Genomic DNA, 54,409 nt, shown 5'->3' with positions numbered 1-54,409 from the left:
GAGCGGGGTCGACCACTCGTCTCCCGGTTCCTCGTTCCAGGTGGGCGGGCAGATCGTCGGGATCTTCGGGGGCAAGCAGCCGATCGGGCCCATGTACGCCTTCGTGGGTATCTCCGGGATGGCGAAGATGTCGTCGTCCCGGGGCGGCGTGCCGACTCCCGGCGACGCCCTGAAGATCATGGAGCCGCAGCTCCTGCGGTGGCTGTACGCCCGGCGTCGGCCCAACCAGTCCTTCAAGATCGCCTTCGACCAGGAGATCCAGCGGCTCTACGACGAGTGGGACAAGCTCGACGCCAAGGTCGCGGACGGCGCCGCCCTTCCGGCCGACGTCGCCGCGCACTCGCGCGCCGTGCGGACCGCCGGCGGCGAACTGCCGAAGACGGCCCGGCCGCTGCCGTACCGGACTCTCGCCTCCGTCGCCGACATCACCGCCGGGCACGCGGACCAGGCCCTGCGGATCCTGTCCGAGCTCGACCCGTCGAACCCGCTCGGCTCCCTCGACGAGGCCCGGCCGCGGTACGACAAGGCCGAGGCATGGATCAACACGCACGTGCCCGCCGACCAGCGGACCATCGTGCGCGACGAACCCGCCGCCGAACTGCTGAAGTCCCTCGACGAGGCCTCCCAGCAGTCCCTGCGGCTCCTCCTCGACGGGCTGGCCGACCACTGGTCCCTGGACGGCCTCACCCACCTCGTCTACGGCGTCCCCAAGGTCCAGGCGGGCTTCCCCGCCGACGCCACGCCCAAGGAACTCCCGCCGGAGATCAAGACCGCCCAGCGGACGTTCTTCGCGCTGCTCTACCACCTGCTGGTCGGGCGCGACACCGGTCCGCGTCTGCCCACGCTGCTGCTGGCGGTCGGGCAGGAGCGGGTGCGGGCCCTGCTCGGGGAGTAGCACCACGACAAGAGGCCCTCGTCAGAGGGCCTCTTGTTCGTTCCGCCTGCGTGATGTCGGCCTGTGTGATGTCCGCCTGTGTGATGTCCGACTACGCGATGTGGTCCTCTTCCAGTTCCGCCGTGTGGCGGTTCTGGAAACGCATGACCATGCGCTTGGCCTCGGCGTCCGGGACGGGGACGCCGTAGGTCGCCTCCACGTTGTCGCTGAACTGGCTCGGGGTCGGGTAGCTGCCGTTTATCGACTGCTTGAAGACCTGGTAGTACGACTCCTCGTCCGGCTCCGTGACCGGCGTGCCGCCACCCTCGCCCAGCTCGCGGGTACGGCCGGGGCTGACCGGGATGGGAAAGCTGCCGGTCTCCTCCCCAGAGGGCTCCTGGTACTGGGGTTCCAGATACTGCTCGGCCTGCTGCTGCTCCTCGTACCACTGCTCGTACTGCTCCGGCGGGTCGTAGGCCGGGTCGTAGCCGCCGTGGTAGTCGACCTGCTGAGGGGCGTTGAACCAGGGGCTCTCGTCCTCCGCGGGTGCGCCGGGGTTGCCGTCGGGCTCCAGGCGCTGCTCGCCGGGAGGTGCCGCTCTCCGTGGGTCGGTAGCGGACCCGGCGGCACGATGGCCCGCGGTTGCGTCGGCCGTACGGGCCGCGTCCGCCGCCGGTGCCAGGGCCGCATGCGGTGCCGGCGGGATGAGTGAGGGTTCGATGCCCGCCGCTGCCAGGCCCGACGGGGCCGTCTGCGCCAGCGGGACGCCGTACTTTGCCAGCCTCAGCGGCATCAGGCTCTCCACCGGCGCCTTGCGCCTCCATGCCCGGCCGAACCGGGAACGCAGACGGGCCTGGTACACCAGCCGTTCCTGCTCCAGCTTGATGACCTGCTCGTAGGAGCGGAGCTCCCACAGCTTCATGCGGCGCCAGAGGAGGAACGTGGGGATGGGGGAGAGGAGCCAGCGGGTGAGGCGGACACCCTCCATGTGCTTGTCGGCCGTGATGTCGGCCATGCGGCCGATCGCGTGGCGGGCCGCCTCGACGGCGACCACGAACAGGACCGGGATCACCGCGTGCATGCCCACGCCCAGCGGGTCCGGCCAGGCCGCCGCGCCGTTGAAGGCGATCGTCGCCGCCGTCAGGAGCCACGCCGTCTGGCGGAGCAGGGGGAACGGGATCCGGATCCAGGTGAGGAGCAGGTCCAGGGCGAGAAGGACGCAGATGCCCGCGTCGATGCCTATCGGGAAGACGTAACTGAAGTTCCCGAAGCCCTTTTTGATGGCCAGTTCACGGACCGCCGCGTACGAACCGGCGAAGCCGATACCGGCGATGACGACCGCACCGGCGACGACCACGCCGATCAGAATCCGGTGCGTCCGTGTCAGCTGCAGTGGCGCGGCCACCCGTACTCCCCTCCCGATGCATGTTGTTGCGCGCAACAGGGTGGCACATGTGTGCGTCGTACGGGTGGCCGGAAGGGTTCGGCTGCTCTAGTTGAGACCTTCGCCGGCCCTTCCTCAGACCCTCGCCAGACCCTGGTCAGCTCTTCGTCAGCTCTTCGCAGCCGACTTGGACGCGGACGCCGACGGGGACTTGGACGGCGACTTGGACGCCGACTTGGACGGGGAGGGGCTCGCACTCGTACCCGAACCCGTGCCCGTGCCGGATCCCTCGCCGTTCGCCGACGACACCGCCCCCACCGCTTCCTTGGCGGCCTTCTCCGCGAGCTTCGTCAAAGTCGCCGCGCTCGGGGTCTTCTCACCTGCGAGACCCGCGCCGTTGTAGTCGAGGGTGATGACGACGTTCTCGACCCGCGTGACGACCGTCTGCTGCCGGAAGGAGCCCTCCTTCTTCTTCAGGTCGTACGTCACCGTCGTCGCCGCATCGCCCGTCCCGGACACCGGCTGCGACTTCGCGTTCTTCGCGCCGTCCACCGTCTGGGCGTCCTGGACCTGCTTCTCGTAGTACGTCTGCGCCTGCTCGTCGCCCGCGCCCCGCGAGGCGTCCGAGTCGAAGCGGAGCATGGAGACGTTCAGCCAGCGGAACTGGGAGCCCTTCACGCCGTTGTTGTCGAGGCTGCTCCAGGAGCAGCTGCCACGCGCTGACACATCGTCCGAGGTGCCCTCCTTGCCCGACTTCGATGCCTTCGGCACCAGTTCGCCCAAGGTCTTCTTCGAGAACACCGCGCACGGCTTGGGGAGCGACTTGTACGCCGCAGCCTGCACCGTCGGCGAGGCGCTCGCGGAGGCCGACGCGGCGGTGTCCGCGCTCTTGCCGCCGGTCTCGTCGGAGCCGGAATCGGAGTCCGAGGAGCAGCCGGCGGCGATCAGCATCACGGGGACGGCGGCCGCGCAGACAAGGACGCGGCTGAGGCGCTTCGCCGCCGGCCGATCGCGCTGGTCCCGCTCGTCACGCTGGTCTACCTGTGCTGGTCGCTGCATGGTTCCTTCACTCATGGCGCTTGTGGTTCCTGCCGTCGGATCTGGTCCGAGGGGCCACGGTACGCGGTGAGGGAGTTGCGCGGCCTCGCTTCCACCGCTTTGTGTGCGGGCGTGAGAGGGGTGTGAAGGGGCCCTAGCCGGCCAGTGTCTCCGCCAGCTGAGCCGCCAGTTTCCGGGCCTTGTCCTGCATTTCCTTGCTGTCCGGGGTCACGCCGATCGTCGCCGGCTGCTCCTCGTACTCGATCGTCACGATCACGTTCGACGTGCGGAACGCCACAGTCACCGTGCGCTGCTGGGCCGTCGAACCGGAACTGCTCAACGCGTCGTCCAGGAACGCCTCGTCACCCAGATCGTCCAGGAGGCGGGGCTGGAGATCGGCCGGGGGCACGGACGTCGTGGAGGAGGGGGAGGAGGAGCCGGAGGGCGAGGCCGAGGGGGAGGAGGGCGCGGAGGGGGACTTGGAGGCGGCGCCGGTCGGGGTGGCGGTGCTCGTGTCCCCCGACTCTCCGGTGGCGACGTCGGACGTGGCGCTGGTGCTCGCCACCGCCGGGAGGTCGGCCGCGTCCTCCTTCGTCGCGAACAACTGCTGGGCCTGGGTGTCGTCGCTCACCGAGGTGTCGTACGACACCACTCGCTCGAGGTCGACGAGCAGGTGGTCGGTGGCGTCGGTGGACTCCACCTTCCAGCGGCAGCCGACCTTGCGGTCGGTGTCGTAGGTCGGAGTGGCCTCGCCCGCGTACGCGTTCTCGCGCTGTTCGTCGTCCGTGAGCTGCTTGATGCCGGGCAGCAACGAGTCGAGGGTGCCCTGGCTGACCGCGCCGCAGGGTTCCGGGAGTACGCGGTACTTGCCGGGCTGGGCCGCGGCGGATGCCGTGCCGGCGTCGCCCGGGTTCGAGTCGTCCGTCGTACCGCCGTCTCCCGAGCTGCCGGTGCAGCCGGCCAAAAGGGCCGCGAGGAGTGCGGCGACGCCGGATACGTACGCCTTCCGCTGCACGGTCAGGCTCCTCTCGGAAACGGTGGCTCGGTGCCGGGTTCTTCAGTGTCCCCGCTGGTTAATCGCTTGCCGCACGGGGGCGTGCCCTGCAGACAATGTGTATCGCACGCATGGCCGTGGACGCCGGTCCGTTGTCCCATAGATGGACCTTGGCGCCGGTTTTGCGATTCAAGACTTCTGTTGTGATTCCGGGGGAATGAGGACGATATGTCGTACGTGGAAATGCCGGGCGCGAAGGTTCCGATCCGTATGTGGACCGACCCGGCGACGGTCGAGGAAGGCGCGCTGCAGCAGCTGCGGAACGTCGCGACCCTGCCGTGGATCAAGGGGCTGGCCGTGATGCCCGACGTGCATTACGGGAAGGGTGCGACGGTCGGGTCGGTCATCGCGATGCGGGGAGCCGTGTGTCCTGCGGCGGTGGGGGTGGACATCGGGTGCGGGATGTCTGCGGTGAAGACCTCGCTCACCGCCAATGACCTTCCCGGGGATCTGTCGCGGCTTCGGTCGAAGATCGAGCAGGCCATTCCGGTGGGGCGGGGGATGCATGGCTCTGCCCTTGAGCCGGGGCGGTTCCATGGGTTGGCCACCGCTGGGTGGGATGACTTCTGGGGGCGGTTCGACGGAGTTGCGGAGGCGGTGAAGTTCCGGCGGGAGCGGGCTGCCTTGCAGATGGGGACGCTTGGCGGAGGGAATCACTTCTGTGAGGTTTGCATAGATGCGTCCGGTTCGGTGTGGCTCATGCTTCACTCCGGCTCCCGGAATATCGGCAAGGAGCTTGCCGAGTACCACATCGGCGTTGCTCAGAAGCTCCCGCAAAACCAGGGCCTGGTCGACCGTGACCTTGCAGTGTTCGTAGCGGACACTCCGCAGATGGCCGCGTACCAGAACGATCTCTACTGGGCTCAGGAGTACGCCAAGTACAACCGGTCGCTCATGATGGCGCTCTTCAAGGACGTCATGCTCAAGGAGTTCAAGAAGGCCCGGGTGTCCTTCGAGCCCGAGGTGAGCTGCCACCACAACTATGTGAGCCGCGAGCGTTACGAGGGCATGGATCTGCTTGTCACGCGCAAAGGGGCGATCAGCGCCAAGGCCGGAGAGTACGGAATCATCCCGGGCTCGATGGGCACGGGTTCCTACATCGTGAAGGGTCTCGGCAACGAGAAGTCCTTCAACTCGGCTTCGCACGGCGCCGGTCGGCGCATGAGCCGCAACGCGGCCAAGCGCCGCTTCTCGACGAAGGACCTGGAGGAGCAGACGCGGGGCGTGGAGTGCCGCAAGGACTCCGGTGTCGTGGACGAGATCCCGGGTGCCTACAAGCCGATCGAGCAGGTCATCGATCAGCAGCGGGACCTGGTGGAGGTCGTGGCGAAGCTGAAGCAGGTCGTGTGCGTGAAGGGGTGAGTCGCGGACCTCTGGCGGAGGGCCCTGGCCGAGGCAGGCCAGGGCTCTCCGTTCACTGCTCTCTCTGTGCGGTACGGCTAGCCTGCCGAGGTTTTCGGCGTCGTGCGCCTCACCGGAATGACCGTAGAGGGCTCAAAACGATGTGATCCCTTGGTGCCGGGAAGGATGATCACGGACTCCAGTAGGCCGTATAGGGTTTCACGCTTGGCGGTCATGCTCAGCCCATCCCAACGGCTGCGTGCGTCGGCGTTCTGGTGCGCGCCAGGACGATGCCTGATCATCCACGTCTGTTGTTCATTTACGAGCCGTTTGATCTCCGTCTCCTGCCGCGCCAGCTGTGAGAAGTACTCGCCATCGCTGATCTCTCCGGCGTACCACTGCTCCTGGAGGGCTGCCTTGTGGTGCTTGGCGATCTCCAACCTGTGCGTGTCGGGCCAGGGGATTGCAGACCATGCATCGAGCATGCTCTGACGGTCCAGCACGGTGAGGGCGTACTGAGTGATCAGATCGTCCACTGCGGGGCCTTGGCGGCTGACTCGGCCGCAGCCTCCGTCCAGCGCGGTTCGACAGCAGTATTCGTACGAGACTCTGGTCGGACGACCGTGCATGGATGCCCCACACTGTCGCCCGCCGTCGAGGGGGCGCCCACAGCGCACCAGCCCGGTGAGCAGATACGTTGTGCCGCCTCCCCGGAGCGCACCATTTCTGTGCCAGCCTCCGGGGTGGCGCTTCCTCTCCAGCGACTCTGCGACCAGTCGCCACTCCTCTGGTGACACGATGGGCTCCCACTGGCCGATCACGGGATTTCCGTCGTTGCCGAGGACGAGTGCGCCGTTGAGCTTTCGGTACCCGCAGATCCGCGGGTTGCGCAGGATCTGTTTGACTGTCTGACGTTGCCAGGGGTTTCCGAGGGTGCTCGTACAGCCAGAGGCGACGAATTCCTGAGTGACGGCAGTCAGCGTCTTTCCCCCCAGTAGGCTCTGTACTCCACGCCGAACCACCTCAGATTCGCCGGGATGTAGCGTGAGCAGGTCGGCATTCCAGCCGAACGGGCGGCGTACCGCCACTGGTTCACCTCGTTCTGCGCGGGCGCGATGGTTGAGCATCGCCCGCTGCTGTTGCTTCTTGCTCTCGGCGCGTGCGGCGGCTGCACCGAGAAGACCGCGCCGTGCGGCCTCTTCGCTGTAGAGGTCGTATGAGCCGAGCCCATCGGCATATACCCGGGCGGGGTGCGCGGTGAAGCAATCGAGGAATTGCTGATACGTATGTACGTCCCGATACAGCCGGTCATCAGAGACGCACACCACCCCGTCGATCGGGAATCCAGCCGTGGTGGTCCCGCACGTGAGGGCGTCGAGCATCGCCTCGAATTCGGGACGTCTGACGCCGACTTTGGAGGCAGACTTGTCGTTGTCGACGTAGCGATGAACGACGATCATGCGATGCTGCGCTGCGATGCGGGCGCAATGGCCTGCCTGGTCTTTGACGCCGTGCCCATCTCTTCTGTGCCTGTCGTTGGAGATGCGGCAATAGGCGACGACCAGGCGCCAACCGGTGTCCCGGATGGCCAGTAACTCCAGCAGTGAGGGTGTGCCGTGGGGGACTCCGCGGAGATCGTTGAGCAGGAGCTCTACTTCGTGGGCCGGAGGTTTCGGCTTTGTGCGTCGTTCGATCTGCGCGTACGAACACACGCTAGTGTCGTGGTCAGCCACGGGAAGCCTCTACTTCCTTGCTGGTCAGGTCCTCGACCGGGCGGCATCCTGGTCGAGGGCCGTAGTGTTGATGTTGTGGCGCGAGCCTAGGTTGCGCGTTCGGACGACGTGCCGGTGATCGACTCGGTTCACCCCTGTGGGTTACCGCAGCCGTTTCTCCAGCAACGTCACCGCATACGGGCTGCCCGACCCGCCGTCCTTCGCCGTCTGTTCGCCGACGACCGTGTAGCCCGCCGACTCGTAGTACGCGCGCAGGCGGGGGTTGGAGGCGAGGCAGTCCAGGCGGGCGTAGGGGCGGCCGGTTGCTGTGATGCGGGATTCCGCTTCGGCCAGCAGGTGGCGGCCGGTGCCGGGTGGGGACGTGTGCGGGGTGGTCATGAGGCGGTGGATGTAGCCCGCGTCGGGTGGCCGGGGGCCCCAGGCTGCCGGGTCGGTCCACCAGAGTTCCCAGGCGCCGGCCGGGGTCTCGTCCGCGTACGCCAGCCAGACTTCGCCCTCTTGCATGCGGGTGCGGAAGTGTAGTTCGTCCTTTTCGCCCGGCTGCCATTGGGTGATGCCGCGCGCCAGTTGCCACAGGGCCGCCGTGTCGCGGAGGCGGACCAGGAGGCTCGCGTCGTCCGGGGTGGCCTTGCGGTAGGTCAGGTTCGGGGTGGTGGTGGGGGGCGGTTCGAGGAGGGTCGTGCGGAGGGTGGCCGAGAGGGCTTTCGCGTCCATGCCCAGGGCCTGGGTGACGTATGCCTCTGTCGAGCCGTAGCGGGCATTCATCGAGGCGAGGAACAGGCGCATCGCCGACGCGGGGGCCCGGCCGAAGGCCGGCCAGGTCGGGGTGCGGCCGTCGTTGCGTGCCCTCCAGTCGGCCAGCAGGGCCGATGTCGCCAGTTCCGTGAGGGTGAAGTCCTCGGTGATCGTCGTGTCCGGGATGCCGAGGAGGGACAGGACCAGGGCCGCCAGCTGGCCGGTGCGGTCCTTGCCCGAGGCGCAGTGGAAGACCAAGGGGGCGTCCGCTTCCGCCATCAGTTCCAGCGCCCCGTGGATCTCCTTCGTGCCGTCCTGCGCGACCTCCATGTAGCGCTCCGCCAGGTACGGGCCGGGGTCCACGTCGGGGGTCTGGGCCGCCTGGTTGTACGGGCGGTGCTCGATGCTGAGGTTGTGGTACGTGAAGGAGGGGTGCGACGGGACACGGCCGCTGGTCTCGGCCTCCCGGGGGTGGCGGAGGTCGATGACCGTGCGGATGCCGAGGGACAGGAAACGGTCCCAGTCGGGTGTTCCGGGGATCAGCTTGCCGAGGGAGTCGGCGCGGTAGAGGCGGCCCGGGCGGACGCGGAGTCCGTCCGGGGTCGGGTAGCCGCCCAGGTCGCGGAAGTTGTGCAGCCGGGAGAACGGTATGTGTCTGTCCACGGACCGGGACCCTACGTCCCGGTCCCGCCGGGGGCTTCTCATTTTGGCGCGTGCGTCACCGCGTAGATCATGACGAAGGCCACGATGTGGATGCCGAAGAGGAAGTAGGCGAGCCACCACCACATCTTGCGTTCGTTCTGCTTCTCCTGGTCCAGGCGTCGGCGTTCCGGATCGGTGGTGTCGGCCATTACAGGTCCCTGTGGACCTTTGTGTTCGAGGCCTGGGCGCGGGGGCGGACGATCAGGAGGTCGATGTTGACGTGGCTGGGGCGGGTGACCGTCCAGGCGATGGTGTCGGCGACGTCGTCGGCGGTGAGGGGTTCCGCCACGCCCTCGTAGACCTTTTCGGCCTTCTCCTTGTCGCCGGCGAAGCGGGTGAGGGCGAACTCGTCCGTCTTGACCATGCCGGGGGCGATCTCGATGACGCGGATCGGGCGGCCGACGATCTCCAGGCGGAGGGTCTCGGCGAGGACGTGGGCGCCGTGCTTTGCGGCGACGTAGCCCGCGCCGCCCTCGTAGGTGCCGTGGCCGGCGGTCGAGGAGACGACGACGATCGTGCCGTCGCCGCTCGCGTCCAGCTTGGGCAGGAGGGCCTGGGTGAGGTTGAGGGTGCCGATGACGTTCGTCTCGTACATCGTGCGCCAGTCGGCCGGGTCGCCGGTGGCCACCGGGTCGGCGCCGAGGGCTCCGCCCGCGTTGTTGACCAGGACGCCGACCGACTTGAACGCACTGGCGAACTCGTCGACCGCGGTGCGGTCGGTGACGTCGAGGGCGTACGCCGTGGCCTGGTGGCCGGCCGCGTTGAGCTCTTCGGCCAGCGCCTCGATGCGGTCCTTGCGGCGGGCGGTCAGGACGACGCGGTAGCCGGCCTCGGCGAGCCGGCGTGCCGTGGCGGCGCCGATTCCGCTGCTCGCACCGGTGACGACGGCGATGCGGGAGGCGGCGGACGGTGCTGCGGTGGCCATGGCTGCTCCTCGGACGTGATCAGAAACCTGTTCGGCCAGGATAGGCAGGCTCGGCGGGCGGGCGGTTCGGCATCTCGCACTGCGGTCTGCTCGCACTGCGGTCCGCTCGTTCTCCGGTCTGCTCGTGCGGGGGCGCGGTGGGAGAATGAGGTGGGTGATCCCCTGACTTCTCTGGAGGTGGATCATGGGACAGGCGCGCGAGGTCATGGACCGGCTCACGGACGCGCTGACCGCGCACCAGGACATCAAGGCCGTCGGGGAGCTGTATGCCGACGACGCGGTCGCCTTCACCCCCGACGAGGGCGAGATCCGCGGGCGCGACAACATCGTCGAGTACTGGCGTCAGATGACGGAGGCGGTCCCCGAGGCCACGTTCGAGACGCTGCACTCGTACGAGGTCGGTGACACGGCCATCGACGAGGGGTTCTTCAGCGGGAGGAACACGGGGCCGCTGCAGTTGCCCACCGGGGAGACCCTCCCTCCGACCCAGAAGGAGATCAGGATCCGCGGGGTGGACATCGCCACCGTGGCGGACGGCCGGATCGTCGACTACCGGCTCTACTTCGACGAGATGGACTTCCTGGGGCAGTTGGGACTGCTGCCCGAAGAGCCGTCCTGAGCCGCTCTGCCGTCCTCAGTGGTCCTCAGCGGTCCTGAGCCGTCCTGAGATGTCTTCCTGACCGTTCGTCCGGTCAGTTGCCCCGCGGGGCGTACATGATCACCGCCATGCCCGCGAGGCAGATCAGCGCGCCCGTGACGTCCCAGCGGTCCGGGCGGTAGCCGTCCGAGGCCATGCCCCAGACCAGTGAACCGGCGACGAAGACACCGCCGTACGCGGCGAGGATACGGCCGAAGTCGGCGTCCGGCTGGAGGGTGGCGACGAAGCCGTACGCGCCGAGGGCCAGCACGCCCGCGCCGATCCACAGCCACCCGCGGTGCTCGCGCACGCCCTGCCAGACCAGCCACGCGCCGCCGATCTCGAAGAGCGCGGCGACGAGGAAGAGGGCTGCGGAGCGGAGGACGGGCATGCGGGCCAGCTTGGCATGCCGGTGCCGGGGACCATGCGTCACCCTGATGGGCTGCGCCTGCGGGGCGCCTGGCGTGGGATACATCCCCTACGACCACGGCTGACTGCTGACTGAGGAGTGGTGGCATGCAGGAGCAGGTTCTGCGGGTTCTGCGGGGTCCTGCCGTGTGGGGTGCTGCTCTGGTGGCGGTGGGCGGGGTGGTTCCGGTCGCTTCCGCCGACGGGGGGCCCGAGGCCGATCTCGCCTATCACGGGTCCGCGGCCATGGCCTCCGGGCTGGTCGACGTGCGGCTCACGCCGCGCAATCTCGGGCCGTCGGCCGTCCCGGACGCGACGGTGCGGCTGCGCTGGTCGGAGCCGCTGGCGTATCGGCAGGAGTTGCCGGGCGGGTGTGCGCGGTCGGGGCTTCGGGTGGTGCTGTGCCGGGTGGGGGAGCTGGCCGCGGACGGGCTGGGGGAGCGGGTGGAGCTGGGGGTACGGCTGCGGGGGGCGCCGTCGGAGGTGCTGATGGAGGTCGACACGGTGTGGAGCGGCGGGGTGGTGGACCGGAACCGGGCCAACGACCGGCAGCGGCTGCTGGTCCTGGACACCGGGGACGAGTACTACTTCTGAGCAGGCGGCGGCGCCGCACCCACTCCGGCGGCTGCGTCGTACGATCTCTGCGCGGCGCAGAGGAGAGGCGGACGGGATGGCCGGCGAGGCAACGGCTGGTGGGGCGATGGCCGGTGGGTCAACGGCCCGTGGGGCAACGGCCGGTGGGGCGCGTGAGCGGTTGCTGGAGGAGTTGTCGACCGTCTCCCGCCGCTATATGGCGTCGTACGCCCTGTTCAACCAGGCGGTCGCCGATCATCTCGGGCTGCATCCCACCGACTTGCAGTGTCTGAACCTGCTCACGCTGGAGGGCGGGCCCGTCACGACCGGCCGCGTCGCCGAGCTGACCGGGCTGACGACCGGGTCGGCGACGCGGCTGGTGGACCGGCTGGAGCGGGCGGGGTACGTCGTACGGGAGCGGGACGCGGCCGACCGGCGGCGGGTGCTGGTGGCGACGGTGCCGGAGCGGATCGCCGAGTTCGGGCGGGTGTGGGAGCGGCTGGGGGGTGGCTGGTCCGCCCTTTTCGACGACCTGGACGACTCCCAACTCGGGTTGATCGTCGCCCACATGAGGCGTACGACGGAGTTCAGTGCGGCTCAGGTGGCGCGGCTGCGGGCCGGCGAGGTGTGAACCTTGGTGCGGGGCCGGGACCAGCGTCGGACGATCGGCTTCTCCACCCACTCGTAGAGCGCCCAGGCGAGCAGGACGGCCACCGCGCACTCGGCGACGAGCACGGCGATCGCGGCCGGTACGGAGTCCAGGTCCGGGCCGAGTAGCCGGCGGCCCTCGGCCAGTACGACGAAGTGCAGCAGGTAGAAGGCGAAGGACACCTCGCCGAGCCAGGTCATCGCGCGGTTGCGGAAGATCGTGAAGCGGCCCTCGGCGTCGGCGATCGCCCCGGCCGCGATCAGCAGGACGCAGGGGACCACGCACACCGCTCGCTGGGCCAACAGGTAGGGCATGCCTGGGAGTTCGGCGACCGCGTAGCTCGCCACGAGGAGCAGTCCCGACCAGGCCATGCCGATGTTGCGCCAGCGGCCGAGCAGCACCGCGCGGGCGACGAGGATGCCGAGCAGGAAGTCGAGCAGGCGGGCGGGCGGGAAGACGTACGCGAACCAGAGGTGGAGGCCGGAGACGGAGGGTTCGTTGGACATGTGGACCTCGCCCGCGGGGATGACGGCGGTGGTCACGAAGGGCGTGGCGACGATGGCGGCCACGACGGCCGCGGTCCAGTACTTGAGCCGGTGCGGGGCGATGCGGCGGGCCCAGGCGAACAGCAGCGGGAAGCAGAGGTAGAAGAAGGCCTCGGTGGACAGGGACCAACCGGGCGGGTTCACGCTGAAGTTGGTGTCGTAGTCGGGGATCCACGACTGGAGCATGAAGAGGGTGGCCAGCGATCGCCAGGGAGCGGTGCCGGCCGCGATCAGGGCCGTCGCGAGGGCCCAGGCGACCAGGTAGTTCGGCACGATCTTGACGTAACGGCGGCGCCAGAACGAGCGGTTGGGGTCGCCGACGCGGGCGGACCAGGCCAGGACGAAGCCGCTGAGGACGAAGAAGAAGGTGACGCCGAGACCGCCCGCCTGCTCGGCGAGCCGGGCGACGAGGCTGCCGTTGGCGTCGTCGCCGAGGAGCCAGGCGGCGGGGAGCGAGACGTGGAAGAGGAAGACGAGGAGGGCCGCGGGGAAACGCATGCCGGTGAGCGAGGGCAGGCGGGTGGCGGAGAGGGCCGGGGCGGGGGTGTCGGGTATGCGCTCGGCGGTGGCGGTGGCGGTGGCGGTGGCGGTGGCGGTGGCGGTGGCGGTGGCCGCAGTGGTGGCGGTGGCGGTGGTCGTTGGCGCGGCGCCCGGTATGTGCTCGGCGGGGGACGTCTGGTCCGTGGCCATGACGGCATGACTCCTTGTCGGGTGGGGAGGTCAGGGAGGTGCTGCCCTGCCGCCCCGGTCCCGGCGGAGCGTGTGGGCTGGCGTTGAGGGGGTCTGGCGTTGAGGGGGCTGGTCAGCTCAGGAACTTCTGGATGGCGTCGACGAGTTCGTCGGGGGACTCGGCGGGGACCAGGTGGCCGCTCTCGATCTCCAGGTAGGTGCTGTCGGCGATCGCCTCGTGCAGTTCGCGGGAGTGCTGGACCGGTACGAGCTGGTCGTGGCGGCAGCCGACGACCAGGGTGGGGGCGGTGATGCCCGGCAGGAGGTCGCGGATGTCGGCTTCGAGGCCGAGCTCGATCTGCCGCAGCGTGCCCTCGCTGACCTCGATGCCGCCGGTCGACGTCGTGAACGTCTCCTCGTCCAGGTCCGCCAGGAATCCCGGGGTGAACAGCAGCAGGCTGATGTAGTGCGAGTACAGCTCGGGGTCCACGTCGGCCAGCCGGCGCCACAGCTGGAAGCCGAGGCGCTTGCGCAGGTCGTCGTTGCGTGCCCAGCCGGCGACCAGGACGAGGCGGCGGACCCGCTCGGGGTGGCGGGCGGCGGCCGCGGCCGCGATCACCGCGCCCAGCGAGAAGCCCACGATGTCGACGGGCTCGCCGGTGACGTCGCCGGAGGCGCCGAGGACCTGGTCCACGAGCTGGTCGAGGGCGAGTTCGGCGCCGTCGTCCACGGTGTCGCCGCTGCCCGCGTAGTCGGGGGCGATGACGGTGTGGTGTTCGGTGAAGTGCTTGAAGAGGTGGCCGTAGTTGGTCTCGCCGGTGGCGCCGGTGCCGTGGACGAGGAGCAGACCGGGGCCCTGGCCCTCCGTGCGGTAGTGCACGGTCGCGTTGCCGACAGTCGTCTGGTGCATGACTTTCCTTGGGTGTCGTCGAAGGGTGGTGGGGGCGGGTCAGCTCAGCTTGAGCAGCACCTTGGGCCGGGTACGGCCGCCGTCCGCGAGCCTGAGATAGGCGTCCCGGGGACGGTCGTACGGCAGGACGGCGTCGATGAGCGGGGACAGTCGCAGCGCGCCCGAGGCGACGGCGTCGAGCAGGGGTTTCCAGTGCGCGATGCCGGACAGCACGCCGTGCAGGGTGATGTCGCGCAGGACGAGTTCCGCCGTGGGCATGCCGTCGACCGCGTGGTGCGGGGTGCCCAGTTGGGCCACGCGGGCGCCGTGCGCGCACAGCAGGGGTGTGGCGCGTACGGCGGCCGGTGCGCCGGATGCCTCGATGACGGCGGTGAACGTGCCGTGCGGGGCGTTCTCGGGCGGGTCGGTGTCGAGGCCGAGCTCCGTCGCGAGGGCGCGGGCGGGTGCGGCGGGGTCGTAGAGGTGGACCTTCGCGCCCCGGGCGCGGGCGAGTTGGGCGGCGGCCAGGCCCAGGGTGCCGCCGCCGAGGACGGCCACCCGGTCGGTGGCGTCGATGCCGAGCCGGTCGACGGCGTGCATGGCGGCGCTGCACGGTTCCAGCAGGGCGGCTTCCTGGTCGGTGACCTGGTCCGGCAGCCGCACCAGGGTGTGCGCGGGCACGTGCAGGTACTGGGCGGCGGCGCCGGGTTCCGGGCCGAGGACGCCCATCTCGCTGCGCCGCGGGCAGGAGGCGATGCGGCCTTCCGCGCAGTGCGAACAGGCGCCGCAGGGGCGGAAGTTGTGCCCCGTCACGCGCTCGCCGACACGTATCTCGTCGATGCCGTCGATGCCGTCGATGCCGTCGATGTCGTCGGCGACGGCCACGACCTGGCCGCTCCACTCGTGGCCGGGGACGAACGGGTAGTTCTTGAGGCCGTCGTGCACGTAGTTGCTGGAGCCGTCCCAGAAGCCGAGGTCGGTGCCGCACAGGCCGACGTAGCGGACGGCCACCAGGCAGTGTCCGGGGCGCAGTTCGGGGGTCGCGACCTCCGCCGTCCGGACCCTTTCGGGGCCGGTGAGCAGCAGGGCGGTCATGGACGGGGGCACGGAGGCGCCGGTCATCGGGTCACCGCCTCGGCGAGGGCCGGCGCGGTGGTCAGCATGGTGCGCAGGCCGTCGGTGACGTCGGCGGGCTGCCAGCCGGGGATGCCGGTGACCGGGGCGAAGTCGTCGCAGTGCAGGGAGGAGTAGCGGGGACGGCTGGCCCACTCGCTCTCCGCGCGCGGCACCGGGGTGGCCAGGGTCTCGTCGGCGCCCGCCAGGCGGTACGCGGCGAAGGCGAAGTCGTGGCGGCTGAGCTGGCGGGGGCCGGAGAGGTGCGACAGGGGCTCCACGGCCCTGCGGTCGACGCCCGGGCCGCACATCGCCCGCAGGACGGTGGTGACGTCGTCCAGGTGGACGGGGGTGAACCACTGGTCCTCCGGCGCGGCCAGGGGCTGTCCGGCGAGGGCGGCGGTCAGGCAGCGCTCGGCGAAGGTGACGCGTTGTCCGGGCGGGGACCAGCCGCCGTAGACGAGGCTGACCCGCACGACGTGGCCGCCCGCGTCGAGTACGGCCTGTTCGGCGGCCAGTTTGACGTGGCCGTAGACGTTGGCGGGGGCCGGCGGGTCGGCGGGGGTGCGCAGGGGTTCGGTGCCGGGGTAGACGTTGTCGGTCGAGACCAGCAGGATCCTGGGGCCGAACTCCTCGGCCACCGCCCGGGCGAGGCCGGCGTGCGCCTCGGCCGCGTCCTCGGGGTGGGCCTCCATCCAGGTCACGTCGCTCGGGCCGTGGGTGAGGACGACCCGGTCCGGCTGCCACCTGCGGAGGGCGGCGCGCAGGGCGTCGCGGCCGTGCCCGGTGCCCAGGTCGCACGGCTCGTGGTGGGCCGTACGGGCGCCGCTGCGGGCGACCGTGTGCACGGTGGCCGCGTCGCGGCGGAGGGCGGCGGTGAGGGCGGAGCCGATGAGACCGCGGCCGACGACGGCGATATGACGAGGTGTGGCACTCACGGGGATCACCCGACCCTTTCGTGCGCAGGGGTGTGCGGGTGCGTGCTCGTGAGCAGCCGTGCCCCGCCGGTCGCCGGGTCGCGGTCCAGGGTGAGCAGGGCGAGGGTGTCCACGAACGTGGCGAGGGTCGGTTCCGTGCCCGTGAGGGTGCCGCCCGCCACGCCGATCACCGCGGCGCCGGCGGCGTGGCCCGCGCGGGCGCCGGGTTCGGCGTCCTCGACGACGACGCACTCGCGCGGGTCGACGCCGAGGGCGCGGGCCGCGGTGAGGTAGCCCTCCGGGTCGGGCTTGCCGCGGGTGACGGCGTCGGCGGTGACGAAGACGTCCGGTTGGCGGTGGCCGACGGCGGCCAGGCGGGCGGACGCCAGCGGGCGGGTGCCGGAGGTCACCACGGCCCACGGCACCGGTGCCCTGTACGCGCCGCTGTCCAGGGCGGCGATCAGCTCGGCGGCGCCCTGGCAGGCCGTCAGGCCCTCGGTGTCGGCGGCCTGTTCGGCCTCCAGGGCGACGGCCTCGGCGGCGGCGTCCAGATGCGGCGCGAGGAGTGCGATGGTCTCCACGGACGGGCGGCCGTGGCAGGTGGCGAGCACCTCGTCCGCGTCCAGTCCCTGCCGACGGGCCCAGTCGGCCCAGGAGCGTTCGACGACGGTTGCGGAGTGCACCAGCACGCCGTCCAGGTCGAACAGCACGGCACGCACGGGAATTGTCGTGGTCGCTGACTTTCCCCCGACGGACAAGGGAGCCTCCTCGAACTTGGCTGGGGCACAGAAGTGCGGAATGTTTGCCGGTATGTTGCAGGGGTGTTGCCGAAGTGGTTGCGCGGCAATGGGATGCCGCCCGGCAATGGGATGCTGCCGGGCAATATCGGGCGGCCGGCTCGTTGGACCGTAACCGGCTCGTTCGACCATAAAGGGACCCGTTCCCCGCGGACAACGCGCGCCGGTCATGACGTCCCCCACAGGGACTGTGTCAGTTTTCGGCGTGACCCATGGCGTTGCCGGACTCCATTATTGACCCCGGATTTGTTCGGCGAATTACCGGAGTCGCCCCCATGCCGTTGCCCGTTTTCGCTCTGATGTTGTGCGTGTTCTGCGTGGGGACCGCCGAGATCGCCATCGCCGGAATTCTGCCCGACGTGGCGGACGGCCTCGGTGTCTCCGTCCCGTCGGCCGGCCTGCTGGTCACCGGGTACGCGGTGGGCGTCGCCCTCGGCGGCCCGGTGATCACGCTGCTCACTCTGAGGGTGCCGCGCAAGGCGCTGATGGTGGGCCTGATGGCGGTGTTCCTGGCCGGCAACGTCGGCAGTTTCCTCGCCGCGAACTACGCGACGCTGATGGGCGCCCGCATCGTCGCCTCGCTCGCCCACGGCACGTTCGTGGCGATGGCCGGTCTGGTCGCCGCCCGTATGTCACCGCCGGACCGGCAGGCGACGGCGATCGCGCAGGTGTCCCTGGGCTTCAACCTCGCGAACATCCTCGGCTCGCCGCTGGGCACGTTGGTCGGCCAGCGGTGGGGGTGGCGGGCCACGTTCGCCGCGCTCGCCGTCACCGCGGTCGCCTCGATCGTGCTGGTCCTGCTCGCCGTACCGGGCCGGATCGGCGCCGACGACGGCGCGGGGACCGGGGCGCCGGGCGGCTCGGTGCGGGACGAGGTGCGGGTGATGTGCCGGCCCGCGGTGTTGGCGTCGATGGCGGTCACGGTGCTGGCGCAGGGCGCGGTGTTCACCACCTCGACCTATCTGGCGCCCCTGATGCGGGACGTCTCGGGTTTCCCGGCGGGCGCGATGAGCGTGCTGCTCGCGGTGTTCGGGATCGGTGCCGTCCTGGGCAACCTGGCCGGCGGCAGGCTCGCCGACCGGGACCCGACGCGGGGCGCGGTGCTGTGCCTGACCGCGCTGGTGGCGGTGCTGGCGCTGTTCTGGGCCGTGGCGCCCCACCGCTGGCCGGCAGCCGCCGTGCTGCTCCTGTTCGGGGCGGCGGGGTTCTCCATCATCCCCGTCCTCCAGTCGCGCGTCCTCGCCCTGGCCGCGTCCGCGCCCCTGCTCGCCCTGTCCGCGAACGTCTCCGCCTTCAACCTCGGCAACGGCTTCGGCGCCTGGCTCGGCGGCGCGGTCATGGACCAGGGCTGGGGCGCCCGCTCCGTCACCTCCGCGGGCTGCGCCGCCGCGGCCGTCGCCCTGCTGGTCATCGCCCCCATGTGGGCACGTCAGCGCGGCTTGCGGACCCGCCCGGCGGAGGGGTCCGGGCAGGAGCGGCGGCCCCTCGTCGAAGCCGGTGACGGCGACGGGGCGGCCGCCGCACACGCCGGGCCGGCCGGCAGCGGCGACGCCGAGCCGACCGCGCCGGCCGGTTCCGGTGCCGGTTCCGCCGGGCGGCGGGAGGCGGCGCGGTGCGTCGGCGAGTGACGCCGCGGCGGCGGGGCCGGTGGTCCGGTGCATGACGGCGGGGCGCCGAGGCGGGCGGCCGTGGTCCTCCGAGCCGCCCCCGAGCCGCCTCCGAGCCGCCCCGGGCGGCCCCCGGGTCGAACCGGTGCCACGCGCGGCGCGCAGCATCACCGACCGTCGGACTCCGCCCCGTACCCCGCGGCGGAGCGACGCCCCCGGAGGCGGGCCGGTGGTCCGGTGCATGACGACAGCGCGCCGGGGTGGGCGGCCGTGGGCCTCCGCCCCGACCCGCCCCGACCTGCTCCGATCGGCCCCGACCCGGGGTCCGGACCGGCCCCACGCGCGGCGCGCTCCGCGCAGCACCACCGCACCCAGACTCGGCCCCGTACCCGCCCCGTACCCGCCCCGACCCGTGGCCCGGACCGGCCCCACGCGCGGCGCGCGGCGCGCAGCACCACCGCCCCCCCGGACTCGGCCCCGTACCCGCGCCCACCTCGACCCCCACTTCCAGAAGGAGCCCCATGCGCTGCATAGTCGCCGACGTCGGTGGCACCACCCTGCGGACCGCGTGCTGGGACGCAGAGGCCCAGGCCCTGACCGGTGTACGACGGGTTCCGGTGCGTGGCACCGGAGGGCTCGACGCCGAGGACGTCACGGACGTGCAGAGCTCGGTCGTCGAGCAGCTCGTCGAGGAGATCGAGCTGGCGCGCGGGAGCGCCGAGGGGCTCGGTGCGGTGGCCGTCGGGGTCGCGTTCGCCGGGCCGGTCACCGGCGACGGGACCGTCACCGGGGCGCCCACCGTGTGGGGCGGCGGCGGTCCCGCGCTGCCGTTGGCCCGGCTGCTGCGGGAACGTACGGGGATGCCGGTGACCGTCGTCAACGACACGACCGCCGCGGCCTGGCGGTACGCCGATCCGGGCGGTCCCGCGTTCTGCCTGTTCACCGTCAGCTCCGGCATCAGCAACAAGATCTACGTCGGTGACGACGTCCTGGTCGACGCCGGCGGCCACGGCGGCGAGCTGGGACACCTGCTGTGCGACCCGGCGCCGGACGCGCCCCGCTGCGACTGCGGCGGCCGCGGCCACCTCGGCGCGCTGGCCTCGGGCCGCGGCATGCTGGCCGCCGCCCGCAGGGCCGCCCGCGCCGAGCCGGGGGCGTTCGCCGTGTCCCGGCTGGCCGAGCTGTGCGCCGGTACGGCGACGCCGCCGCAGCCGGACGACATCACCAACCGGCAGCTCGCCCGGGCCGCCCGCGAGGGCGACCCCTTCGCCGTCGCGGTGGTGCGGACGGGCGTGGCCCATCTGGCCACCGCGGTGAGTTCGGTGTTCCTCGCCGCCGGGATACGCCGCTATGTGTTCGTCGGCGGATTCGCACTCGCCGTCGGCGAGCGTTTCCTCGACGTCCTCGCGGAAGAACTCCTGCGTGTGGGCTGCTTCGGGCTCACCGAACCGGAGATCCGCGACATGCTCGCTCTCGGCGCACCCGACGACGACCACTGCCTCGTCGGAATGGGGCGGCTGCTCGTAAAGCGGCACCATGCCGAGATGTCGTTTCTGACAAAGTAGCGGGCGGCTTCTCGAATTACTTGCCCAGTGTATTCGTCGCCTGCTGGACTGTGAATGTCCGAATGCCTGGATGTCCGAATGCCTGAATGCAGTGGACGCAGTGGACGCAGGCCGGAATTACGGAAAACCTCAGCAATAACTCTGTGGAGGCAGCATGACTCGGGACAACGCGCCGACGGGCCTTTTCACCCGCAGTGCGCAGGTGGACGTCTGGCAGGTCAACGCGGTGAAACCGGTCAGCTACGAGATCAGGATGTGCGACGACGCCTTCGACCCGGCGGACGAGGCCCTGCTGGAACCGGCCTCCGTCACCGGCGGCAACCGGCGCCGTTTCGTCGTCATCGACGCGCACGTGGAGCGGCTGCACGGCGAGCGGATCCGCGCCTACCTCGACCACCACCGGGTCGACTACCGGATGCACGTGGTGGAAGTCGACGAGACCCTCAAGGAGTTGGCGACCCTCGAGGACATCGTGCGGGCCCTGGACGCGTTCAGCATCGACCGGCGCCGCGAGCCGCTGATCGCGATCGGCGGCGGGGTCCTGATGGACATCGTCGGACTGGTGGCGAGCCTGTACCGGCGCGGCACCCCCGTCGTGCGGGTGCCCACCACCCTCATCGGGCTGGTGGACGCCGGTGTCGGCGTGAAGACCGGCGTCAACTTCAACGGGCACAAGAACCGCCTGGGGACCTACTTCCCGGCCTCGCTGACCCTGCTCGACCGTTCGTTCCTGGCCACCGTGGACCGCCGGCACATCTCCAACGGCCTGGCGGAGATCCTCAAGATGGCCCTCATCAAGGACGCCCGCCTGTTCGACCTGCTGGAGGCGCACGGGCCGTCGCTGATCGAGAACCGGCTCCAGGGCAGCCGCTGGGGCGCGGGCCGGACGGCCTGCGAGGTCGTCCAGCGGGCCATCCACAGCATGCTGGAGGAGCTCCAGCCCAACCTGTGGGAGGCCCAGCTGGAACGAGTCGTCGACTACGGGCACACCTTCAGCCCCACCATCGAGATGCACGCCCTGCCGGCGCTGCTGCACGGCGAGGCGGTGTGCGTCGACATGGCGCTGACCACCGTCATGGCCGCCCGCCGGGGCATGGTGAGCGCCGCCGACCGCGACCGGATCCTCGCGGTCATGGACGCCCTCGAACTGCCCACCTGGAACGACCTGTTGGAGCCCGGGCTGCTCGCCCGCGCCCTCGCCGACACGGTCCGCCACCGGGACGGCAGGCAGCGGCTGCCGCTGCCGGTCGGCATCGGCGAAGCGGCCTTCGTCAACGACGTCACCCCCGCCGAACTGGCCGCCGCCATCGACGACCTGCGCACCCTCGGCACGGCCGGCCGCCGCGGCGCGGTGCTCGAGGAGGCGGCGTGATCGTCGCCGACGTCTCGGAGGCGGCCGAGGTCCACGGAGTCCACGGCACCGAGGGACTGACGTACTGGAAGTGCCTGGCCCGGCGGACCGGGACGGACGGTTCCTGGGAGGCCGTCGAGTGGGCGTCGCTGCCGCCCGGCGCGGTCAGCGGGGAGCATCTGCACACCCGCACCGAGGAGATCTACTTCGTCCTGACCGGCGAGGGCGAACTCCTTCTCGACGGCGAGCCGCACGCCGTGGGCCCCGGCTCGATGGCCCTGACCCGCACGGGCAGCACCCACGGCCTGCGCAACACGGGGGCCGAACGGCTCGACTGGCTGGTCGTCGAGATGTCGACGCCGCACACCCACGCCGTGCTCACCGGGGCACGGCGGTCCGACCGGGAGAACGCCATGCCCCGCAGCACCGTCCACCTCCTGCGGGAGGACACCGTCGTCGACCCCTCGGTCAGCTTCGACGGCCCCCTCCGCACCATCCGCACCCTCGCCCTGGACGAGGGGGAGAGCCTCGCCCTGGCCGCCGACGGCACCGAGCACGTGCTGTTCGTCCTCGCGGGCGAGGGCACCGCCGCAGGCAGCGGCACCGAGGTCGCGCTCGCGGCGGGCAGCGCGCTGACCCTGCCGCTGGGCGGCGAGGTCGAGGTCATCGGCGGGCCCGGCCGGCTGCGGCTGTTCCACGCCGTGATGGCCGTCGCGCCCGCGGTCGGGGAGGTGACCGCCGCATGATCGTCTCCCGGGCGGCGGCACACGCCGTACGGCAGGGCGGGCCCGAGCGGCGCTGTCTGGCCCGGCGCGGCATGCTGCACAGCGAGTGCGAGGCCGTCGACCACGTACGGCTGCCGGGCGGCGGCGCGGTGGAGGAGCGGGGGCGCAGCGGCACCGACGAGGTGTGGCTGGTGCTGTCCGGCGCGGTCGCGGTCGAGGAGTGCGACAGCCTCCCGTGGACGCTGCGCACCGGCGAGGTCATGCTCAGCCCCGCCGGCGCCCGCCCCCGGCTGACGGCCGCGGACGGCGGAGCGGAGCTGTTGCTGATGGCCGTACTCCCGCACGACCGGGTACGAAGGCTGCCGCGGCGCGCCCCGGAGCTGGCCCATGACTGAGCCGCAGCCGGCCGGGGCGGGACGGCGGGGCATCCCGACCGCGGGCAACGTCGACCACGTCGCCTACACCGTGGCCGACTTGGACAAGGCCGTCGCCTTCTTCGTGGACGTGCTCGGCGGCGACCTCGTCTACCGCGAGGGGCCGATCCGCCGGGACGACGACTGGATGGCCGAGCGGCTGGACGTGCATCCGCGGGCCGTCGCCCGGATCGCCATGATCCGGCTCGGCCCCACCTGCAACGTCGAGCTGTTCCAGTACACGGCCCCGGATCAGCGCACGGACCCGCCGCGCAACCACGACGTCGGCGGCCACCATCTCGCCGTCGCCGTCGAGGACATCGACGCGGCGGTGGCGTACCTGGGCGCCCAGCCGGGCGTGGAGATCCTGGGCGGCCCCGAGACCATCAAGGACGGCCCCATCGCAGGCAACCGCTGGACCTACCTGCGCACGCCCGTCGGCATCACCCTGGAACTGCTGTCCATCCCCGACGGCGGCCTGCCGTACGAGAAGGAGACGGACGCCCGGCGGTATGCCGGGGAGCCGGGCGGCTGGGGCGGCGGACGCTGAGCGCTGCGGGCGCTGACGGCCGGGGCCCGTGAACGGACGATCCGTTCACGGGCCCCGGCCGTTCTCGGGTACGTACGTCAGCGGCGTCCTTCGCCGAGCACGAGCGCGGCGTACGCGGCCGAGGCGAGCGTCATGTGGCGGTGCCAGCCGGCGTAGGAGCGGCCCTCGAAGTCGCGCAGGCCGACGCGGGCGCCGGTACGGGCCGTGTCGCGGGCCGCCTGGTCGGCGAGGCCGGTCAGCCGGTGCAGTTCGGCGGCGGGCGCCTGGGCCAGGGTGGTCAGCCAGAAGTCGGCCCGGCCGGGTTGGTCCGTCCGCCACTGGGCGTACAGCAGCAGTCCGTCCCGCGGCCTGCCGTCCGGGCGCGACGCGGACGGCGTGGCCCGGGGCCGGGGCGGGGCGACCCGCGCGGTCGCGGCCCGGACCCCGGGGGCGACCTCGTACGTCCGCAGCCAGGGCGCACCCGGGACGGCGACGAGCCGCTCGACGGGCAGCGCCGTACCGAGGGCGGGCCGGCCCGAGTGGCCGAGCACCTGGAGGGTCACGCCGCCGGACAGCCGTACGGCGGCGGGCAGTGGGGAGGAGGTGAGCGCCCGCAGCGCGCCCTCCGTGTCGTCCGCCGTGCTGTCCCACAGGACCGGTGCCGGCGCCGTCGCTCCCGTTTCGAGCAGGGCCGTGACCGGGCGTCGGCCGGGGCCGAGGTCCACCGCCTGTGCCGTGCGGCCGGGTGGGCTGAGGACCCAGTCGACGGGGGCGTTCAGGTTCTGGCGGGCGTACCAGAGGCCGTGGGCCTGCTGGCCGTTCGTCACCTGGCCGGTCTCGGGGACGAAACGCCGGTGCACGCCCACCGAGTTGCTGCCCGACTTGGGGATGAGCAGCGGCCGGACGACCCAGGCCTGCGGTGGTGCGAGGTCGGTCAGATGGCCGGCGAGGGCCTCGCGGACGGGCTGCCAGCTCCAGGGGGCGTTGCAGACGAAGTGGTGCAGGCGCTGCGCGGCCCCGGAGTCGCCGAGGGCGCGGGCGATGTTCCGGACGGACTTGCGTCCGGGGGCGGTGAGCAGGCCCCGGAGGTACTGCTCGCCCTTGAGACGGTGGCCGGCCCGGGAGAAGGACGGGAAGAGACGGTCGGACAGCTCGGAGACCAGGGACTCCGTGCAGGGGGAAGATCGTGCGGCGCGCGGGGAAGCGATCGCCGCGCATGGGGACGTCAATCCCGACGCATACATGACACACCCCTCCTTGCAGGGTGACGAGTGGAGCGGCCACCTGCCGCGAAGGACATGCGCCCGGGCGGGGACCTCAGGCGCCGCGGGCGGCCACGCCGGGACACCGGCGCGTCGGGACGCTCGGCCCCGCCGGGTCGTCGGCCGCCCCGCGCCGCAGCGTCGCGAGCGCGTGGGCGACGGACGCCAGCGTCATGTGGTGGTGCCAGCCGGGATACGAGCGGCCCTCGAAGTCGGACAGCCCGAACTCCGAGTTCAGCGCGGCCAGCGACGCGTGGGCCGCGTCCGCGTGCCGCAGCAGCCCGCGCACCCCGCCGGCCGCGAGGTGACGGGAGTTGGTGACCGCCCAGCGGACCGTCCGCCCGGGCCCCGGGGCCCGCAGCCGCCACAGCCGCAGCACCTGGGCGCCGACCGCACCGCTGCCGGCCTCGACGGGCCGGACCAGTGCCGTGCGGACGACATCGTCACCGTCGTACGACGGCAGCTCGTCCAGCCGCACCGCACGGGCCGGCCCGCCCACCGGCACGACCCGCTGCCAGGTGCCGGTCTCGGCGAGGAACACCGTGCCCCGCCGGGTGAGTTCGGCGGCCAGCGGCGCGAGGTCCTCGGCGCACCGGGCGTCCGCGACCACCGGCAGCGGGCCCGCGCCGGAGGCCAGCGTCAGCGCGTGCTGCCAGGCCTGCCGGGGTGCTGCGGAATCGGGCAGTCGCACGCGCCGCCGCCGTTCGGGGTCGGCGCACCACTCCTGGTCGAGGACCAGACGCCAGTCCACGGGAACCGCCCTGCGGCCGGTCGACAGGAACAGACCGACACCCACCTGGGCCGTGACGGCCCGTCCGCCGGCCGGGTCGAAGTGCGCGCCGACGCCCACGGAGTGGCTGCCCCGCTTGGGGATCAGCGCCGCCGTGAGCACATGGGCGCGCACCGTGAGCCGTTCGGCGACCCGGCGTGCCAGCTGTTCCCGGACGGGTGTCCAGTCCCAGGTGCTGTTGCCGACGAACTGGTGCAGCGCGTGCGCCGCCTCGGGCGAACCCGTCGCCGCCAGGGCGAGGTTGCGCGGGGACTTGCGCCCCTGCGCGGTCAGCAGGCCGCGTACGTACACCTGCGCCCAGTGACGTTGGTCGCTGCGCGGCAGGTGACCGAAGAGATCCTCCATCCTGCATCCCCTTTGCCGACGGCTACACCACAGAGAATACAGAACGTTCTCTTTGTTTTTCGACCCGGGCTGTCCCGGTTGGTGCGACTTCGCCAAGTCGGGCAGGGAATTGCCTGGTGGTGAGGGGTGCAGATGTCAGGTGGGCGGTTTGGGCAGCGCGAGGTCCCACACCAGCGTCGCGTGGTGCGCGGGTGCCGCGACCCGTTCCGCGCCCGGCAGGCCGTCCAGCCGTACGGCGGTCTCCGCGCCCGCGACGACCGAGAGCGCGAGGGCGACGACGGCCTGCGGCGAGGCCCACGCGGCCAGCTCCTCGTCCGCGCGCCCGACGAGATCGTGCAGCAGCGGCAGCCAGGTCCCGTACCAGCCGGCGCCGACCGCCGAGCGGTCCCAGGTGAGCCGGGCGGCGGCCCGTACGACGACCTCCTGCTCCAGCAGACGGGCCAGGGTGCGGGTGAAGCCGACGACGTCGGCGACGCCGGCCGGGCCCGGCCGGAGCGGCAGCGCCTGTCGGGTCGTCGTGCCGCCCGACTCCGCGACCGCGTCGGCCAGTTCGCCCTTCGTCGCGAAGTGGAAGGTCAGGGCACCCATGGTCACTCCGGCGGCGCCGCTGATCCGGGCCAGCGAGGTGCCGGCGAAACCGTGCTCGGCGAACTCCCGGGCCGCCGCGTGGATCAGGGCCCGACGGGTCCGCTCGGCCCTTTCCTGTCGTGCCACTGTCCGTCTCCGATCACACGAAGACGCGCCGACCGGGCACGGCGTGGTTGCCCATGCCGGACGGGGAGAGGCCGTCGCCCGGCTCTGGACGACTGCCGCCCGCACAGGTCCCGGTCCGCGCGCACGGCCTACAGATTCGCAATTCGCCGATCCTAAGGGGCGGTTGGGAGCAGCCCTACGACCGGGGCGAGGGGGCCACGTACTTTGTCACCTCGGGCACCGGGCCCAGGTGACGTACTTCGTCACCTCGGCCACCGGGGTCCGCGTCATGCCCGAGTCATACCGGCGCCTGCCCCCGCTCCACGCTCACCATCAGCCGCTGCCTGACCTCGGCCGGAGCCAGACCAGGCAGCAGGTAGCGCCAGAGCGAGGCGATCCGTTCCGGGAGGTCGGCGCGCCGGGTCGCGACCTGGGACATCACCTGCGTACCGGTGAAGCTCGCCACGAGGACGGCCGCGAACTCCGCCTCGTCCACCTCTGGCAGCAGCTCGCCGCGCTCACGGGCCACGTCGAGTTCGCGGCGGAACTGGTTGATCCACCACTCGTAGACCGAGTACTCGTCGAGGCCCGACTCCTCCTGCTCGACGGCCAGCCGCACGCCCGCCCTGAGCAGGACGTTGCGCTGGAGCTCGTGGGCGAGGTGCAGCGTGATGTCCACGAGCTGCTGGAGTCCGGCCGGGTCCGCCGGCAGCTTCAGCTCCTCGGCCTGGTTGACGATGACGGCCCGCGCCAGGTCCTCCTTGGACTTGAAGTGGAAGTACATCGCTCCCTGGGTGGAGCCCGCGCGCTCCAGGATGCGGCTGATGCTCGTGCCCGAGTAGCCGCACTCGTCGAACACCTCGGCCGCCGCGTGAAGGATCAGCTGCTTCGTGCGGACAGCGCGTTCCTGCTTGGGCCGTGCCATCGGCTCTCTCCTCTGTCGATGCCTGTGAGGCCCTCGTCGGCCCCGTGACGTCGCCCCTTCGACAAAAAACAGAACGTACTCTATTTTTTTCTGCGACGCAGCCGGCGGCTGCACCGAAGCCCTTCAAGTGGGGGAGGTTCCGTCATGACCACCTTTGTGTGCGAACAGCAGCAGCCGAGCGTGGCCGACCGGCCCGTGACCCGGCGGCTCGTCCACAAGTCGGACGCCGAAGAGGTCCTGCTGACCCGCTGGCGCCGTACGGCTCCCGACTCCTTCCGGGTCGCCGCCTGCTGGCCCGGCGACCATTCCTTCTATACGGCCGCGTCCGGGGCGTACCAGCCCCTACTGGTAAGCGAAACGATTCGCCAGCTCTTCCCGCTGCTGTGCCACGCCGGGTACGAGGTGCCCGACGGCCACCACCTGGTCTGGGAGGAGTACGAGTTCGACCTCGCACCCGAGGCCCTGCACCCCGGCCCCGCGCTGCCCGAACTGCGGGTGACCTGCAGCGACATCGCGCGCAGGCGCACCCATGTGGCCGCCATGACCATGGACGTCGACCTGGTGCGCGACGGCGCGGTCCGCGCCCGGGCCCGCTCGCGTTTCACCATCCAGGCGCCGGCCGTGTACGACCGGCTCCGCGGCGACCGCGTGGACACCGCCAGAGCGATGGCCGCGGCGATACCTCCGCCGGCGCCCGCCCCGGCCGAGGTGCTCGGACGGGACCGTACCGAGGACGTCGTCCTGTCCCCGACGGAACACGCGGACCGCTGGCAGCTGCGGGTCGACACCCGCCACGCCAAGTACTTCGACCATGCCGTCGACCACGTACCGGGGATGCTTCTCATCGAGGCCGCGCGCCAGGCGGCCCAGGCGGTACGGCATCCCGCACCCGTGCTGCCCGTGGCCATGGAGACGGCCTTCCGCCGTTACGTCGAGTTCGACACCCCGTGCTGGATGGAGGCCCGGCCTCTGGACGGGAGCACGGACACGGTCCGGGTCGTCGCCCGCCAGGACGGCGAGGTGCGGTTCACCGCGGACGTACGGACGCAGGCCCGCTAGGGGCGGGTGCTACGAAGCCGCCGCGTCCCCGGCGTCGTACTGCTCCCGTGCCTCCCGGACCTCCTCGATGTGGGTCTCCGCCCAGTCCTTCACCGCGAGCAGCAGCAGGCTCAGGCTGCTGCCCAGTCCGGTGAGTTCGTAGTCGACGCGGACGGGGACGGAGGGGGTGACCGTGCGGGAGAGGATGCCGTCGCGTTCCAGTGAGCGCAGCGTCTGCGTCAGCATCTTGGGGCTGACGCCGGCGATCTTGCGGGCCAGGTCGCTGTAGCGCAGGGGGCCGGGGGCGAGGGCGGAGACGACGAGGCTGACCCACTTGTCGCTGAGCCGGTCCAGGAGCTGGTTGGTCGGGCAGCTCTTGAGGAACGCGTCGTACGCGGTGCGGGCCTGTTCGCGCCGCTGGGCCGCCGTCATGGTCGCCATGGCTCACCTCCGGGGTATGTACGCACCTTCGGGTAACTACTTCCCGATGGATAGTAACTCTTCCTAGGGTTGCCGACAGCTGAGGAGATACCGAAGCAGTCGGTGACGTATGGGGAGTTGAAGGACATGCGAGCTGTGGTGGTGACGACGTTCGGCGGGCCCGAGGCCGTGCGGGTCGTGGAGACGGAGCTGCCCGAGCCGGCGGCGCGGCAGGTGCGGATCAAGGTCGCGGCGGCCGCGCTGAACCCGGTGGACGCCGGGGTGCGGGCGGGGGTCTTCGGCGGCGCGGGCAAGCAGATCGGGCTCGGCTGGGACGCGGCCGGGACGGTGGACGCGACGGGCGTGGGGAGCGCCTGGAGCGTCGGCGACGAGGTGGTGGCGCTCGACTACGGCATGGTCAAGCCGCTGGGTACACACGCCGAGTACGTGGTGGTGGACACGGACGCCGTGGCGCTCGCCCCGAAGTCGGTCGACGCGGTGGCGGCGGCGACCCTGCCGCTGAACGCGCTGACCGCCGTACAGGCCCTGGATCTGCTGGAGTTGACGCCGGGCCGGTCGCTCCTGGTGACGGGGGCCGCCGGCGCGGTGGGCGGCTACGCCGTCCAGCTCGCCGCGTACCGAGGGGTGTCGGTGACCGCGCTGGCCCGTGAGGAGGACGCGGAGCTCGTACGGTCGTTCGGGGCCTCGTCCTTCACGGCCGGTGCGGTCGAGCCGGGCAGCGTCGACGCCGTGCTGGACGCGGCGGTCCTCGGGGAGAGCGCCCTGGAGTGGGTGCGGGACGGGGGCGCCTTCGTCGGCGTCATCCCGCAGGCGGCCCCGGCGCCGGTGCGGGGCGTGCGGGCCGCCGCGGTCGAGGTGAGCGCCGACGGGGCCCGACTGGCCGAACTGGCCGGCCTGGTGGACCAGGGGGTGCTGACCCTGCGGGTGGCCGAGACGTACGCCCTGGACGAGGCTCCGAAGGCGCACGCCCGGCTCGCGGAGGGCGGGGTTCGGGGGCGGCTGGTGCTCGTTCCCTGATCACCGGGACGGAGGTCAGGCCAGTGCGCCCAGCGTCATGGCCGCGACCACTGGGGCGGCGTACACCAGCGGGAACGGGATGTGCGCGTACCACCGCGCCCGTGCGACGGTGACGACCGCCCCGGCGAAGTACAGCACCAGGCCCGTCCCGGCCGCGACCCCGACGACGGGCACGAACAGGCCGACCAGCAGGCCGACGGCCCCGGCGGTCTTCGCCGCGCCGAGCCAGGGCCACCACGAGCTCGGCACCCGGTAGTCGGTCAGGGCCTTGGTAATCCACTCGGCGCGGGTAAGGACGACGACTCCGGAGTAGCCGGCCATGGCGGCGGCCAGCAGGGTGACGACGGTGTGGGCGACGGACATGGCGTGCTCCTCGTTGGCGGGCTTGATCGCGGTGGGCTTCATCGCGTTCACCGGGTTGACGGGGAGCGGGGCGGGAGTGTGACAGGGCGGCCGATGACTGCATCGATACGAGTTGCTACGCAGCCCTCTACGCCCAGGTCCAGAACTGACCACCCGGCCCTCCGGCCCTCCGGCCCCCCCCCGGCCCCGGCCGCCTGGCCACGCGGTCGGGCGGCCCTCAGTGGTGCTGCTCCGTGGGCGCCTTGCGCGGCAACAGCCGTACGAGGGGCAGGCACAGGAGCGTGGCCGCGGCGACCACGACGAGGCTCACGGTCATCGCGTGGGCCTCGCCGCCGTCGGCCGTGTGGAAGTACACGGTGGTGACGGACGCCGCCCCGATCGCGTTGGCGACCTGCTGCACCGCGTTGAGCGAGCCGCTCGCGCTGCCCGCCTCGTCGGGGGCGATGTCGCCGATCGTGACGTCGTAGACCGTGCCGAAGCAGGTGCCCATGCCGAGGCCGATGACGAGGACGGGCGGGACCAGGGCCCAACTGCTCACGGAAGTACCGGAGTTGCCGACCAGGAGAGCCAGGTGACCGCAGCCCGCGAGGATCATCAGCAGTCCGGCGACGACGAGCCGGCGGCCGTAGGAGTGGATGAGGCGGTAGCAGGCGATGGACGCGATGACGATGCCGAGCGAGAGCGGGATCAGGCCGAGCGCGGTGTCGGAGGGGGAGCGGCCGAGGCCCCGTTGGAAGAAGAGGGAGATGACGTAGAGGAGTCCGGCGGTCGCGGCGAAGGCCACGATGCCGAGGATCAGGCCCGAGGTGAAGCCGCGGTTGTGCAGCAGTGACGGCTGGACGAGCGGGTGGGCGGCGGTGCGCTGGCGGTGGCAGAAGCCGGCGAACAGGGCGAGCCCGAGGAGCAGCAGGACGAAGGCGCGGGGCGTCCAGCCGTGGTCCGAGCCGTCGATGAGGCCGCCGAGCAGGCCGAGCAGCGCGCTGGCGAGCAACGCCGATCCCGGGCCGTCGACGGACACGGACGGATCGCCGGTGTCCCGCGGCAGCAGGCGTACGGCGGCGAGCAGGGCGGCGCCGCCCAGGAGCAGGTTGATCAGGAACATGGGGCGCCAGCCGAGGCCCGCGATGTCGGCGTCGACCAGGAACCCGGCGAGGATCGGGCCGCTGACGGCGGACAGTCCCATCACCGGCCCGAACAGGCTGAACGCCTTGCCGATCTGGTCGCGCGGCCAGGTGGCGCCGAGGATGCCGAAGCCCTGCGGGATGACGAGGGCGGCACAGGCGCCCTGGGCGAGGCGGGCGAGGACGAGGGCCGCCGGGGTCGGGGCGAGTCCGCAGGCCAGGGATGCGGCGACGAATCCGGCGGGGCCGTACAGGAACAGCCGACGGCGCCCGTACTTGTCGCCCAGTCGCCCGCCGGGCACGAGCAGCACGCCGAGTGCGAGCGCGTAGGAGGCGCCGAGCCACTGGACGAGGCCCGGGCCGCCGCCGAGGTCCTTCGTGATCGTCGGGGCGGCGATGTTGGTGATCGTGGCGTCGAGGAGGTCCAGCACGTCGGCGGCGAGGACCACGGCGAGGATCGCCCAGCGGGTGCGGGCGGGCAGGTTCTTTTCTTTTGCGTCATGCAGTATCTGCGTCACGCAGATAAATGTGAGGGCAGGAGCGCTGGGCGGTCAAGCGCATTGTTTTCGGAGGAGCCGGAGGAGCTGGACGAGCCGGAGGGGGGTGGAGGGGGTGGGGGTGGGAGACGGCCGGTCAGTGCACGCCCTGTGCGTACGCCGTCGGCGGGACGCCCACCGTCGCCGTGAAGTCCCGGACCAGATGGGCCTGGTCGGCGTAACCGAGGTCGGCGGCAAGTGCCGCCCAGTCCACTGCTTGTTCCGTCTCCGCGCGCTCCAGGGCCTCGTGGATGCGGTAGCGCAGGATGACCCACTTCGGGCCGACGCCGACGTACGCGGCGAACAGGCGCTGCAGCAGTCGTACGGACATGCCCTCGGCGCGGGCGAAGTCGGTGACGCGGCGGATGGTGCGGTCGGTGCCGATGCGTTCGACCAGGGCCGTCGCGAGGTCGGCCTGTGGGTCGGGCCGGGGCTCCAGGCCCAGGAGGAAGGTGTCGAGGGCGGTGATGCGGGCCTTTTCGTCGTCCGGGGAGAGGATCGCCGGCGGGTCCGTGTCCGGGAAGACCTCGGGGGAGCGGATCCGCCGGCCCGTCCACTCCGTCACCGGGCGGTCCGGGGCGAAGGGGCGGAAGCCGCCCGGTCGGAACTTGACGCCGCACACCCTGCCGCGGCCCTCCAGCTTCTGCGCGAAGAGGCCGAGCTGTACGCCCGCCACTTCGACGAAGGGGTCCTGGTCCTCGAACTGCTGGAAGACGATGTTGACGGCCGGGTGCGGGACCACGTGGGAGACGTACGGCTCGGTGAGGTTCCAGTCGATCAGCCAGTACTGCTCGACGTGCCGGCGCAGCGGCTCGGCGGGCTCGACGCGGCGGAAGTCCACCTGCGTGAAGAGCTCCGCGGCGTCGACGATGCCTCGGGTGTCACGGCGTACGGGGGCCATGCAGCGATCGTAGGACGGGGCACTGACAGTCGCCGGGTACCCGGAATACGGGACGGGGGGCGATCGTTCCAAGGGTATAGTTGAACGGTCAACAACTTTGGAGGTTGAGCGACCATGCAGTTCGGGATCTTCAGCGTCGGCGACGTCACGCCGGACCCGACCACGGGCCGTACGCCGACCGAGCGCGAGCGCATCAAGGCCATGGTCGCCATCGCGCTGAAGGCCGAGGAGGTCGGGCTCGACGTCTTCGCGACCGGCGAGCACCACAACCCGCCGTTCGTGCCCTCGTCCCCGACGACCATGCTCGGGTACGTGGCGGCGCGGACGGAGAAGCTGATCCTCTCCACCTCCACCACCCTCATCACCACCAACGACCCGGTGAAGATCGCCGAGGACTTCGCGATGCTCCAGCACCTCGCGGACGGCCGGGTGGACGTGATGATGGGGCGCGGCAACACCGGCCCGGTGTACCCGTGGTTCGGGCAGGACATCCGGCAGGGCATCAACCTCGCCGTCGAGAACTACGCCCTGCTCCACCGGCTGTGGCGCGAGGACGTCGTGAACTGGGAGGGGAAGTTCCGGACGCCCTTGCAGGGGTTCACCTCCACGCCCCGGCCGCTGGACGGCGTACCGCCGTTCGTCTGGCACGGCTCGATCCGCTCGCCCGAGATCGCCGAGCAGGCCGCCTACTACGGCGACGGGTTCTTCCACAACAACATCTTCTGGCCGGCCGACCACACCAAGCGGATGGTCGAGCTCTACCGGAACCGGTACGCCCACTACGGGCACGGCACCCCGGAGCAGGCGATCGTCGGGCTGGGGGGTCATGTCTTCATGCGGCGCAACTCGCAGGACGCGGTGCGGGAGTTCCGGCCGTACTTCGACGTCGCGCCGGTCTACGGACACGGGCCGTCGCTGGAGGACTTCACGGACCAGACCCCGCTGACCGTGGGCTCCCCGGAGCAGGTCATCGAGAAGACGCTGAGCTTCCGCGAGTACGCCGGTGACTACCAGCGCCAGCTGTTCCTGGTCGACCACGCCGGGCTGCCGCTGAAGACCGTGCTCGAACAGCTCGACATGCTGGGCGAGGAGGTCGTGCCGGTGCTGCGCAAGGAGTTCGCCGCCAGGCGTCCGGCCGATGTGCCCGAGGCGCCGACCCATCAGTCGCTGCTCGCGGCCGCCTCGAAGGGAGTGAACGCCGAATGAAGCTCGTCGTCGTCTCGGCCGGGCTGCGTGTCCCGTCGTCCACCCGGCTGCTGGGGGACCGACTGGCCGCGGCCGTGGACCGGCAGACCGCGGCCGAGGTGCAGGTCGTCGAGCTGCGCGACCTCGCCGTCGAGATCGCGCACAACTTCACGAACGGGTTCCCGGGGCGGAAGCTGTCCGCCGCGATCGACGCGGTGACGGGAGCCGACGGGCTGATCGTGGTCACGCCGGTGTTCTCCGCCTCGTACAGCGGGCTGTTCAAGTCGTTCTTCGACGTGATCGACAAGGACGCGCTGGCGGGGAAGCCGGTACTGATCGCCGCGACCGGCGGTACGGCCCGGCACTCCCTCGTACTGGAACACGCGCTGCGTCCGCTCTTCGCCCATCTGCGGGCCGTCGTCGTCCCGACCGGGGTGTACGCCGCCTCGGAGGACTGGGGTGCCGAGGGATTGGACGGGCGGATCGAGAGGGCGGCGGGGGAACTGACGGCCCTGATGACGGGGCTGTCGGCGGCCGCACCCGTCAAGGACGACTTCGAGGTCGTCCCCTTCGAGGAGCGGCTGGCCGCGCTGCGGACCGCAGGGTGAGAGGACGGTAGGGGCGCGGCCCGGGTTGCGCCCCCACCGGTGAGAGGGCAGTAAGAAGGGCACCCGGTGAGCCGCTCATCACGTCGTACGACTGTGAAGGCTTGGCACACTGAGGACGTGCCCCGAACTGTGCTGCTCGCCGAAGACGACCGCGCCATCCGTCATGCGCTGGAGCGCGCCCTGACCCTGGAGGGTTACCGGGTCACCGCGGTCGCCGACGGGGTCGAGGCGCTGGCGCACGCCCACAAGAGTCCGCCGGACGTGCTGGTCCTGGACGTGATGATGCCCGGCATCGACGGGCTGCAGGTGTGCCGGGTGCTGCGTGCCGAGGGGGACCGGACGCCGATCCTGATGCTGACGGCGCTCGTGGAGACCCAGGACCGGATCGCCGGGCTGGACGCGGGCGCCGACGACTACGTGGTCAAGCCCTTCGACGTCGAGGAGGTCTTCGCCCGGCTGCGCGCGCTGCTGCGCCGGACCAGCCCGGTCGGCGCGCTGAGCGGCGTGACGAAGCCGCAGCCGCAGGTGCCCGAGGTCTCCGAGGGGCGGGTCGAGGCGGCCGGGCTGGTGATGGACGTACAGGCACGGCGGGTCTGGCGCGGGGGGCGGGAGCTCGAGCTGACCCGCACCGAGTTCGAACTGCTGGAGCTGCTGGTCCGCAACGCGGGGATCGTCCTCGACCACTCCACCATCTACGACCGGATCTGGGGTTACGACTTCGGGCCGGGCTCCAAGAACCTCGCCGTGTACGTCGGCTACCTGCGCCGCAAGCTCGACGAGCCGGGGGCGCCGCTGCTGATCCACACGGTCCGCGGTGTGGGTTACGTGCTGCGGGAGGACTGAGCGGTGGGCCGCCTCGGGCGGCTGCTGGTGAGACGGCGGCCCCGGCTCCTGTCGCTGCGGACCACCTTCGCGGTGTCCTTCGCGGCCGTGACCGCCGCCGTCACCGTCCTGGTCGGCGTGCTCTCCTACAGCGCCGCCGCCCGACTGGTCCGCGTCGACCAGGAGTCCGTGTTCGACCAGGTCGTGCAGGACCTGCGGGACGAGGTGCGCACGCACCGGATGACGCCCGACGACTTCTCCTCCTCCGCGCCGGGCCACGACCTCGTCCGGCCCGCCCGGACGGACGTGCAGGTGCTCGGGCCGGACGGCAGCGTCGTCGACCCCGGCCGGCCGGGGCTGCCGGTCGTCTCCGGCGACCGTGCGATCGCGGCGGACTCGCTGGCCGGGACGATGGTCGAGCACAAGGACGTCGACGTCGGCAACGACGTCTACCGGATCGCGACCGTCGCGCTCGGCGGCGGGCGGGGCGCGGTGCAGGTCGCGCAGGAGTTCAGCGACACCGAGGACCTGCTGCAGGCCCTGCAGCAGCGCACGCTCAGCCTCATGGCCGCGGTCGTGGTCGCGGCCGGGCTGTTCGGCTGGTGGCTGGCCCGGCGCATCACCCGCCGGCTGGTGATCCTCACCTCCGCCGCCGAGGACGTCGCCCGCACCCGCCGGCTCGGCATCCAGGTGCCCGTCGCCGGCTACGACGAGGTCGGCCGCCTCGGCCGCGCCTTCGACCGCATGCTCGGGCGCCTCGCCCAGTCCGAGGAGGACCAGCGGCGGCTCGTGCAGGACGCGGGGCATGAGCTGCGGACGCCGCTGACCTCCCTGCGGACGAACATCTCGTTGCTGCGCAGGATCGACGAGCTGCCCCCTGACACCCGGGACGAGCTGGTGGCGGATCTGAGCCAGGAAGCCCGTGAACTCACCGACCTCGTCAACGAGTTGGTCGACCTCGCGGCCGGGCAGTCCGACACCGAGCCGCCGCAGCGGGTCGACCTCGCCGACATCGCCGAGGACGTCGCCGGGCTGGCGCGTCGCCGCACCGGGCGGGAGATCGTCGTCCGGGCAAGCGGCGACACGACCACCGACGGTCGCCCGGGGATGCTGCAGCGCGCACTCTCCAACCTCGTCGAGAACGCGTCCAAGTTCGACCGCGACGGCACCGCGCCCATCGAGATCAACGTCGCCGGTCCCGCCCGCCCCGGCGCGGTACGGGTCGAGGTCCTCGACCGCGGTCCCGGCATCGTCGACGCCGACCTGATCCGCGTCTTCGACCGCTTCTACCGCGCCGCCGACGCCCGCTCCCTGCCGGGGTCGGGCCTCGGCCTGTCCATCGTGCGGGAGGTGGCGCTCGCGCACGGGGGATCGCCGTTCGCCGTGCGGCGGGAGGGTGGCGGGACGGTGATCGGGTTCACGGTGGGCGGGGGCTGAGAAGGTCGGCTGACCGGTCGGGGTGTGTGGGGCGTGGTGGGTCGGTTGACCCTCCGGTGTCCGCAGGTCGCGGCGGGTCGGCCGGTCGGCCGGTGTGTGCGGGTCGTGGTGGGTCGGCCGGTCGGCCGGTGTGTGCGGGTCGTGGTGGGTCGGTTGACCGGCCGGTGTGTGCAGGTCGCGGCGGGTCGGCCGACCGGTGTGTGCAGGTCGCGGCGGGCCGGCCGGCCGGTGTCTGCAGGTCAAAGGGGTCGGCCGACCGGTCGGTGCCTCGCGGTTCACGGTGGGCGGCCCATGGGGCGCCGTAATGGCCCCACGCGGCAAGAGCCGCCTACATAGTCGCGCCCGTCCCCGCCTGTCAACCCGGCTCGGCGGATGCGTCGCCCAACGCATCCATGCGCGTAGCGCGCGCCCCGTCATGTTCCCGCAGTGCGGGTTCCGGCACCCTTTGTGATCTTGAGTGGGGTGCCGGGACTGGGTCAGGCTGGCCGAGGCCGCGCGACGGGCTGTGAACAGCGCCGTACGGAGCGTGGCCCGCTCACACCCACCCGCACCGCACTCAGAGAGGCAGTACCACCGTGCTTCGCCGTCTGCTGATACCGGCCACCGTCCTCGGGGCCCTCCTGCTCACCGGCGCATCCGCGCTCGAGACCGACATCGGCTGGGACGTCGCCCGGCCCGCCGCGCCGTCCGCCGTCTGAGCCGTTGCCCGAGCCTGTCGCCTTAGGGGGAGACCTGATGACCACCGCCGCGCCGTACCTGCACATACCCGCCGCCGAGACGCTCGGCGCCCTGGCCGCACACTCCGAGGAGGAGCTGAAGTCCTTCCGGGAGACCTGGGAGGACCTGCCCGTCGACGCCTACCTGAAGGACGGCGCCGACTTCCGGCGCCGCCGCTACGGCTCGTTCCGCGGCGTCGACCGCATGGAGCCCGACGCGCAGGGCGCCTTCCACCAGTCCGTCGAGGTCAACGCCTTCGTCGGCGGCATCGACCGGCACTTCCCGCCGCTCGCCGAGGAGTCCGCGTCCTCCGCCGTGCTGCGCACCCTCGTCGCCGCCCTCGCCGACCGGCTGCCCGGCGAGTTCGACCGGGAGAACGGCGGCGTCGGCCTCCACCAGATCCGCATCACCGCCACCCGCGACGCCGAGGGCCTGCCCGCCCCCGAAGGCATCCACGAGGACGGCCACCACTTCGTCGCCCAGGTCTTCATGGGCCGCAGCGGAGTCCAGGGCGGCACCTCGCAGATCTACGACCGGGAGCACCGGCCCCTGCTGCGCACCACGCTGACCGAGCCGTTCGAGACGATCATCATCGACGACCGCCGGGTCTTCCACGGCGTCGACGCGATCGAGCCGGCCGACGGATACCGCAGCGGTGTCCGCGACATGCTGCTCGTCGACTTCTTCCCGCGCCATGACGGCTGACGTTTCGCCCAGCGCGCCGACCGTCGGGGCAGCCGTCCCGGAGGGCTTCCTGCGGGAGCTGGCCCAGCGGCTGCCCGGGGCCCGCACCGACGCCCTGACCAGGTCCGCGTACACCGCGGACGCGTCGATCTACCGGGTCGTGCCGGGCGCCGTCGTCGAGCCCCGTGACGCCGAGGAGGCCGCCACCGCCGTGGCGGTCGCCGCGGCCCACGGGGTCGGCGTGACCTCCCGCGGCGGCGGCACCTCCATCGCGGGCAACGCCATCGGCCCGGGCCTGGTGCTGGACTTCTCCCGGCACATGAACCGCATCACGGCCGTCGACCCGGACGCCCGTACGGCGACCGTGCAGCCCGGCGCGGTCCTCGGTGCCGTCCGGGCGCGGGCCGCCGAGCACGGGCTGACCGTCGGCCCGGACCCGTCGACGTACTCGCGCTGCACCATCGGCGGCATGATCGGCAACCACGCCTGCGGGCCGCACTCCGTGGCCTGGGGCACCACCGCCGACATCACCGAACGCGTCGACGTGCTGCGCGCCGACGGACAGCTGCTCAGCGTGGGCGCGGGCACGACCGGCGACCCGGCACTCGACGTACGGCTGCGGGATCTGCGGGATGCCCATCTCGCCGGGATCCGCACCGAGTTGGGCCGCTTCAGCCGCCAGGTCTCCGGCTACGGGCTGCACCGGCTGCTGCCCGAGCACGGTTTCCACGTGGCCCGCTCCCTGGTCGGCTCCGAGGGCACCTGCGGCATCGTCCTCGGCGCGACCATCGGCCTGGTGCCGGTGCCCGCCGCCCGGGCGCTGCTGGTCCTCGGCTTCCCCGACGTCTACGACGCCGCCTCCGCCGCCCCCGCCCTGGCGCGGGCCGGTGCGCTGACCGTCGAGGGCATGGACGCGGCCCTGGTGGACGCGCTGCGCGCACGGCCCGGCCGCGCCGAGGGCGTCGACCTGCTGCCGCCCGGCGGGGCCTGGCTGTACTGCGAGATCGAGGGTGCCGACCAGGCCGACGCCGAGGCCCGGGCCCGGCGCGTCGGGCGGGAGACCGGCGCCCGCTTCGAGGTCTTCGCCGACCCGGCACGCACCGACGCCCTGTGGAGCATCCGCCGCAACGGCGCCGGCATCGCCACCCGCATGGCCGACGGGCGGGAGGCCTGGCCCGGCTGGGAGGACTCCGCGGTACCGGCCGAGAACCTCGCCGGGTACCTGAAGGACCTGCACGCCCTGATGGCCGAGCGGAAACGGCAGGGCACCATCACCGGCCACTTCGGCGAGGGCTGTCTGCATCTGCGCGTCGACTGGGACCTCACCGGCCGGGCCGGCATCGCCGACTACCGCACCTTCATCGAGGCCGCCGCCGACATCGCCGTCTCGCACGGCGGCTGCGCGTCCGGCGAGCACGGGGACGGGCGGGCCCGCTCCGAGCTGCTCACCCGCACGTATTCGCCCGAACTCCTCGGCGCATTCCGCGAGTTCAAGCGCATCTGGGACCCCGACGGGCTGCTCAACCCGGGCATCCTGGTCGACCCGGCCCCGCTGGACGCCTCCGTGCGCCCCGGGCCGGGCCACGACAGGCACGCGCTGCCGCTGCTCACCCTCTCCGCCGACCGGGGCTCGATGGCGGGCGCGGTACGCCGCTGCATCGGCGTCGGCAGCTGCCGCAACGCCACCGGCGCGATGTGCCCGTCCTTCCAGGCCACCGGCGACGAGGTGCACTCCACGCGCGGCCGGGCCCGGGTGCTCGGCGAGATGCTGCGCGGCGAGACCCTGCCGGACGCCTGGCGTTCGGACGAGGTCCGCGAGGCGCTCGACCTGTGTCTGTCGTGCAAGGCGTGCAAGAGCGAGTGCCCGGTCAACGTCGACATGGCGTCGTACAAGGCGGAGTTCCTGCACCAGCACTACAAGGGACGGCTCCGGCCCAGGGCGCACTACGTGCTGGGCTGGCTGCCACTGCTCGGGCGGCTCGCCTCGCTCGCACCCGGCGTCCTCACCGCGTTCACGAAGCGGCCGCGGATCGCCCGCGGGCTGCTGCGGATCGCCGGTCTGGAGACGCGACGGGACCTGCCGGAGCTTGCTCCGCGTACGTTCCGGCAGTGGTTCCGGGGCCGACGATCCGCAGTGGGCGTCACGGAAGTGAGCGCCACGAAACCGGGCGCCACGAGGGAGACCGTCGTGCTGTGGCCCGACACCTTCTCCAACTACCTCGACCCGAAGGGCGCCCAGGACACCGTCGAGGTGCTGGAGGCGCTCGGCTACGACGTCGTGCTGCCGGACGGCCCGGTCTGCTGCGGCCTGACCTGGTACTCCACGGGGCAACTGGGCGTCGCCCGGTCCGTGTTGGGCCGCTCCCTGAAGTCCCTGGAGCAGCATCTGGCGGCCGGACGCACGGTCGTCGGCGTCGAACCGTCCTGCACACAGGCGCTGCGCGAGGAGTCCGTCGAGCTGCTGCCCGACTCCGACACCGCGCGCCGCCTCGCCGCGCAGACGACGACGCTCGCCGAACTCGTCGCCCGGCACGAGGGCGAGTGGCCCTTCGGCACCCTCGACCAGGACGCCGTACTCCAGCCGCACTGCCACACCGAGGCGGGCCCCGGCCACGGCGCCGAACTCGCCGTCCTCAAGCGGCTCGGCGTGGACACCGACGTCGTCGGCGCCGGCTGCTGCGGCCTCGCGGGCAACTTCGGCTTCGAGACCGGGCACTGGGAGGTCTCCCAGTCCTCGGCGGAGCGCGAGCTGTACCCCAAGGTCCGGGCGGCCGGCGAGGACGCCATGATCATCGCGGACGGCTTCTCCTGCCGTACGCAGATCTCCCAGGGCACCGAGCGCAGCGCCACCCATCTGGCGGGGCTGCTGCGCAAGGCCTTGGGGACCGGGCGTGACACACCGGCAACACCAGCACAGCGAAGGAACGGGTAACGCATGCGCATCGTGAGGTACCAGGAGACGGAAACCGGGGAGGTGTCGTACGGCGTCCTCGGCGCCGGAGAGCTGATCACCCCGCTCGACGGCGACCCGTACGGGGAGCACCGGGCGGCCGACGGTCCGGCCCGCCCCCTCGGCGAGGTGACTCTCCTCGCCCCCGTCGAGCCCTCCAAGGTCGTCGCGGTCGGCCGCAACTTCGCCGCCCACGCGGCCGAGTTGGGCAACCAGGTTCCGCAGCGGCCGCTGATCTTCCTCAAGCCGTCCACCAGCGTGGTCGGGCCCGGGGCGGACATCGTCTTCCCGGAGTACACCGAGGAACTCCACCACGAGGCGGAGCTGGCGGCCGTCATCGGGGTCCGCTGCCGCGGCCTGAAGCCCGAGGACGTGCCCGGGGCGCTGCTCGGCTACACCTGCGCCAACGACGTCACCGCCCGCGACCTGCAGAAACCGGACGGCCAGTGGTGGCGGGCCAAGGGCTCGGACACCTTCTGTCCGCTCGGCCCGTGGGTGGAGACCGAGCTGGATCCCGCCGCGCTGCGGGTCACCGCCACCGTCAACGGCGAACTCCGGCAGGAGGGCGGCACCCACCAGATGGTCCGTCCGGTGCACGAGCTGATCGCCCACATCAGCGCCGCGATGACCCTGCTGCCCGGCGACGTCATCCTCACCGGCACCCCGGCGGGCGTCTCCCGGATGCACCCCGGCGACACGGTGACGATCGCGGTCGAGGGCGTCGGAGAGCTCACCAACACCGTGGTGCGCGCGATATGACGGCCGCCGTCCTCGGGGTCTTCCTCGTCCTCACCCTCGCGTCCGTCATCCGCACCACCGCCGGCTTCGGCTTCTCCCTGGTCGCCGTGCCGCCGCTGACACTGCTGCTCGACCCGGTGACCGCCGTCGTCGTCGCCGCGATCATGGCGGCGCCGCTCAGCCTGTGGATCGCCGTACGGGACTGGCGCCACGTCCACCAGCGGATCACCGCCGTCGCGCTGGGCGCGGGCCTGGCGGGAGTGCCGTTCGGGGTGTGGCTGCTGCACGTGCTGCCCGCACGGGCGCTGTCGCTGGTCATCGCGGTCGTGGTGCTGCTGTGCACGGTGATGGTGTGGCGCCGGGTCACCGTGCGCGGCGGGCTCGGCGCGGTCGCCTGGATCAGCGCGTTCTCCGGCGCGTCCTTCGCCTCGACCGGCATCGACGGCCCGCCCATGGTCGCCGCGATGCAGAGCCTCAACCTGCCGCCACGCGTCCAACGGGCCACCCTGGGCGTCGTCTTCTCCGGCACGAGCCTCGCCTCCCTGGCCGGCTTCGGCATCAGCGGCCAGCTCACCTCCAAGGTCGGCTGGGCCCTCCTGGCCGGTGTCCCCGCCCTGTTCATCGGCATCTTCGTCGGCGAACGCATCTTCGCCCGCTTCGACTCCGAGAGGTTCCGGCGGGCGGTGCTGGGACTGCTGGTCGTCAGCTCGGTGTCGGTGCTGGCGGGGGTGGTCGCGGGGTGAGAGCCCATCCCGTCCCCTTCACGTTCCTCCCCCCACAGATAGGAGCCCCGCATGCGCCTGGCCGCTCGTGCGCACTCCGTGTCCGGATCCAAGACGTCCGGCACTCGTAACAAGGCCGAGGCCCTTCGCGCCCAGGGCGTCGAGATCGTCAACTTCGCGGCGGGGGAGCTGGATCTCGCCCCGCCCGCCGAAGTCCTGCGTGCTCTGCACGTGGCTGCCGATGCCGACACCCACCGCTACACCGACACCGCCGGACTGCCCGCCCTGCGCGCGGCGCTGGCCGAGCGGATCAGCCGCCTGTCGGGGGTGTCGTACGAGCCCGCCGAGGTGATCGTCACCACCGGTGCCAAGCACGGTCTGCACCTCGCCGCCCTCGCCCTGCTCGACCCGGGCGACGAGGCGCTGGTGCCGAACCCGGGCTGGGGGACCTTCGCCGCGCAGATCCGGATCGCGGGCGGCGAGCCCGTCGCGGTTCAGACGTCGGACACCGGGTTCGTGCCGGACGTGGATCGCCTGGAGGCGCTGCGCACCCCACGCACCCGCATGCTGGTTCTCAACACCCCGAACAACCCGACCGGCGCGGTCTGCCCGCCCGAGCAGCTGGCCCGGATCGCCGCCTGGGCGGTCGCCCACAGGGTGTGGATCGTCTTCGACGAGTGCTACGGCGAGCTTGTTCTGCCGGGCGTCGAACACGCCCATCCCGCCGCCCTGGTACCCGAGGCCCGCGAACTCACCGTCGGCATCGGATCGTTCTCCAAGAGCTTCGCCGTCACCGGATGGCGGGCCGGCCACGTGCACGGACCTCGCGCGATCATCGACGTCCTGAAGAACCTGCAGAGCCACACCGCGTCGAACGTCACCAGCGTCGTCCAGCACGCCCTGCTGCCCGCCGCCCGCGGCGAGCTGGACGGCTTCACCGCGCAGGCCCGCGACATCCTCGCCCACCGGCACGCGCGCGTCGCCGAAGCGTTCGCGACCATCGACCACATCCGCCCCGCCACCACCCCCGAGGGCGCCTTCTACTACTTCCTCGACGTCCGCGAGGTCCTCGGCCGCAAGGTCGGCGGTGTCCCGGTCCCGGACACCGACACCCTCACCGGCGTCCTCATGGAACAGGCCCGCATCGCCGTCACCCCGGGCACCGCCTTCGGCGCCGAGGGCTTCGTACGGCTGTCGTACGCGATCGCGGAGGACCGGATCGCCGAGGGACTGGACTCGCTGCGGGAGGTGATGACCCATGTCGAGTGAACCTCTCGTGCTGTACTTCGGCGCCGTCCAACGGCCCGAGTTCTACGCCGGGTTGCTCGACCGTGGCGTCGCGCTCGGCGTGCTGCGGGACTCCGAGAGCGTGCACACCCTCGAACCCGAGGAGTTCGCCCTCGTCGAGCGGACCCGGTTCGCCGACGGCGCCGACGCGGTCGTCCGGCACATCGAGGAGATCGGCCGGACCTGGCGGATCGAGGCCGTGCTGAACGTCGACGAGACGCTCGTGCCGCTGTGGGCGGAGGTCTGCGGGCGGCTCGGGCTGCCCGCCATGAGCGGCGAGGCCGCGGCGGCCGTCCGCAGCAAGAGCGAGATGCGGCGACGGTTCGCCGAGCACGTCGGGGAACACGCCTCGGCCCGCTCGGCCGTCGTCACCGGCGAGGAGCAGCTGCTCGCCTTCGCCGACGCCACCGGCTACCCGGTCGTGCTCAAGCCCGGCAACCTGTGGGGGAGTTACTTCGTCTCCCGCTGCGAGAACCCGGCGGAGCTGGTCGCCGCCTATCGCGAACTGGCCGCCACCCTGCCGGAGTTCAGCGCCGGCCAGCGCATCACGGACACCCCGGCGGAGATCCTCGTCGAGGAGTTCCTCACCGGCACCAACCACTCCGTGGAGTGCCTCGTCCTCGAAGAGCGGGTGTGGACGACCCCGGTCGTCGACGTCGTCACCGGCACCGACCTCGGCGGCACCGACTTCCACCACTTCGCCCGCGTCACCGCCACCCGCCTCACGCCCCCCGAACGGGAGCGGATGCGCGCCCTGGCCGCCGACGCCGTCCGCGCCCTCGGCATCCGACGCGGCCTCGCCCACGTCGAGTTCGTGCACGGACCCACCGGCCCCCGCCTGATCGAGGTGGCCGGCCGGCCCGGCGCCAACCGGGCGCCCCTGCTGCGCGAGGCGTACGGCATCAACCTCATCGCCGGCTACCGGGACGTCCTGCGCGGTGTGGCCCCCTCGGTCGCCCGGGTGCGCGACGGCGCCGCCGCCGTCGTCACGCCCTACCCGGAACGGGCCGGAACCCTCGTCGAGTACGCCGGCCTGGACCTGGTGCGCGCCCTGGAGTCCACCGCCCAGGTCGACGTGTACAAGCACCCCGGCGACCTGGTCCAGCCCCGCCACGAGGGCGCCGGATCACCCCTGCGGATCGAACTGCGCGCCGACTCGCCCGAGCAACTCCTCGCGGATCTCGCCGAGTTGCAGAAGCTGAGCGAGGAGCTGTTCGTCGTGCGGGAGCCGGAGGCCACGCCATGAGCGGCCGGCACGTCGTCTTCCTGGAGAGCAACCTCACCGGCAGCGGCTACGAGGCCCTCGCCGCCGCCCGGCGGGCCGGACACCGGGTCACCTTCCTCACCCGGGACCTGCCGATGTACCTCGCGCCCGGCCACGAACGCCTCGACCTCTCCCAGGTCGACGAGGTCGTCACCTGCGAGACCAACGACCCGGCCGCCGTCGTCACCGCCGTACGCGGCCTCGACCACCCCGCGGACGCGATCGTCGCCGTCGGCGAGTGGCACATGATCAGCGGCGCCGAGGCCTCCCGCACCCTCGGGCTGCCCGGCCCCGACCCGGCCGGGGTCCGCGCGGCACGCGACAAGTCCGCCACCCGGCGGCTGTGCGCGGCGGCGGGCGTGCCGGTGCCGGGCTTCGCCCGCGTCGAGGCACCGGAGGAGGTGTACGGCCTCGGCCTCGCGTACCCCTGCGTGGTCAAGCCCCTCGACGACGGCGGCAGCAACGGCGTACGCCTGTGCCGGGCTCCGGAGGACGCCGCCGACCACGTACGGCTGCTGCTGAAGGACACCCACAACGAGCGCGGCCAGCGCAAGATCCCGGCCGCGCTCGTCGAGGAGTACGTCGACGGGCCCGAGGTCAGCGTCGAGGTGCTGGTGCGCGGCGGCGTGGTGTCCGTGCTCGCGGTCACCTTCAAGGAGCTCGGCGAACTGCCGTACTTCTGCGAGACCGGCCACCACGTGCCCGCCGCCCTCGGCTCCGGACTCGACGAACACTGCGCCGAGGTCGCCGCCCGTTCCCTGGCAGCCGTCGGCTTCGACTTCGGCGCCGCGCACGTCGAACTCCGGCTGGCCGCCGACGGCCCGCGGCTCATCGAGATCAACTGCCGCCCGGCGGGCGACCGGATCACCCGGCTGGTCGCGCTGAGCACCGGCGTGGACATCCCCGCCGAACTCGTCGCGATGCACCTGGACCCCGTACGCCCGCTGCCCGCGCCCGGAACCCACCAGGCCGCCGCCGTCGCCTTCCTCCCGGCGGCGGAAGGCGTCGTCTCCGCCGTCGCCGGAGCCGGCACCGCGGCCAGGCTGCCCGGGGTCGTCGACGTCGCCCTGTACGTCGAACCCGGCACCCGCGTGCCCGCCCTCCCCAACAACACCGCCCGCTACGGCCATGTCGTCGCCGTCGCCCCGACAGGGCCGCAGGCCCTGCGGCGGGCCCGGGAGGCGGCGGACGCCATCACGGTCACCGCGTCCCTCTGAGAACACCGACCCCCACCAGAAGGAGCACCGCCATGCTCAAGTCCACCCCCCACCCCACCTTCCGCTCGGTCCTCGCCGCACGTCGGGCCGCCGGGAGCGCGGTACGGGTCGCCGGCGCACACGACGCGCTGGGCGGCCGGCTCGCCGAGGCCGCCGGGTTCGACGCCGTGTGGGCGTCCAGCCTCGAGGTGTCCGCCGCCCGCTGCCTGCCCGACGCCAGCGTGCTGACGATGACCGAGTACCTGGAGGCCGCCGCGAACACGCAGAAGGCCCTCGGCATCCCGGTCGTCGCCGACGTCGACACCGGCTACGGCAACAACCTCAACGTCGCCCACATGGTCCGCGAGTACGAGGCCGCCGGGATCACCGCCGTCGCCATCGAGGACAAGCAGTTCCCCAAGATGAACAGCTTCGTCGCGACCTCCCACACCCTCCTCGACACCGAGACCTTCGCCTCCAAGCTGCGCGTCGCCAAGCAGGCTCAGCGCACCGAGGACTTCTTCGTCATCGCCCGCACCGAGGCCCTGATCGACGGACTCGGCGTCGAGGTCGCCCTGGAACGCTGCCACGCCTACGTCGACGCGGGCGCCGACGCCGTCCTCGTGCACTCCAAGAAGCCCACCAACGAGCAGGTGCTGGCCTTCCTCGCCGAGTGGCAGGACCGGGCGCCGGTCGTGGTCGTCCCCACGACCTACCCCGACTGGCACATCGACGACGCCGTCAAGGCCGGTGTGTCCACGGTGATCTACGCCAACCAGGGTCTGCGCGCCACGATCCGCGCCCTGCGCGAGACCTTCGGCACGATCGTCGACCGGGGCGCGACCACCGAGCTGGAGGACCGGATCGCCTCCGTGAAGGACATCTTCGCGCTGCAGGGCCTGGCCGAGTGGCAGGAGCTGGAATCGGCATGACGGTGGTGCGCACGGCGTCCCCGGAGGGAGCGGCCGATGCCAGGCGGCCGCTCCCGCCCGTGTTCTGGCTGCTGTTCGCCGGGACGCTGCTCAACCGGCTCGGCATCCTCGTCCCGGCGTTCCTGTCCCTGTACCTGGCCGCCGTGACGGGCCTGTCCACCGGCACCATCGGTGTGCTGGTCGGGCTGTGGGGCGCCGGGTCGGTGGCGGGGTCGCCGGTGGGCGGGGCGCTGGCCGACCGGGTCGGGCCGCGGACGGCCGTACTGCTCTCGCAGGCCGTGTCCCTGGCCGCCTCCACCGCCCTGGCCTGCACCCAGCGCGCCGAGGTGCTGGCCGGGGTGGTCCTGCTGTCCGGCTGTGCGTCCACCCTGCACAAGCCGGCCGGGGCGGTCGTGGTCTCCCGCGAGCTGCCGCAGGCCGCGCACGTGCGGGCGTTCGGGCTGCTCTACTGGGCGTCCAACATCGGCGCGGCGGTCTCGCCCGCGGTCTCCGGCGTCCTGCTGGAGTGGGATCCGGTGTGGCTGATCGTCCTCAACGTCGTGACGGCCGTGGGCTACGGCGCGGTGGCACTGCGGCTTCCCGACCGGGAGCCGGGGGCCGGCCCGGTGCGTTCCCCGGTCCGCGGCCTGCTCGCCCCCTTCCGCTCCGGCCCGGTCGCCCGCTTCCTGTTCCTGTCCTTCTGCCTCGCCCTGATCTACCTCCAGAAGCAGTCGACGCTGCCCCTGGACATGGCCGCCCACGGCCTCGCCCCGCACACCTACGGCCTGGTCGTCGCCCTCAACGGCCTGCTGATCATCGTCCTCCAGCCCGTCATCTCCCGGCAGGCCGAACGGCTCGGCATGGACGCCCAGTTCGTCCTCGCCGGCCTCCTGGTGGCCGTCGGCTTCGGCGCCAACGCGATCGCCGGGAGCGCATGGTCGTACGCCCTCGCCCTGACCGTGTGGACACTCGGCGAGATCCTCCTGGTGCCGCAGGCGTCGGCGTTCCTGGTGCGGCACGCGCCCGAGGGCGGCGCGGGCTCCTATCAGGGCGCGTACCAGTTCGTGTGGAACCTCGGTCTGGTGCTGGGCGCGCCGCTGGGCATGACCGTGCGCGAGACGTGGGGCGGGGACGCCCTGTGGGCCGGGTGCCTGGTGCTGGGTGCCGGGGTGGTGACGGCGTACGCGGTGTCCGCGCGCCGGTCCGCTGACGCGCGCCGGTCCGCTTACTCGCGTCAGTCGGCGCCGGAGAAGGCAGGAAAGCGGGACACGTGAACCGAGCCCGGCACCGCCTTCGTGCACGCGGCGCTCTCCGGAATCTCCGCCGAGTCCGCTTCCAGCACCCCCGACTTGGCGATCAGATACCCCAACTGCGCACGGCTGCGGCTGCCGAACCGGGCCGAGAGCCGGGCGATGTACTCCTGGCAGCGCCGGACGCTGATCCCGAGCTGCTGGGCGGTCACCGCGTCCTTGTCGCCGGCCACCACGTGCCGCAGGATGGCCAGTTCCAGTTCGTCGGTTATCCGGGCCGTCACCCTGTCCCGGCCCGGCGGGGTGAAGGGGACGGCCCGGATCCAGGACCGTTCGAAGGCGACCGCGAGGAAGTCGACGACGGCCGGGATCCGCACCTCGACGGCCACCGTGCGGTCGGCCGTGCTGGGGATGAAGGCGACCTTGCGGTCGAAGATGATCAGCCGGTCGAAGTTCTCGTCCAGGGTGCGCACTTCGGCGCCGTGCTCCTCGATGGTGCGCACATAGGCCCGGGTGGCGGCGCTGGTCCGCGCGTTGTGCTGGTAGATCGTCTTCATCCGGGCCCCACGGCCGAGCATCGCGAGCGTCGGCGGCAGCGAGTCCGCGAGCACCTCCGCCGAGCGCGGGCCACCCGGCTGCGAGGTCAGGATCTCCTCGTGGCACTCGCGGGTGGCGATCTCGATGGCGGCGTTGATGTGCGCGAGCCCCGAGTGCACCTCGTACCCGCCGGAGTCCCGGTGCCGACGGTAGGCCTCCACCGCCGGCGCCAGTGTCTCCTGACTGCGCATCAGCCGCCCGACGACCTCCTGCGCCTCTTCGAGGATCTTCGCCGCCCGTCTGCTGCAGACGTGGCCGGGGTTCACGGCCATGTACGTGGCACTGCCCGTGCCGTGACTGTCGCCGTCGCCAGCGTCGCTACCGTCGCCATCGCCATCGCCATCGCCATCGCCGTCGTCTCCGTCGCTGCGGTGCAGCAGTCCGCTCGCCACGAGCCGCCGTACCGCGTCCGGCGGTGCCGCCCCGTCGATCGGTCCCGGCAGCCGCGGCAGCAGCGAGGCGTACGCCTCGATGTCCTCCTGCCGCAGCGGCCACCCGCCCTGCTCGTCCACCCACATGCCTTGTTCCGTCACGACTCCCCCGAACTGTGGCCATCAGCACGCCATCATCTTCAAAAGTTAACCGCACACGCCATGCATGACACTTGACAGTCCTGTGATGGCTGTCTCCTTGGCGCTTTTCTTGCGCTGCGGTCCACAGAGGGGGTGGAGTTTCTCCGTGTGCGGTGGTGAATGTACGGTCCGGCCAGGAGAAGTTGGCCATTTTCCTTGATCGTTCTCACGGGGGAGAGCTGATGAGGTTGTCGTTGCCGGTGCCGTTGCTGCGGCGTTCCGGCCGTGCACGCACTGCCGTCGTCCTGGCCGCGGCGGCCGGACTGGTCGCGGGGGCCGCCCTGGTGGTGCACGAGGTGAACTCGCCCGCCTTCGGCCTGGAGGCGGCACCGCGGGGCGACGCCCCGGAGTGTGCCCGCGTCGCGAAGGACTCCCCGGACGGCGTCGGCGGACAGCGCCGGGCCGATGTCACCCTCCCCGGCGTCGCCGTCTGGGGCGACGGAACGGTCGTCCTGCGCTGCGGCCTGCGCCCACCCGCCGCGACCGTCGACCCGTGCCTCACCATCGACGAGGTCGACTGGGTCTGGCGCGAGGCACGGTCCCGCGCCGGCGAGAAGGTCCTCATCACCTACGGCCGCGACCCGGCCGTCGAACTCACCGTCTCGGACCGGGTCGGGGCGATCGACGAGGTGCTGGTCGAGCTGAGTCACGCGGTCGAGCCGATCAGGCAGAAGAACAAGTGCGTCAGCGTGGCGGACGTGCCGCCGACCGTCTCCTGACCGGTTGGGGGGCCGAGCCCGTGCGTCCGGCACGGTCCGCTCGCCGGGTCCGAGGAGTAAGCTGGCGGTTACCGAGGATATTTCGCGCACCGGCTTCCACGCCTGTGTCGTTTTCGGCGATCGAAGACGCCGGGCCGGTTGCGGCCGGTCCGGGGCAGGGTCCGCGTCATGATTGCGACCATCACCCACTCGTCGGCCAACTCGGCGCTCTCGGCACTCGAAGACCGGCCCTCGGCCCCCTCTCTTCGCCTGTCCCTGGCTCCCGTCGGCTCCGCGCCGGCTCTTCTGGACGGCGCCTGGTGGCCCCGTTCCCGTGACCTCGGGGCCGAACTCCCCTCCCTGACGGCCGTACTCGATCCGCTGTGGGGGCGGATCACCCGTGTCACCGTGAACCCCATCCACTGGTCGACCGTCCCCCGCAAGGCGCCCGTCGCCGGCCACGTGGTGAAGGTGGGCTGGTTCCGCGCCGAGCAGGACGCGCACGAGCTGTTGCTCCTCTCGTACCACGTGGGCCGCTGGAATCTGCTGGTGATCCCGCCGCAGACGCCTCCGGCCTCGGCCGCCCGGCTGATGGCCGCCGCGAGCGACCCGCGGCGCACGGCGACCGCGAGCCGGTTGATGGAGGAGGAGGCGGCACTCCTGCTCACCGGGGCGGAGAACGACGACGACCGGGCCGTGGAAGCGGTCTGGGACTCCGAGGGAGGGCATGAGGCAGGCACCCACGCGCCACGGAATCAGCCGACGGGAAGGTGAGGACGATGGAGATCTTCGTGACCGTGGCCGTGATCCTGGCGATGATCGCCCTGGGCGTGCTCCTCATCCACCTGCTCAACTCGCAGCACGACCAGCGCATCGCCGCCTTCCGCTACAGCTCGCCTCGACCGGCTCTCCGGGTACCGGCGGCACCCCGTCCGTGGAAGTCACTTCGCACCCGGCGCCGCGTCCGGAAGGGCCAACGGACGGCCGACGCTCCCGACCGGTAGTGGAACCGGACGGGACCGGTCGTGGAACGGGATCGGACCGGCGGTCGTGGAACCGGACAGGGCCGGTCGTGGAACCGGACAGGACCGGTCGTGGAACCGGACAGGACCGGTCGTGGAACCGGACAGGACCGGTCGTGGAACGGGATCGGACCGGCGGTCGTAGAACCGGACAGGACCGGTCGTAGATCCGGACAGGAATCAGTTTCCGGACAGGAATCAGTTGTCGAAACCGGCAAAACCAGTCGTCGAACCCGACAGGACGCCCCAGCCCCCGGCGGCACGCCACCCCGTATCGGCGGTGCGCCACGAGGGTCGTATCCGGCCCCTCCGTGCGGCGCTCTCTCCGGCGGACCACCAAACCGAGGAGCCATGGTCCATCCCCGACTGAACGTGTACCGGCACGACCGCACCGCCCGTGCCGGCCGCACCACCCGTGCCCTGATCACCCTCGCCGGAGAGATCGACCTCGCCACGGCCCCGCTGGTGCACACCGCGCTGGCCGAGTGCCTGCGCGACGGCGTCCGAGCCGTGGACGTCGACCTCACGGCGGTCACCTTCTGCGACGGCAGTGGGCTCAACGCCTTCCTCACCGCATCCCTGCTCGCCGCCGAGTCGGGAACGACCCTGCAACTGCACCGGCCGCCGTCGACCCTGACACGCGTCATCGAGATCACCGGCTCCGGCTTCCTGCTCCTCGACCCGCTCCCGGCCGCGCGAACGGCCTCGCGTCTGATCCCCGCCGCCCTGGGCGGTGCGCCGTGACGGCCGCGCGCCGGCGGGAGCCGTCGCGGCGAGAAGGACGCATGCCGTCACCTGCGAGCGGGGTACGCCTGCGCCCCCTGAACCGCTGGCAGGCCGAGACCCTGCGCGAGGACCTGGCGGATCTGTACGTGGAGTCCTCACGGGCGCGGCCCGGCGAGGAGTACGAAGGCCGGGAGGCGTTTCTGCGTCGGCTCACCGGCGACATCCGCCGGCCCGGGTTCGCCCTGCTGATCGCGGAGGACACGGCCTTCGCCGGGTGCGCCTACGGATTCCCCGTACGGCGCGAGGGGGCGTGGTGGCGGGGGTTCGTCGGCCCCCTTCCCCGCAGCGTCGAACAACTCACCGCGTCCGGCCACGTCTTCGCGATCACCGAGACCCTGATCCACCCCCACACGCAGGACCGGAACCTCGCCCGCCGACTCCAGGAACGCCTCCTCGCCGACCACCACGCCTCCCTCGGGGCGACGCTGGTCGACCAGACCGACGCCATGGCCCTCGACGCCTTCCTGTCATGGGGATGGGAGGACATCGGCCAGGTCCTCCGCCGCCCGTCGGACCCGGCGAGCCTTCATCCGTCGGACTCGGAGGCACGCCGCGCCCTCCGCGCCCTGGTCCTCCCGCTCGGCCCACACACGATCGCCGACCCGCAGGCCCTCGCACACGAGAACCGCACCCAACGGCCGGACTGATCGCAGCTCAGGCGCGTTGGCGGCGGCCCTTGAACAGGGCTGCTCCCGCTCCCATGGAGACGACTGCCATGCCGATGCTGGTGGCGATGCCCTTTGCGCTGTCGTCGATGAGTGGGGCGGCGAGCGCGACGGTGAGGTTGAAGAGGAACAGGAACCACAGGACGGGGCGGGAGGAGAGCATCGCCTTCACGGGAGGTGCCTTTCGGGGAGAGTGGTGGATCTCCCCGACGGGGAGCCGTTGACCTTGTGAGATCAACGATCCCGTCTGCGGGCTGCCGTTCACGAGAGAGCGTTCTCCCCAATGAGGGGTGTAGCCCGCTCCACCTCCGTCCTACGTCGGCCGGGCGGACGCGTCCGGGAGATCGAGGCCCGAGTAGACGAACGCGGTGCGGATCCGGGGAGCGGAGAGGCAGTCGGCCTCGCCCGACTACACCGCCACCCACGAGTCCGAACCCCGCCACCAGGTGTCCGCCAGTCCTCTCACTTCCGGCACCGGCTCATGGGCGTCCAGTGCGATGCCGTCGACGTCGTCGCCGGTGACCCTGGTGATCTGCTTCGGCCACATGGCCGCCGCGTGGTGGAGCGCAAGCGACTCCACCCATCCCTCGATCGTCGCGTGCCGCGGCGTCCACCGTTCGGCATGGATGCCGAACTCGCCGGCCGGGCCGATCATGGACGTCGTCGAAGAGGTTCAGAATCATGCGGCGGACACCAGGGGGGTGGCGGTCATGCCCCTCACGCGTCCTGCCGGGCGTCGATCTCGGCGATCAGGGCCTCGATGCGGGTCCTGATCTCGTCGCGGATGGGGCGGACGGCCTCGACACCCTTGCCCGCCGGGTCCTCCAGGGCCCAGTCCAGGTACTTCTTGCCGGGGAAGACCGGGCAGGCGTCGCCGCAGCCCATCGTGATGACGTAGTCGGACGCCTGGACGGCCTCGGTGGTGAGGATCTTCGGCCGGGCGTCGGCGATGTCGACGCCGACCTCCTTCATGGCCTCGACCGCGGACGGGTTCACCTGGTCACCCGGGACGGACCCGGCGGAGCGGACCTCGATCCGGTCGCCCGCGAGGTGGTCCAGGAAACCGGCGGCCATCTGTGAGCGCCCGGCGTTGTGGACGCAGACGAAGAGCACGGAGGCGAGCGGGCCGGAGGAGGGCATCGGTTCTTCCTTCGTGATGTGGATCAAGGGGTGGGGATGCGGATCCCGAGGTTCAGCCCTGGCTGGTATCAGTCTGTAGTGATGTGACACTATCAGTCCATGATGACCTCGGTCGACACTGATCTGATGCGGGTTCTGGCGGACCCGCTCCGGCTCCGGATCGTCACTCTGCTCGCCAAGGAGACGCTCTGCAGCACCCACCTGATCGAGGAGACGGGGGCCAGGCAGACCAACCTCTCCAACCATCTGAAGGTGCTGCGCGAGGCCGGGGTCGTGGAGACGGAGCCGTGCGGCCGGTTCACCTACTACCGGCTCAAGTCCGATGTCATCGCCTCGCTCGCCGGCCAGTTCGCCGACCTCGCGGAGACGGCGCGCGCCACCGCCGAGAGCAACACCAAGCGGTCCTGTCCCTGAATCCCGCCGCCCCCATGGCATCCCCGCCCCCTACGGCGACTGCACCGAGGAGACCTGTTGACCGCCACCGAGGCCACCGAGCACGACAGAGCAGGGGAGCCGGAGCTCGCCACGGCCCCCGCCGCCCCCGGCCCCGAGC

58 protein-coding genes (1 of these 58 cut by a window edge) are annotated in these 54,409 nt (G+C 71.8%); 33 read left to right on the top strand and 25 right to left on the bottom strand.

Annotation, left to right across the window (positions count from 1 at the left end):
* On the top strand, positions 1–895 hold the 3' portion of the coding sequence (lysS, locus tag ADK57_RS29350; protein WP_053752623.1) for a lysine--tRNA ligase. The gene continues 848 nt to the left of window position 1, outside the view; 895 of the gene's 1,743 nt are visible here — the last part of the coding sequence; the start codon falls outside the window, past its left edge; it ends in the stop codon at positions 893–895.
* A 91-nt stretch (positions 896–986) separates the two neighbouring features.
* On the opposite strand, the gene ADK57_RS29345 is transcribed toward lysS, so the two are convergent.
* From ADK57_RS29345 to ADK57_RS50625, 3 genes are all read right to left on the bottom strand, one after another.
* Positions 987–2,279, bottom strand: a complete 1,293-nt coding sequence (locus ADK57_RS29345) for a DUF2637 domain-containing protein (RefSeq protein WP_053752622.1) — start codon at positions 2,277–2,279, stop codon at positions 987–989.
* Positions 2,280–2,426: 147 nt separating this feature from the next.
* Positions 2,427–3,317: a DUF3558 family protein gene (locus tag ADK57_RS29340; protein WP_234390455.1), complete on the bottom strand. Its 891-nt coding sequence runs from the start codon at positions 3,315–3,317 to the stop codon at positions 2,427–2,429.
* Between the two features lie 133 nt (positions 3,318–3,450).
* Complete coding sequence (locus tag ADK57_RS50625; protein ID WP_053752620.1) at positions 3,451–4,311, bottom strand: hypothetical protein; 861 nt, start codon at positions 4,309–4,311, stop codon at positions 3,451–3,453.
* A 207-nt stretch (positions 4,312–4,518) separates the two neighbouring features.
* Between ADK57_RS50625 and ADK57_RS29330 the strand changes: the two genes are divergently transcribed.
* Positions 4,519–5,712, top strand: a complete 1,194-nt coding sequence (locus tag ADK57_RS29330; RefSeq protein WP_053752619.1) for an RtcB family protein — start codon at positions 4,519–4,521, stop codon at positions 5,710–5,712.
* A 77-nt stretch (positions 5,713–5,789) separates the two neighbouring features.
* On the opposite strand, the gene ADK57_RS47945 is transcribed toward ADK57_RS29330, so the two are convergent.
* The 4 genes from ADK57_RS47945 to ADK57_RS29315 form a co-directional block, all read right to left on the bottom strand.
* Positions 5,790–7,424 (bottom strand): recombinase family protein, encoded by a 1,635-nt coding sequence (locus tag ADK57_RS47945; RefSeq protein WP_078973404.1) that lies wholly within the window; start codon positions 7,422–7,424, stop codon positions 5,790–5,792.
* A gap of 141 nt (positions 7,425–7,565) precedes the next feature.
* Positions 7,566–8,822: a GNAT family N-acetyltransferase gene (locus tag ADK57_RS29320; RefSeq protein WP_053752617.1), complete on the bottom strand. Its 1,257-nt coding sequence runs from the start codon at positions 8,820–8,822 to the stop codon at positions 7,566–7,568.
* A gap of 38 nt (positions 8,823–8,860) precedes the next feature.
* Positions 8,861–9,010: a hypothetical protein gene (locus ADK57_RS50620; RefSeq protein WP_199830710.1), complete on the bottom strand. Its 150-nt coding sequence runs from the start codon at positions 9,008–9,010 to the stop codon at positions 8,861–8,863.
* Complete coding sequence (locus tag ADK57_RS29315) at positions 9,010–9,786, bottom strand: SDR family NAD(P)-dependent oxidoreductase (protein ID WP_053752616.1); 777 nt, start codon at positions 9,784–9,786, stop codon at positions 9,010–9,012. Before ADK57_RS29315 ends, ADK57_RS50620 begins: the two co-directional genes overlap by 1 nt.
* Before the next feature lie 184 nt (positions 9,787–9,970).
* On the opposite strand from ADK57_RS29315, the gene ADK57_RS29310 reads away from it, so the two are divergent.
* A complete protein-coding gene (locus ADK57_RS29310; RefSeq protein WP_053752615.1) occupies positions 9,971–10,405 on the top strand; it encodes an ester cyclase in 435 nt (144 codons plus the stop codon).
* Between the two features lie 73 nt (positions 10,406–10,478).
* Here the strand turns inward: ADK57_RS29310 and ADK57_RS29305 are convergent, their stop codons facing one another.
* Positions 10,479–10,814 (bottom strand): YnfA family protein, encoded by a 336-nt coding sequence (locus ADK57_RS29305; protein WP_053752614.1) that lies wholly within the window; start codon positions 10,812–10,814, stop codon positions 10,479–10,481.
* A gap of 125 nt (positions 10,815–10,939) precedes the next feature.
* On the opposite strand from ADK57_RS29305, the gene ADK57_RS29300 reads away from it, so the two are divergent.
* Positions 10,940–11,425, top strand: coding sequence for a hypothetical protein (locus ADK57_RS29300; RefSeq protein WP_107091675.1), 486 nt, complete (start codon positions 10,940–10,942; stop codon positions 11,423–11,425).
* Between the two features lie 106 nt (positions 11,426–11,531).
* Complete coding sequence (locus ADK57_RS29295; protein WP_053752641.1) at positions 11,532–12,035, top strand: MarR family winged helix-turn-helix transcriptional regulator; 504 nt, start codon at positions 11,532–11,534, stop codon at positions 12,033–12,035.
* On the opposite strand, the gene ADK57_RS29290 is transcribed toward ADK57_RS29295, so the two are convergent.
* From ADK57_RS29290 to ADK57_RS29270, 5 genes are all read right to left on the bottom strand, one after another.
* Positions 12,002–13,288 (bottom strand): acyltransferase family protein, encoded by a 1,287-nt coding sequence (locus ADK57_RS29290; protein ID WP_078973403.1) that lies wholly within the window; start codon positions 13,286–13,288, stop codon positions 12,002–12,004. The genes ADK57_RS29295 and ADK57_RS29290 overlap by 34 nt on opposite strands.
* Positions 13,289–13,400: 112 nt before the next feature.
* The gene (locus ADK57_RS29285; RefSeq protein WP_053752613.1) at positions 13,401–14,177 is read right to left on the bottom strand and encodes an alpha/beta fold hydrolase; all 777 of its coding nucleotides are present in this window, start codon (positions 14,175–14,177) and stop codon (positions 13,401–13,403) included.
* A gap of 39 nt (positions 14,178–14,216) precedes the next feature.
* Positions 14,217–15,278, bottom strand: coding sequence for a zinc-dependent alcohol dehydrogenase (locus tag ADK57_RS29280; RefSeq protein WP_053752612.1), 1,062 nt, complete (start codon positions 15,276–15,278; stop codon positions 14,217–14,219).
* Positions 15,275–16,207: an SDR family oxidoreductase gene (locus ADK57_RS29275; RefSeq protein WP_159050167.1), complete on the bottom strand. Its 933-nt coding sequence runs from the start codon at positions 16,205–16,207 to the stop codon at positions 15,275–15,277. The genes ADK57_RS29280 and ADK57_RS29275 overlap by 4 nt, the downstream gene beginning before the upstream one ends.
* 5 nt (positions 16,208–16,212) lie before the next feature.
* A complete protein-coding gene (locus ADK57_RS29270) occupies positions 16,213–16,905 on the bottom strand; it encodes an HAD-IA family hydrolase (RefSeq protein ID WP_199830709.1) in 693 nt (230 codons plus the stop codon).
* 353 nt (positions 16,906–17,258) lie between these two features.
* On the opposite strand from ADK57_RS29270, the gene ADK57_RS29265 reads away from it, so the two are divergent.
* The 6 genes from ADK57_RS29265 to ADK57_RS29240 all read left to right on the top strand — a co-directional run bounded on the left by ADK57_RS29265 (position 17,259) and on the right by ADK57_RS29240 (position 23,194).
* Positions 17,259–18,611, top strand: coding sequence for an MFS transporter (locus ADK57_RS29265; protein ID WP_159050166.1), 1,353 nt, complete (start codon positions 17,259–17,261; stop codon positions 18,609–18,611).
* A gap of 500 nt (positions 18,612–19,111) precedes the next feature.
* A complete protein-coding gene (locus ADK57_RS29260) occupies positions 19,112–20,155 on the top strand; it encodes an ROK family protein (RefSeq protein ID WP_053752609.1) in 1,044 nt (347 codons plus the stop codon).
* A 154-nt stretch (positions 20,156–20,309) separates the two neighbouring features.
* Complete coding sequence (locus tag ADK57_RS29255) at positions 20,310–21,527, top strand: sedoheptulose 7-phosphate cyclase (RefSeq protein WP_053752608.1); 1,218 nt, start codon at positions 20,310–20,312, stop codon at positions 21,525–21,527.
* Positions 21,524–22,252, top strand: a complete 729-nt coding sequence (locus tag ADK57_RS29250) for a cupin domain-containing protein (RefSeq protein ID WP_053752607.1) — start codon at positions 21,524–21,526, stop codon at positions 22,250–22,252. Before ADK57_RS29255 ends, ADK57_RS29250 begins: the two co-directional genes overlap by 4 nt.
* Complete coding sequence (locus ADK57_RS29245; RefSeq protein WP_053752606.1) at positions 22,249–22,626, top strand: hypothetical protein; 378 nt, start codon at positions 22,249–22,251, stop codon at positions 22,624–22,626. Before ADK57_RS29250 ends, ADK57_RS29245 begins: the two co-directional genes overlap by 4 nt.
* Complete coding sequence (locus ADK57_RS29240) at positions 22,619–23,194, top strand: VOC family protein (protein ID WP_053752605.1); 576 nt, start codon at positions 22,619–22,621, stop codon at positions 23,192–23,194. The genes ADK57_RS29245 and ADK57_RS29240 overlap by 8 nt, the downstream gene beginning before the upstream one ends.
* 77 nt (positions 23,195–23,271) lie before the next feature.
* Here ADK57_RS29240 and ADK57_RS29235 read toward each other — a convergent pair whose 3' ends face one another.
* The 4 genes from ADK57_RS29235 to ADK57_RS29220 form a co-directional block, all read right to left on the bottom strand.
* Entirely contained in the window at positions 23,272–24,417 is a 1,146-nt protein-coding gene (locus ADK57_RS29235; protein WP_053752604.1) for a transposase, read from the bottom strand.
* A gap of 73 nt (positions 24,418–24,490) precedes the next feature.
* Complete coding sequence (locus tag ADK57_RS29230; RefSeq protein WP_053752603.1) at positions 24,491–25,570, bottom strand: transposase; 1,080 nt, start codon at positions 25,568–25,570, stop codon at positions 24,491–24,493.
* Between the two features lie 135 nt (positions 25,571–25,705).
* A complete protein-coding gene (locus tag ADK57_RS29225; RefSeq protein ID WP_053752602.1) occupies positions 25,706–26,284 on the bottom strand; it encodes a TetR/AcrR family transcriptional regulator in 579 nt (192 codons plus the stop codon).
* A 277-nt stretch (positions 26,285–26,561) separates the two neighbouring features.
* On the bottom strand, positions 26,562–27,188 hold the full coding sequence (locus tag ADK57_RS29220) for a ScbR family autoregulator-binding transcription factor (RefSeq protein ID WP_053752601.1): 627 nt from the start codon (positions 27,186–27,188) through the stop codon (positions 26,562–26,564).
* A gap of 144 nt (positions 27,189–27,332) precedes the next feature.
* Between ADK57_RS29220 and ADK57_RS29215 the strand changes: the two genes are divergently transcribed.
* On the top strand, positions 27,333–28,247 hold the full coding sequence (locus ADK57_RS29215; protein ID WP_053752600.1) for a ScbA/BarX family gamma-butyrolactone biosynthesis protein: 915 nt from the start codon (positions 27,333–27,335) through the stop codon (positions 28,245–28,247).
* Between the two features lie 9 nt (positions 28,248–28,256).
* Here the strand turns inward: ADK57_RS29215 and ADK57_RS29210 are convergent, their stop codons facing one another.
* Positions 28,257–28,667 carry a winged helix-turn-helix transcriptional regulator gene (locus tag ADK57_RS29210; protein WP_053752599.1) on the bottom strand — a complete coding sequence of 137 codons (411 nt, stop codon included), beginning with the start codon at positions 28,665–28,667 and terminating at the stop codon, positions 28,257–28,259.
* Positions 28,668–28,793: 126 nt separating this feature from the next.
* Here ADK57_RS29210 and ADK57_RS29205 point away from each other — a divergent pair, with 126 nt between their 5' ends.
* A complete protein-coding gene (locus ADK57_RS29205) occupies positions 28,794–29,684 on the top strand; it encodes an NADP-dependent oxidoreductase (RefSeq protein WP_053752639.1) in 891 nt (296 codons plus the stop codon).
* A 15-nt stretch (positions 29,685–29,699) separates the two neighbouring features.
* Here the strand turns inward: ADK57_RS29205 and ADK57_RS29200 are convergent, their stop codons facing one another.
* The 3 genes from ADK57_RS29200 to ADK57_RS29190 form a co-directional block, all read right to left on the bottom strand.
* A complete protein-coding gene (locus tag ADK57_RS29200) occupies positions 29,700–30,047 on the bottom strand; it encodes a DoxX family protein (RefSeq protein WP_053752638.1) in 348 nt (115 codons plus the stop codon).
* Between the two features lie 217 nt (positions 30,048–30,264).
* On the bottom strand, positions 30,265–31,686 hold the full coding sequence (locus ADK57_RS29195) for an MFS transporter (RefSeq protein ID WP_053752598.1): 1,422 nt from the start codon (positions 31,684–31,686) through the stop codon (positions 30,265–30,267).
* Positions 31,687–31,801: 115 nt separating this feature from the next.
* On the bottom strand, positions 31,802–32,605 hold the full coding sequence (locus tag ADK57_RS29190) for a helix-turn-helix transcriptional regulator (protein ID WP_053752597.1): 804 nt from the start codon (positions 32,603–32,605) through the stop codon (positions 31,802–31,804).
* A gap of 114 nt (positions 32,606–32,719) precedes the next feature.
* Here ADK57_RS29190 and ADK57_RS29185 point away from each other — a divergent pair, with 114 nt between their 5' ends.
* From ADK57_RS29185 to ADK57_RS29125, 14 genes are all read left to right on the top strand, one after another.
* Positions 32,720–33,811, top strand: a complete 1,092-nt coding sequence (locus ADK57_RS29185; protein ID WP_053752596.1) for an LLM class flavin-dependent oxidoreductase — start codon at positions 32,720–32,722, stop codon at positions 33,809–33,811.
* Entirely contained in the window at positions 33,808–34,398 is a 591-nt protein-coding gene (locus ADK57_RS29180; RefSeq protein ID WP_053752595.1) for an FMN reductase, read from the top strand. Before ADK57_RS29185 ends, ADK57_RS29180 begins: the two co-directional genes overlap by 4 nt.
* Positions 34,399–34,527: 129 nt before the next feature.
* Positions 34,528–35,241 carry a response regulator transcription factor gene (locus tag ADK57_RS29175; protein WP_053752594.1) on the top strand — a complete coding sequence of 238 codons (714 nt, stop codon included), beginning with the start codon at positions 34,528–34,530 and terminating at the stop codon, positions 35,239–35,241.
* A gap of 3 nt (positions 35,242–35,244) precedes the next feature.
* The gene (locus ADK57_RS29170; RefSeq protein ID WP_053752593.1) at positions 35,245–36,657 is read left to right on the top strand and encodes a HAMP domain-containing sensor histidine kinase; all 1,413 of its coding nucleotides are present in this window, start codon (positions 35,245–35,247) and stop codon (positions 36,655–36,657) included.
* 575 nt (positions 36,658–37,232) lie between these two features.
* A complete protein-coding gene (locus ADK57_RS52045; protein ID WP_267890784.1) occupies positions 37,233–37,355 on the top strand; it encodes a hypothetical protein in 123 nt (40 codons plus the stop codon).
* A 37-nt stretch (positions 37,356–37,392) separates the two neighbouring features.
* The gene (locus ADK57_RS29165) at positions 37,393–38,079 is read left to right on the top strand and encodes a 2OG-Fe dioxygenase family protein (RefSeq protein WP_053752592.1); all 687 of its coding nucleotides are present in this window, start codon (positions 37,393–37,395) and stop codon (positions 38,077–38,079) included.
* Positions 38,069–40,990: an FAD-binding and (Fe-S)-binding domain-containing protein gene (locus tag ADK57_RS29160; RefSeq protein ID WP_078973400.1), complete on the top strand. Its 2,922-nt coding sequence runs from the start codon at positions 38,069–38,071 to the stop codon at positions 40,988–40,990. Before ADK57_RS29165 ends, ADK57_RS29160 begins: the two co-directional genes overlap by 11 nt.
* Before the next feature lie 3 nt (positions 40,991–40,993).
* The gene (locus tag ADK57_RS29155; RefSeq protein ID WP_053752591.1) at positions 40,994–41,767 is read left to right on the top strand and encodes a fumarylacetoacetate hydrolase family protein; all 774 of its coding nucleotides are present in this window, start codon (positions 40,994–40,996) and stop codon (positions 41,765–41,767) included.
* Positions 41,764–42,489, top strand: coding sequence for a sulfite exporter TauE/SafE family protein (locus tag ADK57_RS29150; RefSeq protein WP_053752590.1), 726 nt, complete (start codon positions 41,764–41,766; stop codon positions 42,487–42,489). The genes ADK57_RS29155 and ADK57_RS29150 overlap by 4 nt, the downstream gene beginning before the upstream one ends.
* A gap of 51 nt (positions 42,490–42,540) precedes the next feature.
* Positions 42,541–43,737: an aminotransferase class I/II-fold pyridoxal phosphate-dependent enzyme gene (locus tag ADK57_RS29145; RefSeq protein ID WP_053752589.1), complete on the top strand. Its 1,197-nt coding sequence runs from the start codon at positions 42,541–42,543 to the stop codon at positions 43,735–43,737.
* A complete protein-coding gene (locus ADK57_RS29140) occupies positions 43,727–45,001 on the top strand; it encodes an ATP-grasp domain-containing protein (protein ID WP_078973399.1) in 1,275 nt (424 codons plus the stop codon). Before ADK57_RS29145 ends, ADK57_RS29140 begins: the two co-directional genes overlap by 11 nt.
* Positions 44,998–46,236, top strand: coding sequence for an ATP-grasp domain-containing protein (locus tag ADK57_RS29135; RefSeq protein ID WP_053752587.1), 1,239 nt, complete (start codon positions 44,998–45,000; stop codon positions 46,234–46,236). The genes ADK57_RS29140 and ADK57_RS29135 overlap by 4 nt, the downstream gene beginning before the upstream one ends.
* Before the next feature lie 32 nt (positions 46,237–46,268).
* Positions 46,269–47,147, top strand: a complete 879-nt coding sequence (locus ADK57_RS29130) for an isocitrate lyase/phosphoenolpyruvate mutase family protein (RefSeq protein ID WP_053752586.1) — start codon at positions 46,269–46,271, stop codon at positions 47,145–47,147.
* The gene (locus tag ADK57_RS29125) at positions 47,144–48,400 is read left to right on the top strand and encodes an MFS transporter (RefSeq protein ID WP_053752585.1); all 1,257 of its coding nucleotides are present in this window, start codon (positions 47,144–47,146) and stop codon (positions 48,398–48,400) included. The genes ADK57_RS29130 and ADK57_RS29125 overlap by 4 nt, the downstream gene beginning before the upstream one ends.
* Here ADK57_RS29125 and ADK57_RS29120 read toward each other — a convergent pair.
* Complete coding sequence (locus tag ADK57_RS29120; RefSeq protein WP_159050165.1) at positions 48,361–49,506, bottom strand: LuxR family transcriptional regulator; 1,146 nt, start codon at positions 49,504–49,506, stop codon at positions 48,361–48,363. The genes ADK57_RS29125 and ADK57_RS29120 overlap by 40 nt on opposite strands.
* A gap of 221 nt (positions 49,507–49,727) precedes the next feature.
* Between ADK57_RS29120 and ADK57_RS29115 the strand changes: the two genes are divergently transcribed.
* The 5 genes from ADK57_RS29115 (at position 49,728) to ADK57_RS29095 (ending at position 52,698) form a co-directional block, all read left to right on the top strand.
* Positions 49,728–50,264 carry a DUF3515 family protein gene (locus ADK57_RS29115; RefSeq protein ID WP_234390454.1) on the top strand — a complete coding sequence of 179 codons (537 nt, stop codon included), beginning with the start codon at positions 49,728–49,730 and terminating at the stop codon, positions 50,262–50,264.
* 168 nt (positions 50,265–50,432) lie between these two features.
* Positions 50,433–51,017 carry a DUF5994 family protein gene (locus tag ADK57_RS29110; protein ID WP_053752583.1) on the top strand — a complete coding sequence of 195 codons (585 nt, stop codon included), beginning with the start codon at positions 50,433–50,435 and terminating at the stop codon, positions 51,015–51,017.
* 5 nt (positions 51,018–51,022) lie between these two features.
* The gene (locus ADK57_RS29105; RefSeq protein WP_053752582.1) at positions 51,023–51,247 is read left to right on the top strand and encodes a hypothetical protein; all 225 of its coding nucleotides are present in this window, start codon (positions 51,023–51,025) and stop codon (positions 51,245–51,247) included.
* Between the two features lie 369 nt (positions 51,248–51,616).
* The gene (locus ADK57_RS29100) at positions 51,617–52,009 is read left to right on the top strand and encodes an STAS domain-containing protein (RefSeq protein ID WP_053752581.1); all 393 of its coding nucleotides are present in this window, start codon (positions 51,617–51,619) and stop codon (positions 52,007–52,009) included.
* 41 nt (positions 52,010–52,050) lie between these two features.
* Positions 52,051–52,698: a hypothetical protein gene (locus ADK57_RS29095; protein ID WP_234390453.1), complete on the top strand. Its 648-nt coding sequence runs from the start codon at positions 52,051–52,053 to the stop codon at positions 52,696–52,698.
* 7 nt (positions 52,699–52,705) lie between these two features.
* Here ADK57_RS29095 and ADK57_RS29090 read toward each other — a convergent pair whose 3' ends face one another.
* From ADK57_RS29090 to ADK57_RS29080, 3 genes are all read right to left on the bottom strand, one after another.
* Positions 52,706–52,888: a hypothetical protein gene (locus ADK57_RS29090; RefSeq protein ID WP_053752580.1), complete on the bottom strand. Its 183-nt coding sequence runs from the start codon at positions 52,886–52,888 to the stop codon at positions 52,706–52,708.
* 237 nt (positions 52,889–53,125) lie between these two features.
* Entirely contained in the window at positions 53,126–53,371 is a 246-nt protein-coding gene (locus tag ADK57_RS29085) for a hypothetical protein (RefSeq protein ID WP_053752579.1), read from the bottom strand.
* Positions 53,372–53,433: 62 nt separating this feature from the next.
* Positions 53,434–53,856 (bottom strand): arsenate reductase ArsC, encoded by a 423-nt coding sequence (locus ADK57_RS29080; protein WP_053752578.1) that lies wholly within the window; start codon positions 53,854–53,856, stop codon positions 53,434–53,436.
* Positions 53,857–53,955: 99 nt separating this feature from the next.
* Between ADK57_RS29080 and ADK57_RS29075 the strand changes: the two genes are divergently transcribed.
* Complete coding sequence (locus ADK57_RS29075) at positions 53,956–54,270, top strand: ArsR/SmtB family transcription factor (RefSeq protein WP_053752577.1); 315 nt, start codon at positions 53,956–53,958, stop codon at positions 54,268–54,270.
* Positions 54,271–54,409 lie beyond the last annotated feature (139 nt).

The organism is Streptomyces sp. MMG1533 (assembly GCF_001279775.1).
In the GTDB taxonomy this organism is placed as follows: domain Bacteria; phylum Actinomycetota; class Actinomycetes; order Streptomycetales; family Streptomycetaceae; genus Streptomyces.
This window is presented reverse-complemented; position numbering and strand designations above follow the sequence as displayed.

What these genes read in the sequence shown, in the direction of transcription:
- ADK57_RS29245 (WP_053752606.1), top strand. Translation starts at nt 22,249, where the DNA reads ATGATCGTCTCCCGGGCGGCGGCACACGCCGTACGGCAGGGCGGGCCC.
- ADK57_RS29240 (WP_053752605.1), top strand. Translation starts at nt 22,619, where the DNA reads ATGACTGAGCCGCAGCCGGCCGGGGCGGGACGGCGGGGCATCCCGACC.
- ADK57_RS29080 (WP_053752578.1), bottom strand. Translation starts at nt 53,856, where the DNA reads ATGCCCTCCTCCGGCCCGCTCGCCTCCGTGCTCTTCGTCTGCGTCCAC.
- ADK57_RS29095 (WP_234390453.1), top strand. Translation starts at nt 52,051, where the DNA reads ATGCCGTCACCTGCGAGCGGGGTACGCCTGCGCCCCCTGAACCGCTGG.
- ADK57_RS29100 (WP_053752581.1), top strand. Translation starts at nt 51,617, where the DNA reads ATGGTCCATCCCCGACTGAACGTGTACCGGCACGACCGCACCGCCCGT.
- ADK57_RS29160 (WP_078973400.1), top strand. Translation starts at nt 38,069, where the DNA reads ATGACGGCTGACGTTTCGCCCAGCGCGCCGACCGTCGGGGCAGCCGTC.
- ADK57_RS29075 (WP_053752577.1), top strand. Translation starts at nt 53,956, where the DNA reads ATGATGACCTCGGTCGACACTGATCTGATGCGGGTTCTGGCGGACCCG.
- ADK57_RS29190 (WP_053752597.1), bottom strand. Translation starts at nt 32,605, where the DNA reads ATGGCCCCCGTACGCCGTGACACCCGAGGCATCGTCGACGCCGCGGAG.
- ADK57_RS29185 (WP_053752596.1), top strand. Translation starts at nt 32,720, where the DNA reads ATGCAGTTCGGGATCTTCAGCGTCGGCGACGTCACGCCGGACCCGACC.
- ADK57_RS50620 (WP_199830710.1), bottom strand. Translation starts at nt 9,010, where the DNA reads ATGGCCGACACCACCGATCCGGAACGCCGACGCCTGGACCAGGAGAAG.
- ADK57_RS29155 (WP_053752591.1), top strand. Translation starts at nt 40,994, where the DNA reads ATGCGCATCGTGAGGTACCAGGAGACGGAAACCGGGGAGGTGTCGTAC.
- ADK57_RS29255 (WP_053752608.1), top strand. Translation starts at nt 20,310, where the DNA reads ATGACTCGGGACAACGCGCCGACGGGCCTTTTCACCCGCAGTGCGCAG.
- ADK57_RS29135 (WP_053752587.1), top strand. Translation starts at nt 44,998, where the DNA reads ATGAGCGGCCGGCACGTCGTCTTCCTGGAGAGCAACCTCACCGGCAGC.
- ADK57_RS29165 (WP_053752592.1), top strand. Translation starts at nt 37,393, where the DNA reads ATGACCACCGCCGCGCCGTACCTGCACATACCCGCCGCCGAGACGCTC.
- ADK57_RS29295 (WP_053752641.1), top strand. Translation starts at nt 11,532, where the DNA reads ATGGCCGGTGGGTCAACGGCCCGTGGGGCAACGGCCGGTGGGGCGCGT.
- ADK57_RS29290 (WP_078973403.1), bottom strand. Translation starts at nt 13,288, where the DNA reads ATGGCCACGGACCAGACGTCCCCCGCCGAGCACATACCGGGCGCCGCG.
- ADK57_RS29210 (WP_053752599.1), bottom strand. Translation starts at nt 28,667, where the DNA reads ATGGCGACCATGACGGCGGCCCAGCGGCGCGAACAGGCCCGCACCGCG.
- ADK57_RS29130 (WP_053752586.1), top strand. Translation starts at nt 46,269, where the DNA reads ATGCTCAAGTCCACCCCCCACCCCACCTTCCGCTCGGTCCTCGCCGCA.
- ADK57_RS29140 (WP_078973399.1), top strand. Translation starts at nt 43,727, where the DNA reads ATGTCGAGTGAACCTCTCGTGCTGTACTTCGGCGCCGTCCAACGGCCC.
- ADK57_RS29180 (WP_053752595.1), top strand. Translation starts at nt 33,808, where the DNA reads ATGAAGCTCGTCGTCGTCTCGGCCGGGCTGCGTGTCCCGTCGTCCACC.
- ADK57_RS29105 (WP_053752582.1), top strand. Translation starts at nt 51,023, where the DNA reads ATGGAGATCTTCGTGACCGTGGCCGTGATCCTGGCGATGATCGCCCTG.
- ADK57_RS29145 (WP_053752589.1), top strand. Translation starts at nt 42,541, where the DNA reads ATGCGCCTGGCCGCTCGTGCGCACTCCGTGTCCGGATCCAAGACGTCC.
- ADK57_RS29260 (WP_053752609.1), top strand. Translation starts at nt 19,112, where the DNA reads ATGCGCTGCATAGTCGCCGACGTCGGTGGCACCACCCTGCGGACCGCG.
- ADK57_RS29110 (WP_053752583.1), top strand. Translation starts at nt 50,433, where the DNA reads ATGATTGCGACCATCACCCACTCGTCGGCCAACTCGGCGCTCTCGGCA.
- ADK57_RS29085 (WP_053752579.1), bottom strand. Translation starts at nt 53,371, where the DNA reads ATGATCGGCCCGGCCGGCGAGTTCGGCATCCATGCCGAACGGTGGACG.
- ADK57_RS29220 (WP_053752601.1), bottom strand. Translation starts at nt 27,188, where the DNA reads ATGGCACGGCCCAAGCAGGAACGCGCTGTCCGCACGAAGCAGCTGATC.
- ADK57_RS29200 (WP_053752638.1), bottom strand. Translation starts at nt 30,047, where the DNA reads ATGTCCGTCGCCCACACCGTCGTCACCCTGCTGGCCGCCGCCATGGCC.
- ADK57_RS29285 (WP_053752613.1), bottom strand. Translation starts at nt 14,177, where the DNA reads ATGCACCAGACGACTGTCGGCAACGCGACCGTGCACTACCGCACGGAG.
- ADK57_RS29305 (WP_053752614.1), bottom strand. Translation starts at nt 10,814, where the DNA reads ATGCCCGTCCTCCGCTCCGCAGCCCTCTTCCTCGTCGCCGCGCTCTTC.
- ADK57_RS29125 (WP_053752585.1), top strand. Translation starts at nt 47,144, where the DNA reads ATGACGGTGGTGCGCACGGCGTCCCCGGAGGGAGCGGCCGATGCCAGG.
- ADK57_RS29280 (WP_053752612.1), bottom strand. Translation starts at nt 15,278, where the DNA reads ATGACCGGCGCCTCCGTGCCCCCGTCCATGACCGCCCTGCTGCTCACC.
- ADK57_RS29310 (WP_053752615.1), top strand. Translation starts at nt 9,971, where the DNA reads ATGGGACAGGCGCGCGAGGTCATGGACCGGCTCACGGACGCGCTGACC.
- ADK57_RS29265 (WP_159050166.1), top strand. Translation starts at nt 17,259, where the DNA reads ATGCCGTTGCCCGTTTTCGCTCTGATGTTGTGCGTGTTCTGCGTGGGG.
- ADK57_RS29230 (WP_053752603.1), bottom strand. Translation starts at nt 25,570, where the DNA reads ATGGAGGATCTCTTCGGTCACCTGCCGCGCAGCGACCAACGTCACTGG.
- ADK57_RS29300 (WP_107091675.1), top strand. Translation starts at nt 10,940, where the DNA reads ATGCAGGAGCAGGTTCTGCGGGTTCTGCGGGGTCCTGCCGTGTGGGGT.
- ADK57_RS29235 (WP_053752604.1), bottom strand. Translation starts at nt 24,417, where the DNA reads ATGTATGCGTCGGGATTGACGTCCCCATGCGCGGCGATCGCTTCCCCG.
- ADK57_RS29315 (WP_053752616.1), bottom strand. Translation starts at nt 9,786, where the DNA reads ATGGCCACCGCAGCACCGTCCGCCGCCTCCCGCATCGCCGTCGTCACC.
- ADK57_RS29115 (WP_234390454.1), top strand. Translation starts at nt 49,728, where the DNA reads ATGAGGTTGTCGTTGCCGGTGCCGTTGCTGCGGCGTTCCGGCCGTGCA.
- ADK57_RS29150 (WP_053752590.1), top strand. Translation starts at nt 41,764, where the DNA reads ATGACGGCCGCCGTCCTCGGGGTCTTCCTCGTCCTCACCCTCGCGTCC.
- ADK57_RS29205 (WP_053752639.1), top strand. Translation starts at nt 28,794, where the DNA reads ATGCGAGCTGTGGTGGTGACGACGTTCGGCGGGCCCGAGGCCGTGCGG.
- ADK57_RS29215 (WP_053752600.1), top strand. Translation starts at nt 27,333, where the DNA reads ATGACCACCTTTGTGTGCGAACAGCAGCAGCCGAGCGTGGCCGACCGG.
- ADK57_RS29330 (WP_053752619.1), top strand. Translation starts at nt 4,519, where the DNA reads ATGTCGTACGTGGAAATGCCGGGCGCGAAGGTTCCGATCCGTATGTGG.
- ADK57_RS29340 (WP_234390455.1), bottom strand. Translation starts at nt 3,317, where the DNA reads ATGCAGCGACCAGCACAGGTAGACCAGCGTGACGAGCGGGACCAGCGC.